Source organism: Mesorhizobium sp. L2C066B000, from assembly GCF_000502335.1.
In the GTDB taxonomy this organism is placed as follows: Bacteria; Pseudomonadota; Alphaproteobacteria; order Rhizobiales; family Rhizobiaceae; genus Mesorhizobium.
The window spans coordinates 1-54855 of sequence record NZ_AYWZ01000019.1 but is presented as its reverse complement, the minus strand read 5'-3'; the positions used below and the strand labels follow the sequence as shown (position 1 = coordinate 54855).

The following is a 54855-nucleotide window of genomic DNA, read 5'->3' as shown; positions in this document are numbered from 1 at the left end:
GATCCTGCGCGGCGAAATCCCCTCGCACCGCATCTACGAGGATGATGCCGTGGTCGCCTTCATGGATGTGATGCCGCAAGGCCCCGGTCACACGCTGGTAGTGCCCAAAGCACCGTCGCGCAATCTGCTCGATGCCGATCCCGCGACGCTCGGCCGGCTGTTCACCACGGTCCAAACGGTCGCGCTGGCGGTCAAAAAGGCTTTCGGCGCTGACGGGGTCACCATCCTGCAGTTCAACGAACCGGCGTCCGGCCAGACCGTCTACCACCTACATGTCCATGTCATCCCGCGGTTCGAAGGCATCGCGCTCAAGCCGCATACGGGGCAGATGGAGAAGCCCGAAGTGCTGACGGAGAACGCGGCGAAGATCCGAGCAGCGCTGAACGGTTGAGGTGGCGCGCGCCTCGGGGAGATGCGCTCAGCCACAATCCACCACGTCCGTTAGGAAAATATCAAACCACGCCGTGATAACGTGCTCCGTACCGGGATGCGTTTGGGTTTTCAAAATCGTGGAACATTCGGTTGCGACATCAGAGCCGTTGGTAAAAGCAGCTGCCGGGCGGGCCTTTCTGCGCACCTTGGCGGACGCGTACCGGCGACACCGCCTGCTGCACGCGATGGCCATCGCTGCCCTGCTTTTGGCAGCCGCGGTCGGCCTGCGCACCGGAAACATGCCGGATTTCGGCGTGCTGGAAGACTATTCCCAATACCTTCTTTTCGCTTTCTGGATCGGTGGCTGCGCCTTCGCACTCGGCAGCTTTTTTCACCTTGCACTCATCAAACGGGATCCTGAGCCGCTCGGCACTTTCCTGCGATCGATCGGCGGCGTCTTCGGCGACGCCGAGCGCAACGCCAACAGCCTGAATGGTCTGGCCGCGTGCATTGCGCTCATATCCGCTTTCGGTGTGTTGAAAGGCGCGGTCGCGATCCTTTCGCCATTCGCATGGGATCACGCATTGGCTCAGGCCGACCGGGTGCTGCATTTCGGCCGAGCGCCCCATGAATGGCTATGGTTTATCGTCCAGTCGCCGCTCGCCGTAAGATCGTTCAACCTGGCTTACAATTCCTGGTTCGTCGTCCTTATCGCCTCGGTCTTCATCGCTTGCGTCACGCGCAGGGACACGAAGCTGCGTCACCAGTTCCTGATGAGCTTCATGCTCGTGTGGATACTGGCGGGTTTTTTCCTGGCGATGGGCCTGTCTTCGGCAGGGCCGTGCTTTTACGAGCGACTGGGGCTGGGCAGCGACTATCATTCCCTGATGCAAGCACTCGCCGCCGCCGATCGCATCTATCCGATCTGGGCGCTCAGCACGCAGGACATTGTGTGGAGCGGCTATATCGGGGCGACGCCAGGCAGTCTCGGCATATCCGCCTTCCCGTCCATGCATGTAGCGATGGCGGTGCTTTTCGCGCTTTATGCAACACGCCGCTCATGGTTGGCCGGCCTTTTGATGTGGGCATTCGCCGCAATCATCATGGTCGGCTCGGTCGTCCTTGGCTGGCATTATGCCGTGGATGGCTATGCGAGCGTTCTGATTTCGATCGCCATCTGGAAGGCGTGCGGGTACTTCCTGGGCAAGTTTGCACCCGAGGGCGTCGCCGCCTGACCTAACAACATCTGACCTGAAAAGCAGGGGCGCTGTGTCGGTAAACCGGCCAGCCGATGAAAAAGGGCCCGTCGCCGGGCCCTTTTTTCATAGGCGAACTTTTTAGCTCTTGCGCGGCAGTTGCGGCACCAGGCTGCGCTTGCCGCCGTCCTTGCCCTTCGGCTCAGGCTCGTCCTTGCCCTTGGGCTGAGGCTTCTGCGCCACCGCCTTCTTGGCGACGGGCTTCTTGGCCACCGCCTTGCGGGCTTTCGGCGCCTCTTCCGGCTCCTGCTTCGGCTGCACCGGGGCTTCGTCGGCCAGTGATTCGAGCTTCAGGCCGGTTTCGCCGGTTTCCTTCTTCTCGACGGTGACGCGCACCGTGCCGCCCTTCTTGAGCTTGCCGAACAGCACCTCGTCGGCCAACGGCTTCTTGATGTGCTCCTGGATGACCCGGCCCAGCGGCCGCGCACCCATGCGCTCATCATAGCCCTTGTCGGCCAGCCAGGCGATCGCGTCCGGCGACAGGTCGAAGGTGACGCCCCGCTCGGAGAGCTGGGCCTCGAGCTGCATGACGAACTTCTGCACCACCTGATGGATGACCGGCACCGGCAGCGAACCGAACGGGATGATCGCATCGAGACGGTTGCGGAACTCCGGCGTGAACAACCGGTTGATGGCCTCGACATCGTCGCCTTCGCGCTTGGTCGATCCGAAACCGATCGCCGCGCGCTGCGCATCGGATGCGCCCGCATTGGTGGTCATGATAAGGATGACATTGCGGAAGTCGATCTGCTTGCCGTTATGGTCGGTCAGCTTGCCGTGGTCCATGACCTGCAACAGGATGTTGAACAGGTCCGGATGCGCCTTCTCGACTTCATCCAGCAAGAGCACGCAGTGCGGATGCTGGTCGACCCCGTCGGTAAGCAGACCGCCCTGGTCGAAGCCGACATAGCCGGGAGGCGCGCCGATCAACCGCGAGACGGTGTGGCGTTCCATATATTCCGACATGTCGAAGCGGATCAGCTCGACGCCGAGCGAGGCAGCCAACTGCTTGGCGACTTCGGTCTTGCCGACGCCGGTCGGGCCTGAGAACAGGTAGGAGCCGATCGGCTTTTCCGGTTCGCGCAGGCCGGCACGTGCCAGCTTGATCGCCGAGGTCAGCGCGGTGATGGCGGTGTCCTGGCCATAGACGACGCGCTTCAGCTCGATGTCGAGGCCTTGCAGCACCTTCTCGTCGTCTGCCGAAACCGTCTTCGGCGGGATGCGGGCCATCGTGGCTATCGTGGCTTCGATCTCCTTGATGCCGATCGTCTTCTTGCGCTTGGCTTCCGGCACCAGCATCTGCGAGGCGCCCGTCTCGTCGATCACGTCGATCGCCTTGTCCGGCAGCTTGCGGTCGTTGATGTAGCGGGCCGACAGTTCCACCGAAGCCTTGATCGCCTCGTTGGTGAACTTCACCTTGTGGAATTCCTCATAATAGGGTTTGAGGCCCTTCATGATCTCGATGGCGTCCTCGATGGTCGGCTCGTTGACGTCGATCTTCTGGAAGCGCCGCACCAGAGCGCGGTCCTTCTCGAAGAACTGGCGGAACTCCTTGTAAGTGGTCGAGCCGATGCAGCGGATGGCACCCGAAGACAGCGCCGGCTTCAACAGGTTCGACGCATCCATCGCGCCGCCGGACGTCGCACCGGCGCCGATGACGGTGTGGATCTCGTCGATGAACAGCACGGCGCCGGGATAATCCTCTAGCTCCTTGACAACCTGCTTCAGCCGCTCTTCGAAATCGCCACGGTAGCGGGTGCCGGCCAGAAGCGTGCCCATGTCGAGCGCGAAAATGGTGGCGTCCTGCAGCACTTCGGGCACGTCGCCTTCGACGATGCGCTTGGCCAGACCTTCGGCAATCGCCGTCTTGCCGACGCCGGGATCGCCGACATAGAGCGGGTTGTTCTTGGAGCGGCGGCACAGCACCTGGATGGTGCGGTTGATTTCGCTCTCGCGGCCGATCAGCGGATCGATCTTGCCGGCCTTGGCCTTGTTGTTGAGGTTGACGCAATAAGCCGTCAGCGCATCCTGCTGCTGCTTCTTCTTGCCGCCTTCCTCCTGCGGCTCGGCGCCGTTCTGGCCGCCCTGCTCGTCATCGGCGCCGCGCGGCGAGCGCGTCTCCGATGCGCCGGGGCGCTTGGCGATGCCGTGCGAGATGTAGTTGACCGCGTCGTAGCGGGTCATCTGCTGTTCCTGCAGGAAATAAGCGGCATGGCTCTCGCGCTCGGCAAAGATGGCGACGAGCACGTTGGCGCCGGATACTTCCTCGCGGCCCGACGACTGCACATGGATCACCGCGCGCTGGATGACGCGCTGGAAGCCGGCGGTCGGCTTGGAATCCTCATCGTAGCCGGTGACGAGATTATCGAGCTCGGTGTCGATATAGGTCAGAACGGTGTGCTTCAGCTCGTCGAGATCGACGTTGCAGGCGCGCATGACGGCGGCCGCCTCCGTGTCGTCGATGAGGGCGAGCAGCAGATGTTCTAGGGTTGCATATTCATGGTGCCGCTCATTGGCGAGCGTCAGCGCCTGGTGAAGCGCCTTTTCCAGGCCTTGGGAGAAAGCCGGCATGTTACCTCACTTCTTCTCCATCACGCATTGCAGCGGATGCTGATTCTGTCGGGCGAAATCCATGACCTGAGACACTTTGGTCTCGGCCACCTCGAATGTATAGACCCCGCACTCTCCCACCCCATGATTGTGAACATGAAGCATGATGCGTGTGGCGGCTTCGCGGTCCTTTTGAAAAAAACGCTCCAGGACGTGAACCACGAACTCCATGGGCGTGTAGTCGTCGTTGAGGATGAGGACCCTGTAAAGGCTGGGCTTCTTGGTCTTGGTCTTCGTGCGCGTAATGACGGCTGTGCCGCGACCGGCCTCATTGCCGTCGCCGTCACTTTGCATCCGCACCACGCTTGTCGTGGCAGTCAAACCTGAAGTCACGTAGTCCTGCCTCTTTCGAATCCCCATGCGAGTTCGATATGTAGGTGTTCGATGGACGATTTTAAGCCCTTCTTGTTAGCTGACAATATGGCTAGGTGGGCAAACCGAGGGGATTTTCAAAATCGTGAACTGCCAAAGCCCCGGAATTGAAACCGGCATGAAAAAACCCGGCCGCGCATCCGCGACCGGGTCTGTTTTGCAAGCCCGAAAGGCCGTGCCTGGTATTCTCGAGCGAAATTACTTCGCCTTGGCGACAATCGATTCGAAGGGCTTGTAAGCCTCCTTGGCGAGATCGGCATAGAGATCGCCGAACTTGGTCGCCTCGGCAACGAAGCTCTCATAGCTCTGCTTGGCGAAGTCGGACTGGATCTCGACCGCATTTTCCAGCGACTTGGCGGAGAACAGCTTTTCGACCGCGGCGCTGCCGGCTTCGAAGCTCTTCTTGGTGTATTCGCCAGCTTCAGCGGCGATCGCCTGCGCCCCCTTGGAGAGCGAGGTGAAGCTCTTCAATCCGGTATCGGCAAACTCCTTGCCGTATTTCGAGAAGTCCTCGTAGGTCTGGGTCATTTGACGTTTCCCTTGGCGTTTTGAAGCGCCCTTGCCTGAGCGCGATTGTGCAATGCACGAGAATATATTGTGCGCTGCACAAAAGTCAAGATTTCAGCGGCATCAGGCCGCGCTGCGCCGGTAACAGCTAAAATTCGAATAAAGAAAGGCTCAAGCCCGAGGAAAATGGTGAACGCGCCGGTTACCATAAACGGATTGGTAACGCTGGCCGCGATAGTTTGACGACAAGTGAGGTCGGATCCCTTTGCCGCCTCCAGGGCAATGAGTTTCAAAGGAACTATCAGTGCGTCAGGCGTTGTCGGTCTTCGGTTCAAAATCCGCATCTTCCCTCAAAACGATCATGATCCTCGCTTTGGCGATGTCATTTGTCGTTGCGGATGCCGCGTCCTCGATGGCCGCCAGGTCTTCGGCGATCGTCGTCGACGCCAAGACCGGCAAGGTGCTTTATTCGTCCGATGCCAACGGCCGGCGCTACCCGGCGTCGCTGACCAAGATGATGACGCTCTATCTGACCTTCGAGGCCATGGCGAAGGGCCGGATCAGCAGGAACACGCCCGTGCCGTTCTCGGCCAAAGCGGCGGCCGAACCGCCGACCAAGCTCGGCGTCAAGGCGGGCGGAGCGGTTTCGGTCGAAACCGCCATCCTGTCGATGGTGACCAAGTCGGCCAATGATTCGGCGACCGCGCTCGGCGAACTGCTCGGCGGCAGCGAAAGCAATTTCGCCCGCATGATGACCGCCAAGGCGCGCGCGCTCGGCATGGACGGCACCGTGTTTCGCAATGCCAACGGCCTGCCCGATCCCGGCCAGTTCACAACCGCCCACGACATGGCGATGCTCGGCATAGCGCTCAGGGAACATTATCCGCAGTATTACGGCTATTTCTCGCAGCGCTCCTTCCTTTACGGCCGCCAGCGCATCAATGGCCACAACCGTCTGCTCGGCCGCATCAAGGGCGTCGACGGCATCAAGACCGGCTATACCCGCGCCTCCGGCTTCAACCTCGTCTCGTCGGTTTCGGATGGCAACCGCCGCCTCGTCGCCGTCGTCATGGGCGGCACTTCGGGGCGCAGCCGCGACAACCAGATGGCCGGCCTGATCAACGCCTACATGCCGCGCGCATCGACCCGCGGCGGCGGCGCCCTGGTCGCCAAGGCCGGCGGCGACAATCCGGTCAAGGCGCTGGCCAAGGTCTTCCTGCCCAAGCATGACGCGCCGACGCCGGATGGCAAGCCGATCGTTGAAGACGATGCCGTAGCGTCCAATGACGATCCGACATCCGCTGACGAGCAGTCTGCTGAAGGCCAGTCTGCCGACGAACAGACGGTGGCCGCGGTCGAAGAGCCCGCCCCCGTCGTCAAGACCAGGAAGGTCAAGACCGTCATCGTGACGGCGCCGAAGGTCGAAACTGCGCAGATTGTGGCTGCCTATGCCGAACCCACGCCTGTATCCCCACAGGCGGTCGACCCGGTCAACACGGCCTCGGTGCCGGCTGGTTGGGCGGTGCAGGTGGCGTCGTCGCCCAAGCAGTCCGAAGCCCAGGCTTTCCTCGACAAGACCGCCAAGCAGGCGCCCAAAGTTCTTGGGGCTGCTTCCGGTTTCACCGTCGCCTTCGAAAAGGATGGCGAGACCTATTACCGCGCCCGGTTCGGCGGCTTCCGCTCGAAGGACGCGGCCTGGAATGCCTGCAATGCCCTGAAGAAAAAGAAAATCGCCTGCTACGCCGTCCAACAGTAGGGCGGCGTCGGAACCATCTCCCGGAAATTTACTGCGTCGAAGGAGACTAGTTGTGATTGGAGAGCAAGACGTCCTTGGCTTCGTTGATCCGCGCCGCCAGGAAAGACGTGCCGCCGATGTCGGGGTGCAGGCGCTGCATCAGGCGGCGGTGCGCCTTGCGGACATCCGCCGCGGCGGCCCCCGCTTCAAGACCAAGGATCTTGTAGGCCTCCTCCTTAGTCATGGCGCCCGCACCTGGCGCAACACCCAGCCCTTCGCCACCGTTCGCCTCAGCGTCTTTGCGCCAGACGGGAAAACGGCCGTCAAGATACGTCTCTAGGAGCTGGCGGCTCTCCGGGTCGCCGGGGAGTTCGCGGTAAAGCTGCTGCAGCTCGGCCAGGCCCATCGCGCCCAGCATCTTGCCTTCATGGCGGCCGGCCAGAACCAGGCCTTCAAGCCCGCCCGTATCGTGATCAAGCTCCATTTCCAGTGCGGCGGTCCGCACCGTCGAGCGCTTGCCGGGCGCCGGCCCGACCGACGGCCGCTTCATTCGCATCGAACCGTACCAGGCAAGGGCCGCGGCCAGGATGAGGCCGGCAATGCCTTCGCGCCCGACCACCAGCACGGCAAGGCCAACCAGCGCCAGAAGCACCGGCCCGAGCGTGCGCATGCCGCTTGCCAGTTTTTGCGCATCGGCACGGACAAAGATCGTCGCCGCGCCGAGCAGCACCAGAAACAGTGCAACAAGTGCAATGATAGCGCCCATCAATTCCCGCCGCCCCTGAGATGCTCGATCAGCAGCCGATCTCCCGGCCTGTCCCTTGCCTCGAGCGCCTTCAATCCACCCGTCGCATAGACGGCAACCGCCGAAAGCAGCCCGGCCAAGGTCGCGGCAGCCCGCCGATCAAATCGGAACCAAGCCCCTTTGGACAGCCGCGCAATCTCCTTGAACGCCTTTTCTGCGCCGGGATCATGGCCTTCCTGGAAGACGAAGACGGGAACGCCGTGCAGACCGAGGCCCCCGGCCTTCTGCGCCAGGTCGTCGATATCCTCTTCCATGGCGTCGCCGATATAGACCAGAGCATTGACCTTGGCCGCCGCCGTTTCCTTCAGCGCATGCGCCAGCACCTTGCCGATCTGGGTGTGGCCGGCACGGCAGTCGATCCGCGTCATCAGCTGCTTCAGGGCATTGGTGTCGGCGACAAAAGCCGACGAGCGGCACTCGCCCAACCCGCGAAAATAGGCCAGTTGGACGCTGAGAGTTCCGGCCTTGCCGACGGCGTCGAACATTTCGCCCTGCAGCTTGATGGCGAGATCCCAGGTCGGCTGGCGGCTCATCGTTGCGTCGAGGGCAAGGATCAGCCGGCCCGTGCCGGTCGCGACAAGCGTCCGGGCCTTACGGATAAAGGCGTCGATCTCGCCGGCATTGGATTGAGGCTTGACCGGCGCAGGATCGGCCCTTGCGGGCACACGCTGCTTCTTGTCGCTCATAAGAAGCAAGATGTGGCGTTGTCGGCCCCCTTGCAAGTCCAGCCTTGGACAAGATGAAGGGCCAGCGCTCGACGCTCTGGGAGAAGCGGCCGCGCCCTTGGCTCTACAGCAAGCCCAGATCGGCGAGCTCGCGCTTTAGTTTCGGCGGCATCTCGACCATTCCGGCCTTGCCCTTGCCGATGTCTGCGGGCGCATCCGAAGGTTTGAGATAACGCCAGCCCTGGAAGGCGCGGCGCGGCTGCCAGTCGGTGCGCACGACGTCGAGGTCGAGCATCAGGCGGCAACGGCCGATGCCTTCGTCGTCCGTGAAGGGCCTGATATCAGTGATCAGCTGGCGGCATTGCACGCTGCCCTTGATCACCCAATAAAGCGAACCGCCATCGGTGACCTCGGCGCCGCGCGTCGGCACCATGCGGGTTGTGTGCCAGTGCTCGGCGGGTTCGCCGGCGCGGCGGCGCTCATCGAGGCGGAAGGCGATCCATTCTTCGAGGTCCTCGACGCTGTCGCAACCGACGCACAGTTTTAGGAGATTGAGTGCCATCGCTTAAGGTTTAGTCCGGCGCGCGATTGCGTCAACGGCCCTGCCCGACTTCTCCACAGTGCCAGTGGCGTTGCGCGGTCAGCATTCCACGACATTGACGGCGAGCCCACCAAGGCTGGTTTCCTTGTACTTCTCGTTCATGTCGAGGCCCGTCTGGCGCATTGTTTCGATCGCGGCGTCGAGCGGCACGAAATGGACGCCGTCGCCTTTGATCGCCAGAGAGGCGGCGGTGACCGCCTTGACGGCGCCGAGCGCGTTGCGCTCGATGCAAGGCACTTGAACCAGACCGCCGACCGGATCGCAAGTCATGCCGAGATGATGTTCGAGCGCGATTTCGGCGGCGTTCTCGACCTGCTCGGGCGTGCCGCCCATCACGGCGCAGAGACCCGCGGCAGCCATCGCCGAGGCCGAACCGACCTCGCCCTGGCAGCCGACCTCGGCGCCGGAGATCGAGGCATTGGTCTTGATGATGCCGCCGACGGCGGCCGCCGTGAGCAGGAAGTCGCGGATGCTCGGCTGGTCGGCCTCGGGGTGGAAATGCAGCCAGTAACGCAGCACCGCCGGCAATGTGCCGGCCGCGCCATTGGTCGGCGCGGTGACGACGCGTCCACCGGCGGCGTTCTCTTCGTTCACCGCCATGGCGTAGATCGACAGCCAGTCATTGGCCAGCAAAGGGTTGGGCTTGTTCTGCTGCCATTGCTCCTGCAGCTTGTCGTGCAGCATGCGGGCACGACGGCGCACTTTCAGCCCGCCCGGCATGATGCCATCCTGCGACAGGCCGCGGTCGATGCAGCCCTTCATGGCGCCCCAGATCGCATCAAGGCCACTGTCGAGCTCCTCGCGCGACATATGCGTCTCTTCATTGATGCGCTTCATGTCGGCGATAGACAGGCCGCTTTTGCCTGCCATCTTCAGCATCTCGACGGCGTTCTTGAAGGGATAGGGCACCTTCTTGCCTTCTGTGGTCACCGAGCCCTTCACCTTCATCCGCTGCAGCTCTTCCTCGGACACCACGAAGCCGCCGCCGATGGAATAGTAGATGCGCTTGAGCAGCAGCCGGTCGCCGGCATCGTAAGCGTAGAAGGCCATGCCGTTGGCGTGGCCGGTGAGCGGCGTCTTGCGGTCGAGCACCAGATCCGTCGCCGGGTCGAAGCGATAGGAGGGATGGCCGCGGGGCGATATCCGCTTCTCGGCTGCGACGCGCGTGGCGATGCCCTCGGCCTGATCGGGATCGACCGTCTGCGGTGTCAGGCCGGCAAGGCCGAGGACAACGGCGCGATCCGAGCCATGGCCGATACCGGTATAGGCGAGCGAGCCGTGCAGGCTGGCGCCAATGCGATCGACCTTGACGCCGGCCGGGCGCGGCCAGTCATCGCCGGCGATCTCGTCGAGAAACCGCTGCGCCGCCGTCATCGGTCCCATCGTGTGCGAACTCGACGGTCCGATGCCGATCTTGAACAAGTCGAAAACCGAAAGAAACACGCTGCGCCGTCTCCGGGAATGGGATCAAGACCTACATATAGGACTTTCCATGATGTTTGTGCTGTTTTGCGGATTGCGGCGCTGCACCTGCCGACCTTGTTTGCTCCGGCAGCGACATCCCCGGCTGAAAGCGCGTCGCGCTGAAACGGGTTCATGCGACGCGCTTTAAGTTCTTGTTTTAATGCATGTGGTTGTCCCAGAACCGCAGCTCACTTCTGGGCGACATGCTTTGGAGCATCGAACTGACCGCTTTGCCTGTGGTAAAAGGGGGCATGGGCGATTCCTTCCATCTGTCGACGGCTGATCTGGCGGCGCTGGCTTTTTTCCTGCTTGCATGGTTGCTGCATACGCTGGCGTCCGACGGCAGACTGGTCAGCCGGGTGTCGTTGACGATGGCCATGAACGTGCAGCGCGAGGCCTGGATGCGCACCATGGCCGAGCGCGAAATCCGCATCGTCGACACCGCCATCATGAGCGGCCTGCAGCAAGGCACCGCCTTTTTCGCCTCCAGTTCGCTGATTGCGCTCGGTGGCTGTTTCGCGCTGCTTGGCGCCTCGGATCAGGTCCTTGCCGTGCTGAACGACCTGCCGTTGAACGCGACCTCATCGCGCTCCGCCTTCCAGATCAAGGTCTTTGGCCTGGTGCTGATCCTGGCCTTCGCCTTCTTCAAGTTCGGCTGGGCCTACCGTCTCTTCAACTACTGCACGATCCTGATCGGCGCGGTGCCGATCCCCTATGGCGAGGCGTCACGCAACCCGGTCAGCGAAACGGCGGTGTGGCGCGCGGCGCGCATGAACATGCTGGCCGGCAAGCACTTCAATTCAGGGCTGCGCGCGGTGTTCTTCTCGATCGGCTATCTCGGCTGGTTCGTCGACCCGATCGTGTTCGTGCTGTCGACGCTGCTGCTTCTGGCGGTGCTGGTGCGGCGTCAGTTCTTTTCCGCCGCAAGGCAAGCGGTGATCGGTCAGCCGCCCGGGCCGGGGAAAAGCTGGTCGATCCGGCCCGATAGCCAATAGGCGGCGAGCCCGATCCATTCGCGGATCGCCATGGTCGTGGTCTGCAGCGAATCGGGTGCGTTGTCGCGAAACAGGCCAAAGCCTTCATTGCCCGAGGTGCGATAGTCGACAGGCCACGGGACCGTCTGAAAGCCGGCCTTGTCGAACAGTGCCTTGGCGCGCGGCATGTGGAAGGCGGAGGTCACCAGCAGCCAGGTCTCGCCCGGTTTCGGCGTTACTAGTTCCTTGGTGAAGACGGCATTCTCATAGGTGTTGCGGGATTTGTTCTCGAGCATCAGGCGGTCCGCGTCGACGCCAAGCGCACCGAGCAGGCGCGGCGCGGTGGCCGCATCGCCCTCGCCATCGATGAACAGTTCACCGGTGCCGCCCGAGATAACCACTTTCGCCTCGGGAAAGTGCCGGGCAAGGATCGCCGTCTCGACCATGCGGTCGCCGCCGGAATTCAGCTCATAGCCACCGCGCGCCAGATTGATGGCGCCCTCGAAACCGCCGCCGAGCACGACGATGCCGTCGACCTTCCGCGGCAGCGGCGGCTTTGGGAAGCGCTCTTCGAGCGGATTGAGCATCATGGCGCCAAGCAAGGTCCAGGCCGACAGCGCCAGAATGAGGAAGGCGAACACACTGCCCGTCGCCGCCGATCGCCGGCGGCCGATCAGCGCCGCGAGCAAGCCGGCAAACAGCAGGAAGATCGCCAGGTTGAGTGGTTGGACGAAGAACCAGAAGATCTTGGAGAGATAGAAGAACATTGCCTGCCTATCTCCAGCTCAAATTGTGACGGCCGATGAAGTGCTCGACCGCACTCGCCACCGCTTCCGCTTCGATGCGGCTTAACTCCCTGCCGAAAACAAGGACGCCGTTCGCGTTGGTCAAGCTGATGACTTCCGACAGTTCCACTTCGTCCGTGGGATAGGTGTGGTCGAGGATTTCGACCCTAAGATGCCCTTTCAAAGGCAGTGACCACCGATTTCGCAAAGAACCCCTCACCGAGCGCACGGCTGCGGTGTCGGTCAGCCGCAGGGTTTCCCTGCCGAACACCCGCCAGATGAAATCCTTGCCCAGGAAATAGGTGAAGAGGGCAATGACCGCCACGAAGGACAGCAGGCCGAGCGTGCCGCTGGTGAGCGTTGCGGACGACATATCTGTCAATCCCATGTAGCCGGTGTAGGCGACGATCGCGGCCCCGATCAGGACAAAGACTGTCCTGAAATCCGAGGTGCGTGGCGGGTTCGTGATCAGCAGTTCGTTTCCCGTCTCGACGATGGAAATGCGAGACGGAGGCGGCATGCTACCACCACTTCTCCGGCTGGAAGGTTCCCGCCGCCTGCTCGATGACGGCGGCTGTCTGGAACAGGGTTTCCTCGTCGAAGGGACGGCCAATCAGCTGCAGGCCGAGCGGCAGGCCCTTGGCATCGAGGCCGGCAGGCACGGCAATGCCCGGCAGTCCGGCCATGTTCACGGTCACCGTGAAAATGTCGTTGAGGTACATTTTGACCGGATCGGCGGCCATGTCCTCGTCAGCGATGCCGAAGGCGGCCGACGGCGTCGCCGGCGTCAGGATGACGTCGACGCCGTCGGCAAAAACCGTCTCGAAGTCGCGCTTGATCAAATTGCGCACCTTCTGCGCCTGCAGATAGTAGGCATCGTAATAGCCTGCCGACAGCACATAGGTGCCGATCATGATGCGACGCTTGACCTCCCGACCGAACCCGGCGGCTCGGGTCTTTTCGTACATGTCGACAATGTCCTGGCCCGGCACGCGCAGGCCGTAGCGGACGCCGTCATAGCGCGCCAGATTGGATGACGCTTCGGCGGGCGCAACGATATAATAAGCCGGCAAAGCGTATTTGGTGTGCGGCAGCGAGATGTCGACGATCTCGGCGCCGGCATCCCTGAGCCAGGCAATGCCCTTCTGCCACAGCGCCTCGATCTCTTCCGGCATGCCGTCGACGCGGTATTCCCGGGGAATGCCGACCTTCATGCCCCTGATCGGTTTGCCGATCGCCGCCTCGTAATCCGGCACCGGCCGGTCGACGGAAGTGGTGTCCTTGGCGTCGACCGAGGCCATGGACTTCAGCATGATCGCGGCATCGCGCACGTCCCGGGCGATCGGGCCGGCCTGATCGAGCGACGAAGCGAAGGCGACGATGCCCCAGCGCGAGCAGCGGCCATAGGTCGGCTTGATGCCGACGGTGCCGGTGAAGGCGGCTGGCTGGCGGATCGAGCCGCCGGTGTCGGTGGCGGTGGCGCCGGCGCACAGGAAAGCCGAGACGGCGGAAGCCGAGCCCCCCGACGAGCCCCCCGGCACCAGTTGGGCATTGTCCAGCGTGCGCGCGGTCTTGGTGCCGCCGGCCGAAACGAAACCGCCATCGCCCTGATGCGTGGTCGGCATCACCACCGTGTCGAGGCGCGAACGCCGCCACGGATTGACGACAGGGCCGTAATAGGAGGTCTCGTTGGACGAGCCCATGGCGAACTCGTCCATGTTAAGCTTGCCCAGCATGACGGCGCCGTCTGCCCACAGATTGGCGGTGACGGTCGATTCGTAGCGCGGCTTGAAGCCGTCCAGCACATGGCTGCAGGCCTGGGTGTGGATACCTTCGGTGCCGAACAGGTCCTTGATGCCGAGCGGGATGCCTTCCAGCGCACCGCCCTGGCCCTTGGCGAGCCTGGCGTCGGAAGCTTTGGCCATATCGCGCGCCTTGTCGCCGGTGACGACGATGTAGGCATTGAGCACCGGATTGGCGCGCTCGATGGCACCGAGATAGGCCTCGGTGATTTCGACGGCCGAAATCTCCTTGGCGCGCAGCTTGGCGCGCGCCTGCGAAATTGTCAGATGGGTCAGTTCGCTCATCAAAGGCTCTTTTCGTAAAACACCGACCACTCGGAATCGGGATAATCCAGCACCGGCCCGCAGCGCGAGAAGCCGGCGCGTTCGTAGACGGTCCAGGCGGCGGGATGGCGGTCGCCGGTTTCAAGCACCAGGCGCTTCAGCCCTTCGCTGCGCGCCAGCGTTTCGACATGTTCGACGATCTTGGCGCCGATCTTCCTGCCCCGATGCGAAGGCCGCGTGTACATACGCTTGACCTCACCGACGCGGGCATCATGGCGCTTCAGCGCGCCGCAGCCGATGGCTTGCCCGTCGTCGCGGGCGATAAAGACGGTGGTGTCGTCGCCAGCCATCTGCTCGACCGTCAGATGGTAGCAATGCTCCGGCGGCGTCAGTTCGAGCAGAGCCGCGTTGAGCTCCTCTACCAAAGCGCGGACATCGTCCTGCAGCGGCGTTTCGATCGCGATCTCGATTGCCATCGGCCGCCTACTCCACGACCTTCGGCACGAGGAAGAAATTCTCGTCAGTGGCCGGCGCATTGGCGACGATATCGGCGGCCTTGTTGCCGTCCGTGACGATGTCTTGGCGCTTCTTCATCTCCATCGGCGTCACCGATGTCATCGGTTCGACGCCGGAGACATCGACCTCGTTCAGCTGCTCGACAAAGCCCAGAATGGCGTTCAGCTCGCCGGTCATGCGCTCGGCATCCTCCTCGCTCACCGCAATGCGGGCGAGACGCGCGACGCGCTTCACAGTTTGCAGATCAACGGACATGTCTTTAGCCTTTGGGAAAACCAGATGGCGCTATAGCGGCGTGGCGCGTGCCGCGCAACATCGATCGTGCTTGGGGATAGAGCCCGTTCATGCCAGGGCGGCATTTCAGCCTAGGGCAGCGATACACCCTCGCACAGATAATAGCTGCCGCCATTGCCGGCCTGCTCGCCTTCGTCGGCGGTCGGGCGCACCGAGACGATGTCGATTTGGGTCGCGTTCATCTGCGTGATCGACAGTATATCGGGAAAGAGAAAGCCCGGCTCCTGGCAGATGGCAGTGACCGCCCAGCTCGGCGAGCGCGTCGCCTTGGTGACCTGGACGAACTCGCAATTATACTCGACGCCTTGCAGGCCGTCCGCCGACAAGATGACATTGCCGGTGTCGATCAGCGTCTGCAGCGTGTCCTTTTTGGCTTGCGCGCAAAGCTCCTGGGTCTGGAGGTAAACGCCCTTGATGAAGTCCTCGGCGGCGGATGCGGGCGACGCCGCAACCAGCATCGACACGCAAAGAGTCACTCTCAAGCCCATGGTTTGATTCCCCTTTGCGACAAGGGATCGTTCAAACGATCGCTTTATAGTGTGATCGTTTGGCCGATCGCTGGCAAGGCTACGTCGACACCTGACCCTTCGAGGCCGGCCACGAACTTCTCCGCCGTCGCGTCGATGATCGGGAAGGTGCCGAAATGGCAGGGAACGACCGTGTCGAAGTGGAAGAAGCGCCGGCAGGCCAGGGCCGCCACCGCGCCGCCCATGGTGAAGCGGTCGCCGACCGGCACGAGGCCGATCTTCGGCTCATGCAGTTCCTCGATCAGCGCCATATCGGAGAAGATGTCGGTGTCGCCCATATGGTAGAGCGTCTTGTCCTCCGGGAAATGCAGGACCAGCCCGTTGGGATTGCCGAGGTAGACGTTCTGGCCGCCATCGAGCCCAAACGACGAGGAATGCAGTGCCTGCACGAAGGTGGTGGTGAAGGCACCGCAATCGACGGTGCCTCCATGATTGCCGGGATTGATCTTCTTGCCGTCGACGCCCTTGCCGACCAGGTACATGCAGATCTCGTAATTGGCGACCAGCTGGGCGCCGCTCTTCTTCAGCACCTCCACCGCGCCGCTGACATGGTCACTGTGGCCGTGGGTCAAAAGCACATGGGTGACGCCTTCCGCCGGCCCCTCCCAGCCGCTCGTCCATGATGGGTTGCCGACGAGATAGGGGTCGATCAGGATGGTCGCGCCTGATGTCTCGACGCGGAAGGCGGAATGTCCGTACCAGGTCAATTTCATCGATCGTGTTCCTCGATTTTGGTTGCGCCGGAAGATAGAACGCCGGCAGCAAAATTAAAGTGACATAGTGTGCTCGCGGTTCAAAAGAACGTGTCGCGGTCTTTGTTACGGCAAGTCTGGGTCACGGTAAGTCTGGGTCACGGTTAAGACTGGGTCACGGTAAAGCTGGTGGGGAAAGCCGTTGGGCATCATAGCAATCGAGGATCTGCCGTCACGCCTGGAAGGCGGCAGGACGCTGGCCGGGCTCGACCTCGGCGACAAGACGATCGGTGTCGCCGTTTCCGACCGCGGCCTGTCCTTTGCCCATCCGCGCCCGGTCATCCTGCGCAAAAAGTTTTCGCTGGATGCGGCAGCGCTGCTCGCCCAACTGCAGAAGGACAATGTCGGCGCGTTTGTGCTCGGTCTTCCGATCAACATGGATGGGTCGGAAGGTCCCCGCGCCCAGAAGTCGCGCGCCTTCGTGCGCAACATGGCAGGCATAACCGACCTGCCCTTCGTGCTGTGGGACGAGCGGCTGTCGACGGTGGCGGCGGAGCGGACGCTGATCGAGATGGATTTCTCGCGCCGAAAGCGCGCCGACAAGATCGATTCGGCGGCTGCGGCCTTTATTCTGCAGGGAGTTCTGGACCGGCTCCAGTCGCTTGACCCACGCGATCGGACGGAACCGGATTCCCCGCCTGCCGCCTGACCCAGGCCATGATGTTGCGGCGGCGGCGAAACGCCCACAATGCCATCAGCAGGAAGCCGTCGAAGATGCAGGCCCTTGCCACCATGCCCGGAATGATCGCCGGATCGATGCCCAGCATCTGCCCGTAGAGCTGGAACACGAAATCATGCAGCTGCCGGCTGAGCATGACGTAGCCGAAATTGATGTCGTTGAGCGACAGGAAGAACCAGCCCCAGAACAGAGCGAGTGGCGCGGCCCACAATGCGAACAGCGTGCGCATCAGTGACCGTCCCTGCGGCTGGAGCCGCCTCTGCGACCGCTGGGACCAATGTCCGGACGGCCGGAAATGCGCGACAGCAAGGAGCCGTGCGCGGCACCCTTGGCTATGGCATGGGCGGTGGCGCGGCTCTCTGCCTCCCGAGAAACCATGACAGCGAAGACCGACCTCCGCTCGGCCAGCATGGCGACATAGGAGGCCAGAAGTGCCGCCAATTGCACGGCGACAACCAAAAACAGGCCGTTGATGCCTCGCGCTGCGCCGCCGATCAGGATGAGCGACAACACCGCGGATGCCGAAATGAAGGCGGTCCGCGCCACACTGTCGGCTCCGTCCGGGCTCGCCGCGGCGTTAACCAGGCTCTCGACGAAGACCCAGCAAAACAGCACCGCCACGACCAGCAAGGCGATGGCCAGCGGCGCCACGACGGCAGCATTGTCGAGATCGGCCAGACGAGTGTTTTCCACGACGACGCCGAGCACGCCCAGAGCGCCCGCAACGCCGCGGTTTCCATCGACACAGATGAACGCCAGCAGGGCGAAAACCAGCGCCCAGTGCAAGGCCAGAAAGGACGTCAAAATGTGCCGCATGGCATTCCTGCTTTGGTGACAAAGACAGTGGGGTCTGCGGCCTGCGGCTGCAACGGAAACCATTCGTTAAGGTTAACGGCTGTCCACAGGCAGGCAAATTCGTTCACGGCCTGGCGGAAGGCCCTCAATTCACCGGCGGATAGAGCGTGTCGATGATCATGCGCGCATCGTGGCGCGAATCGAGCATGCCATAGGTGTTGCGCCACTGGCCGGCGAGCCGCGTCTCGACGAAGGCGTCCGCAATCCGCCCTGCCCCCAGCCGGCGCAATTCCGCAGCTGCCGCCGACAGCGCCAGCTGTTCGGTCAGCAGGCGGGCCGACCCCTCATCGGTGCCGGCGACCTGCATGGCCGCCTTGAGCACGCCAATGGTTCCGCGTCCGCCGGCGCCGAGATCGCGGTCGATGCCGGCCAGCACCTCCTCGAACAGGCCGGGCGCGCGGCCGAGCACGCGCAGCACGTCGAGCGCCATGACATTGCCTGAGCCCTCCCAGATCGCATTGACCGGGGCTTCGCGGTAGTAGCGGGCGAGCGGCGCTTCCTCGACATAGCCATTGCCGCCGAGGCACTCCATCGCCTCATAGAGCAGTGGCGGCGCGATCTTGCAGACCCAGTATTTGACCACCGGGGTCATGGCGCGGGCAAAAGCAGCCTCGCCGCGGTCGCCGGCAGCCTCGTCGAAGGAGCGCGCCAGTCGGAACGAGAGTGCCGTGGCGGCGGCGACATCGAGCGCCATGTCCGCCAGCACGCGCTGCATAAGCGGCTGTTCGATCAGCGTCGAGCCGGCCACCTGGCGGTGACGGGCGTGATGCACGGCCTCAGCCAGCCCCGCTCGCATGATTGCCGACGAGGCGACGGCGCAGTCGAGCCGGGTCAGCGTGACCATGTCCATGATCGTCTTTATGCCGGCGCCGGGCTCGCCGACCATCTCGCCGATGGCGTTGACGAACTCTACCTCCGATGAGGCGTTGGAGCGGTTGCCGAGCTTGTCCTTCAGCCGCTGAAAGCGGAAGCCGTTGCCGGAACCGTCGCCGAGGATGCGCGGGACGAGAAAGCAGGAAAGCCCTTCAGGCGCCTGTCCAAGCACGAGAAAAGCGTCCGACATCGGCGCCGACATGAACCATTTGTGGCCGGTGAGGCGATAAAAGCCGCTGCCGGCGCGTTCGGCCCGTGTGGTGTTGGCGCGCACGTCGGTGCCGCCCTGCTTTTCGGTCATGCCCATGCCGAGCGTCAGCCCGGTCTTGTCGACCGGCGGCTTCTGACTCTGGTCGTATTTGCGCGTCGTCACGCGCGGCGCCCATTCGCGAAACAGCTTTGGGCTGGCCATCAGGGCGGCCAGCGAAGCGCTGGTCATGGTGATGGGGCAGAGATGCCCGGTCTCGAGTTCGGCGGTCAGGTAGAAACGCGCGGCGCGCACCTGATGGCGACGGCCGATCTCGCTATCGCCGTTTTCCCAGATCGAGGAATGCAGGCCGCCGGCAACCGAGCGGCGCATCAGCGCATGATAGGCCGGATGGAATTCGACGAGGTCGATGCGCCGGCCCTGACGGTCATGCGTGCGGAGCTTCGGCGTCTCGACATTAGCGAGGCGCGCCAGCTCCTGCGCCTCCTGCGTCAGGACGAACCGGCCAAGCCCGTCGAGGTCCTTGCGCACCGGATCGGAAAAACGCTCGGCAAGCTGGATCAGCAACGGATCGCCCCGCCAGGCGTTGCCGCCCGTCAGCGGCGGCGGCTGGTTGGTCACGTCGTCGGTCACGCCCAATCCTTCTGAAAGTAGAAGGGCCTTCTAACGCTAGAAAGGCACTTATCATCATAAGGCTTCGAATCCGAAGCAATCGGCTAGATATAGCCCAAGGCAGGCGGCGCGCGCGACGAAAATACCGGGGAGAAAGGCCGCAATGCCAAGCTGACGCTTGCGGCAAGGAATTCTCCCCCCTATAGCAGCGCCTTGAGATGACCGACGCTTCGTCCCTGCCGCTTTATCCTCACCGCCATCTTCTGGGCATCCGCGATCTTTCCCCCGGTGACATCGAGCTTCTGCTCGACCGGGCAGATCGCGCCGTCGCCATTTCGCGGCAGTCCGAAAAGAAGACCTCGACGCTGCGCGGCCGCACCCAGATCAACCTCTTCTACGAAGCCTCGACGCGCACGCAGTCGTCGTTCGAACTGGCCGGGAAACGGCTCGGCGCCGACGTCATGAACATGTCGGTGGCGAGCTCTTCGGTGAAGAAGGGCGAGACGCTGATCGACACGGCCATGACTCTGAACGCCATGCGCCCCGACATCCTGATCATCCGCCACCAGTCTGCGGGCGCCGCTGCTCTTTTGGCGCAGAAGGTTGGCTGCTCGGTGGTCAATGCCGGCGACGGCGCGCATGAACACCCGACGCAGGCGCTGCTCGACGCGCTGACCATCCGCCGTGCCAAGGGGCCGCTGTCGAAACTGATCGTAGCGATCTGCGGCGACATCCTGCATTCGCGCGTCGCGCGTTCCAACATCATGCTGTTGAACGCGCTTGGCGCGCAGGTGCGGGTCGTGGCGCCGTCGACGCTGCTGCCGTCCGGCATCGAGAAAATGGGCGTCATCGTCTCGCGCTCGATGGCCGAGGGCCTCAAGGGCGCCGACGTGGTGATGATGCTGCGCCTGCAGCGCGAGCGGATGGAAGGCGCCTTCGTGCCTTCGGTGCGCGAATATTTCCGCTATTTCGGCCTCGATGCCGAAAAACTGAAGGCCGCCAAGGACGGCGCGCTGGTCATGCATCCCGGGCCGATGAACCGCGGCGTCGAGATTGCGTCCGAAATCGCCGACGGGCCGCAAAGCGTCATCCAGGAACAGGTCGAGATGGGTGTCGCCGTGCGTATGGCGGTGATGGAAGCGCTGCTCGACCCGCGCCGCAACGAGGGCCGGAGCGCATGAGCACGACGGTCTTTGAACGCGCCCGCATCGTCGACCCGTCACGCGGCTTCGACGAGGTCGGCACCGTGATCGTCGAGGGGAAAAAGATCGTTGCCGCCGGCAAGGCTGCCCTGAACCAGGGCCTGCCGGCGGGAGCCACCGTGGTCGACTGCGCCGGCAAGGCAATCATTCCCGGCCTGATCGACGCGCGCGTCTTCATCGGCGAACCGGGCGGCGAACATCGCGAGACCATCGCTTCGGCCAGCGTTGCGGCGGCGGCCGGCGGCGTCACCTCCGTCGTTATGATGCCCGACACGGACCCGGTGATCGACAATGTCGCGCTGGTCGAATTCGTGCTGCGCACCGCCAAGGACACGGCAAGCGTCAACATCTTTCCGGCGGCGGCGATCACCAAGGGGCTGGCCGGCCGCGAGATGACAGAGTTCGGCCTGCTGCGCGAAGCCGGCGCGGTCGCCTTCACAGATGGGCGGCACACAATATCCAGCGCGCTGGTGATGCGCCGGGCGCTGACCTATGCCCGCGATTTCGGCGGCGTCATCGCACATGAGACACAGGATGGCGACCTCGCTTCGGCAGGCGTGATGAATGAAGGCCTGTATGCCAGCTGGCTCGGCCTTGCCGGCATTCCGCGCGAGGCCGAGTCCATCCCGCTGGAGCGCGACCTGGCGCTGGCACGGCTGACGCGCGGCGCCTACCACGCGGCCAAGATCTCGACGGCGATGGCAGCGCAAGCGATGACACGCGCGAAAGCCGACAAGGCCAATGTCACGGCGGGCGTGGCGATCCACAATCTGTCGCTGAACGAGAACGATGTCGGGGAATACCGCACCTTCTTCCGGCTGACGCCGCCTTTGCGCGCAGAGGAAGACCGGCTGGCCATGATCGAAGCGGTCAAAGACGGCACGATCGACATCATCGTCTCCTCGCACGACCCGCAGGATGTCGACACCAAGCGCCTTCCCTTCGCCGATGCAGCTGCCGGCGCGATCGGGTTGGAGACGCTGCTTGGAGCAGCGCTTCGGCTCTACCACAATGGCGACGTGCCGCTACTTCGGCTGGTCGAAACACTGTCCACCGCACCAGCAAGGCTGTTCGGCCTGCCGGGCGGCACGCTGAAGCCGGGAGCGCCGGCCGATCTTGCGCTGATCGACCTTGAAGAACCCTGGATCGTGAGTGAAAGCGGCATCCGCTCGCGCTCGAAAAACACCTGCTTCGAAGGTGCGCGGCTGCAAGGCATGGTCTTGCAAACGCTGGTGGCGGGCCGCACAGTGTTTTCGAGCTAGAGCGATCGCGCCACGTCGCAGACCGATATGTTGCTGGGGAAATGCGGGGGCAAACAATGAGTTATAACGTTATCCTGGCATTGCTGTTCGGCTATCTCCTCGGCTCGATTCCCTTCGGCCTCTTGATCACCCGCGCGGCCGGCCTCGGCGATGTGCGCAAAATCGGCTCCGGCAATATCGGCGCCACCAACGTTCTGCGCACCGGCAACAAGGGCCTCGCCGCCGCGACGCTGGTGCTCGACGCGTTGAAGGGTACGGCGGCGGTGATGATCGCGCGCCATTTTGGACACGACTACGGATTGTGGGCCGGCCTTGGACTCTGGGCGGGCCTTGGCGCCTTCCTTGGCCATCTGTTTCCGGTCTGGCTCGGTTTCAAGGGCGGCAAGGGCGTGGCGACCTATCTCGGCGTGCTGATCGCGCTCGGCTGGCATGTGGCGCTGATTTTTATCGTCGTCTGGCTGGCGATGGCTTTTCTGTTTCGCTATTCCTCGCTGGCAGCGCTGACGGCGGCGGCCATCGTGCCGATCGCGCTTTATTTCTGGAGCACACCTGAGACCGCCGGGCTGTTCCTGGTGATGAGCCTGATCGTCATCTTCAAACATCGCGCCAACATTTCGCGCCTTCTTGCCGGCACCGAAGGCAAGATCGGAGCCAAGGGTTGAGCAAGCCCGCCGCCGGGCCGCGCCTCAGCGACCGGCAGCGGCTGAGCTGGCTGCGGCTGATCCGCACACAAAATGTCGGCCCGGCCTCGTTTCGCGAATTGATCAACCGCTTTGGTTCGGCGGAGGCGGCGTTGGAGATGCTGCCCGAGCTGATGATTTCGGGCGGAGCCAAAAGGATCATGCGCATTCCTTCCGTGGAGGAAGCCGAAGCGGAACTCGACGCAGCCAGTGAAAACGGCGACCGCTTCGTCGGCATCGGCGAGGCCGACTACCCGCCGATGCTGAAAAACATGGACAATCCGCCGCCACTGATTGCCGTGAAGGGGGAGGCAGCCGTCTTTCGCCTGCCGGCGGTGGCCATCGTCGGCGCCCGCAACGCGTCGCTCGCCGGCATCAAGATGGCGCGCATGCTGGCGGCGGATCTTGGCCGCGACGGCTACGTCATCGTTTCCGGCCTGGCGCGCGGCATCGACACGGCAGCACACCAGGGCAGTCTCTCGACTGGTACAGTGGGTGTGCTGGCCGGTGGGCTCGATGTCCCCTACCCGCCCGAAAATATCGGCTTGTGCGAAGACATTGCCGAGCGTGGCGGCGCCGTTATTTCGGAAATGCCGTTCGGCTGGCAGCCGCGGGCGCAGGATTTTCCGCGCCGCAACCGGCTTGTCGCGGGCGCCGCCCTCGGACTGGTGGTCATCGAAGCTGCGCAACGCTCCGGCTCGCTGATCAGCGCGCGTCTGGCCGGCGAGATGGGCCGGCTGGTCTTTGCCGTACCGGGTTCGCCGCTCGATCCGCGCTGCGCCGGCTCCAACGGGCTGCTCAAGGATGGCGCCACCCTGGTCACCGAGGCGGCCGACGTTTCCGGTGCGATCGCACCCTTGGCGGGCACGCGAACGCGAAGCATTGCGCCGCCAGAAAAGGCACCCGATTTTTCGGCAACACCCCCGCCCGGTGAGGACGAACGCAGCGGCGTGCTCGAGGCGCTGGGCCCAACGCCGGTGGGCGTGGACGAGATCATCCGCCACACCGGCCTCAACGCCGCGCAAGTCTCCATGGTGCTGCTGGAACTCGACCTTGCCGGCCGCATCGAGCGCCATGCCGGCGGCAATGTCTCACTGGTTTCGTGAAAGCCTGAGACTTAGTTTGCGGCCGCAAATACCGCAGCACTTTCAGACATGAGGCGCCGCGCGGCGGGTTGGACATTATCCCTGTATGTAATGCATTGGCGGTAGCGGCCATCGGCAACGCGCTGTTTACCAATGCGCTCCCACTCCGGTGTCCGGGAGGAATTCCAGTCAAAATCCTGGGACATCAGATTTTCCCTGTCGAAGCATTGCGGATCCCTCTCGAGTATCCGACGCGCTTCATCGGCGAGGGGACTATAGTTTTCAACAGCCGCTATCTTCCGCGCCCGCGCGGCCGGGGAAAGCTGAATTGCCGATTCGACACGTCCCGCCACATTTGGAACCGCAGCGGAACAAAGCTGTTAGCCGACCTGTGCCGTCTTTCGCAGTCCTCGGCAGAGGGCCTGGCCAAACGCAAAGGCAAGATCATGTATGGGATTATAGCCGTCGACCGCATCCGATACGATCTGGACATTCTTTGCGGTCGTTAGATCGGCGCGCACTCTCGAAAACACGTCGATCAGGAAATCATGGTTCCCGGCCAGCAGCGCTTCGTACCAGGCGCCATCCGGAATTTCCCCAAACACCGCGCCGCGTGTCGCGCCCGCAGCTTCGACCAGATCGCGCGAATAGCGGGTTCGCGATGTTTCCTTGCCGCCTGATCCGTCGGTCAGAAGATAGACCCTTGGTTTGGCGATCTCGAGCCAATGGTGGATCCTGAGTTCGTGCCCGGGGTGAGCGAGAATCAGCACGTTTTCCAGTTTTTCTCCTGACTTTTCAGGCAACAATGGCTCCAATCCAGTTTCTGGTCCGATCGAGCCGAATGGCCTAGGGACAAATTCAGGAGCAAACCTTGGCCGCGACAATGCTGACGAAGCTTGTTTGGTCAGCGGCTTCAACTTAAGACGCTGCCAGAAACTCATGCGCCTTTCTCTCTCATATCAGATGTAGTGCGCAAGCAAGGAATCGCCCGTTGCGAATTCTTATCACCAATCTCTCCCTGTCGCGAAACAGCGGATCGGAAGCGGTCGTCGAACTGTTGGCCGACGGGCTTCGCGACGCCGGCCATCAGACCATGCTGCTGGCTCCCACTCTGGGCGACATGGCCGATAGAATGCGTCGGCGCGGGCATCATGTCGTCGATCGGATTGCCGAGATCGTCGAAAGGCCCGATGTCATTCACGCCCAGCATCTGACGCCCTGCCTGACTGCGCTCGCCAGGTTTCCCGACGTGCCAGCGGTATTTTCCTGTCACAGCGCCTTCTTTGAAGTCGAAGCGCCGATGCTGCATCCCCAGATACGCCATTGGATTGCGGTCGACGAGGCGTGCCGAGCCAAATGCCTGTCGAGGGGCATACCGGCCGACCAGATGAGCCTTGTCTACAACGCGGTCGATCTCAATCGCTTCAAACAGCGCCCACCGCTCCCCGCCAGACCCGCGCGAGGCCTGCTGCTGACCAAGAATTTCGAGCACCAGGCGGCGGTTCGTGAGGCCTGTGCGAGAAGTGGCATCCAGCTGGATGAGCTAGGTCCAGCCACCGGGCGGTTTTCGCAGCAGCTGGAACAGGATCTGCTTGGTTACGACATCGTGTTCGCAACCGCCCGGATGGCCATCGAGGCAGCTGCGGTCGGCTGTTCCGTCGTGGTTTGCGACGCGCGCGGTTTCGCGGGATTGCTCAGCAGCGCAAACATGGAGGCATGGCGTCGCTTCAATCTGGGCGTTGGGCTTTTGACCAAGCCGACCACGGTCGAAAATCTTCTGGGCGCGATATCCGGTTTCGGTGCGAACGATGCCGCGGCGGTGTCCACCTATTTTCGGAAGGCGGCCGGCGATGCGTATTTTATCGAGGAACATCTGCGCATCTATGATCAGGTGCTGCGATCCGACAGGGGGCTGGATCCCGATGAGCGCGCGCTTGCGACCGCCGTGTGGATCGAAGAGATCGGGGTCTCGCATCCACGCCGAAGATGGTTTCATATCGTGAAAGAATTGCACGGCTGGCCGGATGCGCCCGAATTGGCGACGCTTCTGGCTCAGTCCCACGCGAACTCGCGAGTTTTGGAGAAGCTTGGCGAACAGAACGCCAGAACCCAGCAGCTTGTTCTGGACGAGGCTGTCTCGCGAGCCGCCGCGCTGGGCGACAACCCGGCTGTGCTGAGCCGGGTGGAGGAACAGCTTTCGAACCTTTCAAATTTTGTGGACGAGATAAAGCGGCTGTACAACGGTATGATCCCCTTGTTCATCAGAAAGCTTCTCCTTCGGGCGCGTAAAGGGGCCGGACATTGACAGGGCTCGACGGCTTGGACCGCGATAAATTGAGTGGCTACAGCATCTGCACCTCGCCACGATCCGGCAGCAATTTCTTGTGCCAGCATCTGAGCGGCACGGGCCTGCTCGGACATCCGCTGGAATATTTCAATTGGGGCGGGCGGCGCTATTTCGATGACCCGGACTACCCCAAGGATATCGCCGGCCAGGTCTGGAAGATCCTTACCATGGGCGCCACTCCCAACGGCATCTACGGCTTGAAGTTATTTGCCCACCAGCACGACTGGATTTCGGGCGAGGTGAACTGGGTCGATGCCCTTCCCAATCTTCGCTTCGTTCTGCTCACCAGACGCGACTTGCTTGGCCAAGCGATTTCCTGGGCACGCGCGCTGCAGACAGGACAAAACCGATCGAGCCAACCGATGGCCCAGAAGCCGGTCTTCGACGCTGGACTGATCCAGAGCCAGCTCAACGCCCTTGCTCGTGAACGAGCCCGCTGGGAGATGTTCTTTGCGCGCACCGGTATCGAGCCCTTGCGGTTCGAATACGGGACAATGATCGAGGACCCTCGCCACGCCGTCAGTCAGGTCGCCGAGCTGATGGGCCTGAAGCCGCCCTCTAAGCTGGACCCCGGCAACGTGACCGTTGAGCTGCAAAGGGATGCATCAAACCTCGAATGGGCAGACCGCTTCCGGGCAGAGCGCGGCGACCCGAACATCCTGGATTTGATCTAGCTCCGCAGAATTCGTCTTCGGGCTGTCTGGAGTGCTGCTGAGCGGGTAGCAAAAGTAGCCATTTACTCTTCGCCATCCCGTCTGTATCACCGCCCCAGACCGCGTGGGGCGCCACGCCATCCAGCCGGGGGGCAGATGTCGACACCGTTCAATGCATTTACTTTGGTTGAGTTTCTCGCCTTTGCAGGGTTGAGCTTCCTTTATGTCCGGGCAGACGATTCGTTATCCCCCAGGGGCAAGACCGAGTGTACGATCGTCGCAGGGATACTGTTTGCGATCCTGGTCGCGGCAAGAGCCCCGGCGTTGCTTACCTTCTACAAGGTTTGGGCTGAAATTGGCCCTCTGTACTTCGGCTATGCCTATGCGAACGGTCCGTTAGCCGCTCTGTTCAACCCGGCAAGCAATTACTACGATCTATCAGCAAACCTATCTTCAGCCGTTGCGGTGTCGGCCGGACTTCAGTGGTGGCCGGTCGTTGACACCGGCTCTGGTCTTCTGGTGGCTTTGCTGTTTCCATTTGTTGTCGCCGGCACAACGCAATCGATATCGTGGCGAACCGGAATCCTGTTGGCGGTTGCGACCGCGCTCTATTGCGTCACCGCATCGGAAACATTCGGAACGGCACTGCACATCAAAGGCTGGGCACCTGTTTATGCCGCGCTTGTTTTTGGTTCTTTGGCGTTCAAACAGCCGCTCAATCGCGTTCATATCGGTCTTCTTCTAGTGCTGCCGTTCACAGGAACCCCCGCAGCTTTCGCGCTTATCATATGGGCGGCTGCCGGCTTTGTGCTACGGCAGCCTTATCTTGTCCGACCTCTGGTTTGGTCTATTCCTGGATTGGCGACGCAGATCGGCTGCGCACTATTGCCGGCTACGAATACCGGCTTGGCCGTACGGCCGTTCACGTTTCTCGGTTTCGCAAGCTTGCCAGACCTGTTCCTGCTCAAGGTGGGTGGTGCGATCCTTTGGCCGGCCTTGTTTTTCAGCAACTTGACACCGGGTACGCTTGAACTGATAGCAGCTGCCATCGTCTTCCTTGGCGTGCTTGGAGCTGCAGTTTTCCTCGCCCCCCGCCAGCCCATCCTGCTGCTCGTTCCGATCGTTGCGCTGCAATTTTCGGCTACTGCGATTCTCGCCGTCGGAGGTGCCGAGTCACTGCTCCAATCGGGATCTGGCTTCAGGTATTACTTCGCGCCAGTCGCAACACTCCTGATCGTTCTGGCGATTTGGGCGTCTTCGTGGAGGTCGGTTACAAGGGTCGCGGCGGTTGCTATTTGCCTATGCGCGGTCCTCGCAAATCGAGACTACAACGCCATGGTCGACGGCTTGTTCTTCACACCGTCCCACACCAGTTGGTCCTCGCAGGCAACGACCCATCTCACGTCACCGTCGCAAACGCTTGTAAATTACCCCGAAGCAGGCAGAGTGCAGCTACCGGACTGTGGAGAATACCACTGCTAACAAGCACATCAGGTTGTTTCGGAATTGTGATGGTACATGACGAACCTGCCGACCAAAGTCGCGCCAGCAATAACACCTCCCGCCAGCATCAGCAAAAAGACCTGGTGAAACTCAGGCGATTCGAGAGACGCCGCATTGCCGAGCAATGAACCGACATAGACATAACCAAAAAGGGCGGGAAGCGACGCTGCGGTTCCTATCACGTAGTCGGCGAGGCGAATTCCACTCGCGCCCAGCGCAATGCTTGTGGCGGCAAAGGGAACGACCGGTGACAGGCGGATCAGAAAAACCGATCGCCAGCCGTCAGCGGCAAGGAACTGTTTGACCTTGTCGAGGCCGCCAACAATTTTCGTGTTGGTAAAAGGAACGTTTTGGAGACCCTTTCGGCCTACGTAGTAGCCGACGATGCCGCCGGCCAAAGTCCCGACGAGCGCCATTGCCGAGCCACCGGCGAATCCGTAAACCGCTCCGCCTGCGATGCCGAGCAGGGACGCCGGCAATATGCCGGTGGCGGCCACTAGAAACTGCATCACGACCAGCGCAACGAAACCAAACAGCCCTGTCTGCTGAACGCTCGCTTTGGCGATCCGCAAGATATCGTCGAGATAGCCCGACAGCGCCGCGGGGACGAGAACCATCGCAAGGCCCGCCACACCGAGGGCCATTCGTGTCCGGCGCCTCATCAGATATTGCTCCCGACGAATAACGGATCTTGTCGAATGCCCAGTTTGCTGAGGCGAAACTTCGCCGCGGTTTTCAAGACACCCAGGCCATAGACGACGCTACGCCGAAAGTTGATCGACGACGCCTCCGGGAAGTATCTCGTCGGACAGGACATCTCGCCACCACGCAGGCCGAGATAGACGGCCTGGCAGACCATCTCATTGTCGAACACAAAGTCGTCCGAGCACCGGTGATAAGGAATCTCGGTCAACGCTTTCCGGCTCCAGCACCGAAAGCCAGTGTGAAACTCCGACATTTTCTGACCGATCAGAATGTTTTGAACCAGGGTCAGAAAGCGATTGGCGATATATTTATAGACCGGCATGCCGCCGCGCAGGGCACCCTTGCCCAAGATGCGCGAACCAAAGACGTAATCATACTCGCCAGAGGCGACCATCGAGGCAATGGCCGGCACCAACCTGGGCGAATATTGATAATCGGGATGAAGCATCACGACGATATCGGCATCGCGCTGCAGCGCCGCATCGTAACAAGTCTTCTGATTGCCACCGTAGCCCTTGTTGATCGAATGCTCGATTGTGTGAATGCCGAGCTGTCGCGAAATGCCGACAGTATCGTCCTTCGACAGATCGTCCGTGAGAATAACGTCGTCGATCAATTGCATCGGCAAGGCGAAGTAGGTCTTCTCCAGTGTAGCCGACGCATTATAGGCGGGCATGATCACCGCCACACGCAATCCATCAATCATTTCTACGCTAACGCCCCGATGTTGCGTTTCCATTGCCGGAAAACGTCCTATAGCGCAAGCCGGCCTAGCATTTCCCGATCCACGTGCGGCAAAAACGCCACGCAATGTTTCCGTCCGCACCAAACGACGCCGGAACGAGAGACCGTGGTGGTCCCCGTTGAGGTCCCGTTATGTCGAGCCGCCAATCCAGTCGACGGCAGAACTCGCGCGCCTGCTGGCAAAGCGGGTCCGGCGCAAGGCGCTTTCCCTAGCCGGGTTGTCCTAAAGTTAGCCGATCAAGCAAACTGGGGCCGTCGGTTGCCGGGCAACGACGGCGCGCAGTCAGATCCATTCCAGATTGATGTTTCGGATGTTTCCTGCGCGATGCGCTGGCGAATGCGCTCCACCCGACGCGCTATGTCTGGCGACACCCGGTCGTGCGTTTCAACCAGAATGGCGCCGATAGCATCTTGCAGCCCAGCTTCGCGGGATGCTTCGAGGCATTCGGCTTCGCTGCTCTCAATGTCCATCTTCATGATCGATGGCACGCCGGCGGCGCCAACGCCGGTACAGATGCCACCGCAGGGTATTTTTCCAGGCGGCTCTCGGAAAAGCGCTCCGCCATTACAGGGCTCTCCGATGCACTGACGATCACGCTCGCAATGGCATACTCGACAGCTGACGAAACCCGGGCTCGACAGTCTGCGCATCAGTCAGCGGAACAGATACTTCGATACCTCCGGATTGCCACGGCGCCACATCACATTGTCCAGAAAATAATGGTGCACATTGATGAAGATGAGCACGATGAAGAAGAACAGCGATGATCCCAGTCATACGGGATCAAGGCCGTCAGCGCGGATGGGATCAGCCAGAAGCCGAGATAGCCAAGGGCCGTGCCGCCGACGATGAAGCCGAGGAGCCGAAACCTGTAGAGGGGGCCAAGAAAGGACAGGATTTTCGGCTGCGGATCGCCTTCGGCATCGGAACTGTCGCGCTCGACGTTCGTCTGGTAGCGCCAGACCACGGCGAGATACTGCAGCGAGTGGAGCGCGGGCACGATCAACAGCCAAAGCGGGTTTACGCGCGCAATCAGGATCCAGAGATAGAGCGACGCGACATAGGCCACCAAGCCGTTATAGGGCAGACCGCCGCCGTTCTTTCGCCAGCGATTGGCCAACATCAAAAGCGTGGCCGCCGTCGACGCAACGGCCGCCAACAGGGCAATGTCGGTGATCCAGGAAGGGGCCGCGAATGTGTAATAGTCCAGGCCATAATATTTGCCCTGGGTGACCGCCGTATTCGTCTGCAGCCACGCCAGGATCCACACGGCATAGGAGTTGACCAGCAGCACCTTCTTGTCGCGGTCGTCGAAGAATTTGCGCTTCAGCACCGCATCCACCATCAGCATGCCGTAGCCCTGCTTGACGTAGTGCCAACCGACAAAAAAGAACATGGCGTTGGTGGCATAGCCGAGCAGGCGCGTGTTCGCCGCCGCGGCGCCATAGGCAAAGAACCCGGCCATGACCAGGGGCACGACAATGCCCGCGAAGATGTAGCGGAGCTGCAGGCTCCTGTCGTAGCCGTCGCCCGTCACCTTGCGCCCGAAATTGCGGTAGAAGAGTTGGTAGGAGTGGGCGAAGTGGGGATAGTTCACGAGATAGGCTACGAAGACCATCGTTGCGGCCACCGGACCTTCATATTCGAGCGGAACGAGAAACAGCACCGGCAGGATGAGAAAGGCGCTGCCGCCCAGCATGAGGAAATCGGCGAGCGGGCCGAAGAGGTATTTTTGAGCGGTCGCCGTCTGAGGGGCTACAGCATCCGCCGAAAGCTGAAGTGTCATGTCAGAACCTCCCCTGGGAAAGGCTGAGTTTAGCCATCGACTGGGATGGGGACAAGGTTGGAGCTGCCGCTCGGCGCCCGAACACTAGGCTATCTTGTTGTTTCGCCAATGGTCTCGATCCGCCATGGCTTGAACCCGTGAACCTCTCGATAAAAAAGGTGGGGGCCCTCCGCTGTTAAAAAGCGCACCACCCCAATTTACGACTAACATGTTAGTGTGCTAGCACAGCATACATACCTGCTTCGGAGACCTTCCGGTGACATCACGCTTTGGCCTTTCGGCCGCTCTCGCCACGCCTTTCGATGCCCGCGGGCAGATCGCCACCGCCCCCATGATCGCTCAGGCCGAAAGTTGCCTGGCGCAGGGTTGCGGCAGCGTGACGCTTTTCGGCACCACAGGGGAAGGCGCATCGGTGGGCACGACGGAGCGGCGGTCGGTGACCGAAGCCATGCTGGCTGCTGGAATCCTGCCGCATCAACTCGTTGCCGGCGTGCTGGTCGACGCCGCCGAAGACGCCGCCGAACAGGCACAGCATGCCTTGCAGCGCGGCGCCCGAAACATTCTGCTGGCCCCGCCAAGCTACTTCAAGAATGTCGGCGACGACGGCCTTTTCGGCTGGTTTTCCGCCGTCTTTGCCGCGCTCGGCCCCCTCGCCCGTGACGTGCTGCTCTACAACATCCCTTCGGTTACCATGGTGCAGCTTTCGCTTGGCCTGATCGGCCGGTTGCGCACTGCTTTTCCCGACGTGGTCGCCGGAGTGAAGGATTCCGGTGGAAATTGGAGCTACAGCGAGGCGCTGCTTGCCGCCCATGGCGATCTGGTGATCCTGATCGGCGATGAAAGGCATCTGGCGCGTGCGGTGCGAATGGGTGCTCAAGGCGCAATCTCGGGCATGGCCAATTTCGTCCCGGGCGAAATCCGCGCCATGGCCGAGGACGGGCGCGACGATCCTCGCGTCGAGAGTTTTGTGCTCGAATTGCTCAAACATCCGGTCACCCCGGCGGTAAAGGTGATGGTGGCGCGCAAGACCGGCGACGAGCGCTGGCTGGCGGTCCGTCCGCCGCTGGAGCCGATCGCGTTGCAAGGGCAGCAGCAGCTTGCCGCAGCCTATGACAGCTTGTTTGCCAGGGAACCGGCCTGACCGGCAAAGAGAAGCGCGCCGATATGGAAGACGGCAACGAACCGACCACCCTCAGGGAGAAGGCCTATGCCAGCTTCACGCGGCATTTGCTGGCGCGCGACTTCAAGCCAGGCCAGTTCGTGTCGCAGCGTGAGCTGGTTGCCTTCACCGGACTGCCGCTCGGCGCCATTCGCGAGATCGTGCCGCGTCTCGAGGCGGAAGGACTGCTGACGACCATTCCGCAGCGCGGCATGCAGATCGCCCATATAGACATCAGCCTGATCCGCGAGGCCTTTCAGTTCCGCCTGTTCATGGAGCGTGAAGCGGTGGCGCTGTTTACGGTCAGCGCCTCCGACGCCGAGCTTGCCCGCTTGCGGCGCGAGCATGAGGACATGCTTGCCCGGGCGCTGGAGCAGACCCCGACGCCGGAGATGGAGGCCAAGGCGCAGACCATCGACTGGGCCATGCACGACACGTTCATCGATGCGCTGGGCAACGAGATCATCGCCAAGGCCTATCTGGTCAATTCGGTGAAGATCCGCCTGATCCACCAGGAACGGTTCCGTATCGACGGGCGCGTCGTGCCGGTCATGCGCGAGCACCTGGCGGTGATCGATGCGATGCAGAGCCGCGACCCTGGCAAGGCGGTCGAGGCCATTAGCCAGCATATCGATAAGGCGCGCCGGCTGGCGCTGCAAATCTGAGGAAGCATGAGCCGCGCCGCGGTCGCTGCGGCGCAATCGACAACGACAACAACCGGGAGGAAGAAAATGTCGTCCAATCTGTTCAACCCAACCAGGAGGCAACTCCTCCAGGGAACCGCCGCCCTTGCCGCCGCCGGCTTTGCCGGTGTTCGCCCAAGCTTTGCCGCCGGTGTCGACTGGAAGCGCTTTGCGGGAACGACGCTTGACGTCAATCTGGTGAAAAGCCCGCGCAGCGACACGCTGATAAAATACATCGCCGAGTTCGAGGAACTGACCGGGATCAAGGTCAATGCCGAAGCGACGCCGGAACAGCAGCAGCGCCAGAAGACGGTGATCGAACTCAGCTCCGGCAAGCCGAGCTTCGATGTCGTGCATCTGAGCTACCACGTGCAGAAGCGGCAGTTCGAAAAGGGCGGCTGGCTGGCCGACATATCAGGCTATCTCGCTGACTCGACCCTGACCGATCCTGCGCTGGTGGAAACCGATTTCGCTGATGCCGGCATGCTGTTTGCCAAGGACGGCCAGGGCGTGCTGCGCTCGCTACCGTTCTCAGTCGACTACTGGATCGTCTACTGGAACAAGGAATTGTTCGAGGCCAAGGGCCTCAAATACCCTGAAACCTTCGAGCAATTGGTGGCGGCCGCCGAAGCGCTGACCGACCCGTCGACCAACACCTATGGATTTGTCGCCCGCGGCCTCAAGAACGCCAACACGCCGGTGTGGACGTCGCTTATGCTCGGCTACGACATGACGCCGCTCGACGACAAGGGCAAGCTGCGCACGACCTCGCCCGAGGCGGTCGAGGCGGCCAGCCTCTACCAGCGGCTGATGACCAAGTCGGCGCCTCCAGGCGTCACCGGATTCAACTGGGCCGAAGCCCAGTCCGCCTTCCTGCAAGGCAAGATCGGGATGTGGTTCGATGGCGTCGGCTTTGCCCCGCCAATGGAAAATCCGGAAAAGTCACGAGTGGTCGGCAAGGTTGGCTACGGCGTCATGCCCAAAGGGCCCAAGGCGCATGCCGCCGGCACCTTTGGCGACGGCCTCGGCGTGACGGCCACCAGCGAGAAGAAGGAGGCCGCCTACCTCTTCTGCCAGTGGGCGATTTCGCCCGCCATGGGCGCGCGCCTGCTGCAGGCGGGTGCCGGCGTGCCGTTCCGCAAGTCGGTGCTGGAAGATCCCAAGGTGCGCGAAGGCGTCACCATGCCGGCGAGTTGGCTCGATGCCGTGGTCGGCTCGGGCAATGTCAGCCGGCTGTCGCTGCCGGTCATCATTCCGGTCACCGAGTTCCGCGACATCTATGGCGTGGCGCTGACCAATCTGATCGCCGGCGCCGATCCGGCAGAGGAACTGAAGAAGGCCACCGAGCAGTTCCAGCCGGTGCTCGACCGGAGCGAGCAAGGCTGATGTCCGCCATCACCCCAGAACGCACCGGGGTGACGACGCAAGCCATCGAAGGGGGCCAGACCATCCGTCTGGCTCCCAACTACTGGCCTTTCGTCGTCCCGGCGCTCGTCGTCGTCGGCGCCGTGATCGTCTTTCCCTGGGCCTTCACGCTGTGGATGAGCGTCAACCGCTGGACCCTCGGACAGGCGCGAAGCTTTGCCGGGATGGAAAATTACCTGCGGCTGGCAGTCGACCAACGCTTCTGGGAATCGCTTTTCCATACGCTGACCTACACGGCGCTTTCGGTCGCGGCGCCGATGTTCCTCGGCACTCTTGCCGCGCTGATCTTCGACGCCAAATTTCCGCTGCGCGGGCTGTTGCGTGGCGTCTTCGTCATGCCGATGATGGCGACCCCGGTCGCCGTGGCGCTGGTCTGGACGATGATGTTCCATCCCCAGCTTGGCGTGCTCAACTATCTGTTGTCGCTGGTCGGCATTCCGGCGCAGGAATGGATCTTTAACGCCAGGACGGTCATCCCGTCCCTGGTTGCGGTCGAGACCTGGCAGTGGACGCCGCTGGTGATGCTGATCGTGCTGGGCGGCTTGGCCTCCGTGCCGCGCGAGCCCTTCGAGAGCGCCGAGATCGACGGCGCCAACGCCTGGCAGCAGTTCCGCTATCTCACCTTGCCGATGATCGCGCCGTTCCTGATGATCGCCATGATCATCCGCACCATCGATGCGCTGAAGAGTTTTGACATCATCTACGCGATGACCCAGGGCGGACCGGGCACGGCCTCGGAAACCATCAACATCTATCTCTACAACACCGCCTTCTCCTACTACGACATCGGCTATGGCTCGGCCATGGCCGTGGTGTTCTTCATCGTCATCGTCGCGCTGTCCTTCATCCTGCTGATGCTGCGCCAGCGCTCCCAATGGATCGGGGTGGAGGGCAAATAGATGAGTTCACGGCTGCTCAACCGGATCGGGCTGTTTTTCGCGGCTCTGGTCTTCGTCTCGCCGGCGATCCTGTTCTTCCTCTGGATGATCTCGCTGTCGCTGAAGTTCGAGATCGACAACGGTGCCTACCCGCCGATCCTGATCCCGGAACATCTCGCCTGGTCGAACTATGTGAAGGTATTCGAGGAGAACAATTTCCTGCTCTATTTCTGGAATTCGGTTCTGGTGACGGGCACGGCAACGTTGCTGGCGCTGCTGATCGGCGTGCCGGCGGGCTATGGCATCGCGCGTCTCAAGGCCGAACGCTCGGCGGTGGTCATCATGATCGCCCGCATGACGCCGGGGCTTTCCTATCTCATTCCGCTGTTCCTGCTGTTCCAGTGGGTCGGCATTCTCGGCACGCTGTGGCCGCAGATCATCATCCATCTGGTGGTGACGGTGCCGATCGTGGTCTGGGTGATGATCGGCTATTTCGAGACCACGCCGATGGAGCTGGAAGAAGCGGCCAACATCGATGGCGCCAGTTCCTGGCAGGTGTTCCGGCTGGTCGCCTTGCCCATCGCCAAGCCGGGCATTGTCGTCGCCTTCATCCTGTCGATCATCTTCTCATGGAACAATTTCGTCTTCGGCATTGTGCTCGCCAGCCGCGAGACCCGCACGCTGCCGGTCGCCGTCTACAACATGCTTTCCTACGAGCAGGTGAGCTGGGGTCCGCTCGCCGCCGCAGCACTTGTGGTCACGCTGCCGGTGCTGGTGCTGACCCTGTTCGCGCAAAGGCAGATCGTCGCCGGGCTGACCGCAGGCGCCGTCAAGGGCGGCTGAGGCACGGCCCCGACATGACTCATTTCCGGGAGAAATCCAATGGCATCGGTAACAATCAACAACGTTCAGAAGGCTTTCGGAGCCGCCAAGATCATCCACGATGTCAGCGTCGACATCGCCGATGGCGAATTCGTCATCCTGGTCGGGCCGTCGGGCTGCGGAAAGTCTACGCTGCTGCGCATGATTGCCGGACTGGAAACGATCACGGGCGGCAGGATCGCCATTGGCGATCGCGTCGTCAACAATCTCAGGGCGCGCGACCGAAACATCGCCATGGTGTTCCAGAACTACGCGCTCTATCCGCATATGACGGTGGCCGACAATATGGGCTTTGCCCTGAAGATCAAGAAAGCCGATCCGGCCGACACCGCCGGCCGCGTCGGGAGGGCCGCCAGCATTCTCGGCCTGGACAAGCTGCTCGACCGCTATCCGCGTCAGCTTTCCGGCGGCCAGCGCCAGCGCGTCGCCATGGGCCGCGCCATCGTGCGCGACCCGCAGGTGTTCCTGTTCGACGAGCCGCTGTCCAATCTCGACGCCAAATTGCGCGTGCAGATGCGCGGCGAGATCAAGGCGCTGCACCAGCGGCTGGGAACCACCACCATCTACGTCACCCACGACCAGATCGAGGCCATGACCATGGCCGACAAGATCGTCGTGCTGCATGACGGCCTTGTCGAGCAGATCGGCGCGCCGCTCGATCTCTACGATCGCCCGGCCAACCTCTTCGTTGCCGGCTTCATCGGCTCGCCGGCGATGAATTTCATTCGCGGCCATGTCGAGGAAGGTGTTTTCCGCAGCGCCGGTGGACTGATCTTGCCGCTGCCGGAAGGCATCGACCTGGCAAACATACCCGGCGGCGACCTCATCTACGGCATCCGCCCCGAACACATCCGAGCGACGACCGCCAAAGGAATCCCCGGCACGATCGTGCTTCTGGAAGCAACGGGTTCGGAAATCTTTGCCAGGGTCGACTGCGCCGGAGAAGAAATCTCCTGCCTTTTCCGCGAGCGGCTGGCACTGAAACAGGGCGAGCAGATGCGCATCGAGATCGACCGCGCCTGCGCTCATCTGTTCGACGTCAAGACCGGGCGGCGATTGTAGGGGGCGATGGGGGCTGCTGACAGGGCAACTTCCGCACGAAATATTTCTGGTGAGCGCGTCGGGGTTCGAACCCGAGACCTACTGATTAAAAGTCAAGATAACGCGCCCAACGCTCCCTCACTCGCCATAACTTTTTCAGATCATAAATTATTGAATACAAATCATTTTTAGACTTCCTGCCTCGCGCTTGCTAACGTAAGGTATCGGCTCCTACCGACGTGTTTCCGTTACCCTCTGTTACCCCAAGGAGCTTTCGACTTGGCTAAAGCACTCAATGTAAAGTCAGTTACGGCGGCGAAACCGAACCCCGACAAACGGGTTGAAATCGGCGATGGTCTCCTACCCGGCTTGCGGTTAGTGATCCAACCCAGCGGGGCAAAGTCATGGGCGCTTCGCTATCGCCGCCATGGGAAGACGGCGAAGCTCACGCTTGGGCCGGTACTTTTCGAGCGCGAGGGTGACGACGTTCCGGGGCTCGTAACCATCGGCGAAGCTATGACCCTGGCGGAAGCGCGCGCCGCCGGTCGGGAGGCGCTACAGGTGCTCGCCGAAGGAAAAGACCCGGCGGCAGCTGCTAAGCGCTCAAGTGCCCATAAGGGCGCCCTACCTGACAGGAACCGGAACTTGGTGGAAGTGCAGGCGGATGCGTTCATCACCCGCTACTGCAAACCGCGAAATCGGTCTTGGCCGGAAGTCGAACGCCAGTTCAAGACTGCTATAAACCCGTCGTGGGGCGCGCGGCGGGTGCAGGACATCACGAAGCGAGACGTTACCGACTTGCTAGATGCGATGGTCGACCGTGACGCACCTGTGTTGGCAAACCGGGTGTTCGCAACGATTCGAAAGTTTTTCGGATGGCTGGTCGAGCGCGACGTGCTGAAAGTCTCGCCATGCGCGGGCCTCCGGTCGCCCTCATCCGAGAAGTCTCGCGACCGGGTGCTTGACGACGACGAGGTGCGCCTTTTTCTCAAAGCTACCCACGGTCTTGGCTACCCGTTCGGCCCAATGTTTCGGCTTCTCCTGGTCACCGCGCAACGGAAATCGGAAGTTGGAAGCATGAGCCGAGGTGAGCTTGCAACGGCGGGCGCTATGCCGCTTTGGACTATTCCGGCCGAGCGGGCAAAGAACGGCAAAGAGCATGAGATTCCGTTATCCAAGGCGGCGGTTTCCATACTTGGATCCCTCCCCAAAATTGGAGAGAGTGCGTTGATGTTCACGACGACAGGCGAGACGCCGGCCTCGGGTTTTTCGAGAGCGGTAGAACGTATCAGCGCGAAGATGCAAGAAACTCGGCGTGGAGAGGCGACAAAGCGCGGGGATGACCCTGAAAAAGTCACTCCGATTCCCCATTGGACATTGCACGACTTGCGCCGGTCGGCGGCCAGCGGGATGGCTAGGCTTGGTGTCTCCCTTCCGGTGATTGAAAAGCTGCTAAACCACACCTCAGGCTCATTCGGCGGCATTGTTGGCGTCTACCAAAAGCACTCGTTCGCAGATGAAAAACGACAGGCAATGGATCTGTGGGCGAACCACCTTGAACGTCTCGAAGCCCCGACGCTTGGCTCAGCCCCGATTTAATTTTGCTGTTTGATTGCCCCCGTTGTCGTTATCCAAACGAAACAGATGCACCTTTCACGGCGGTAACAGGGGTTCGATTCCCCATGGGCGTACCAGCAAAATCCAGCACTTAGGTGCGCATCAGGAAAATTCGTCTAATATCCGTCAAGTGGAAAACGATGGAGCGGGGTGGAAATCACCGGAATCAGCTGCATTGAGATGACGGTTCCCGCCTCAACCTCAGCGACTTTGACGGAAGCGAGGCGTGTCGTTGATGCGAAAATCTCAGCGCAAAAATGATTCCTATCATCGCTAGGCACTTTGTCGCGATCGCCATCGACAAGGTGTCTTGGTGATCGAACGGTCGATTCGGTCTGTAAAATTGGCCTTTCCCCTTAAGCCCTTCCTATCCGCTTGATCTGCGCAAAGCGATTGCAATTCGCCCGCTAACCACAAACCGGTCGTTGAAACCACGTTTGCGAGTGGCCGAAATTGGGCCGAATGCGGACTGGCGGCTTTCAGTGAGCAGCAATCAACAACGGACGATTGCACCATAGCTTTTGAGGCCAGCCAAATGGCTTTTTCGGACTGGGCGGGTTGCATAAGGCTGCACTCCAAACATGGCTTTCAAGGAAGCTGGACGATTCCCCCAAGCGCCGCGTAGACCGAGATTCGCAGCCAACGGTCCATGCTTCGCGCGAGGCCGGGGTCGCCGATGAGCAAAAGGCCGCCCCTCTCTTTCTCACGCTCGATGCTGGAGCGGCCCTCCAGGATGGCTCCCAGCGAAACAACGCCGGTCTCGACGTAAAGATCGACGTCCCGGCCGGGGTCGAGCGAGCATAGCTCGGGCAAGTCTGAGCCTGGCTCGACCACAAACCAGTAATGGGGACACCTCGGTGGGGGATCGTCGCGGAAATGGAAGCGGATGACGGCGCGCCGCCGCGGCAGTTCAGCGAGGTCAATCTTTCGCCGCACGGCCCACATGAGGGTCGAAACATCCACGTCGGCGAGCGCGATCTCCGCCTCGATGTTGCATTGCGCCCATTCCGCCAGCGCGTTCATCGCCGGCTCGAGCCTTATCGACTTTTCGGAACGGAAATAGCTGATGGTGCCCGTCGCCTCGTCCTCGACGCGCTCGACCAGGCCCAACGCTTCCATTTCCTTGAGCCGCCTCGACAAGAGGGCGGACGAGACGTTGCCCACCCCCTTGCGAATGTCATTAAAGCGGGTCGAGCCGTTCCAGAGCTCGGTCAGGATTTGGATTGTCCAGCGTGGCTCCAGGAACTCGCAGGCGTGCGAGATCGGGCAGACCAGTCCGTAAGGCCGTCGCGTCATGGCTGACCGCTCCTTTGCCGAAGGTTAGGCCTTTCGGAGGTCTGAGGCCAGTTCACAATCTGAAGCGGAACGCTTCCGAAGCTGCCCTGGTGCCTTCTCGCCTTCTGCCGTCACGTGATCGTCATTCGCATCCCCGATCAACGGAGGTTCACCATGACTTGGCGTAACATGACGCAAACGACAACAGGCCAGACCGCACGGCGCTTGGCGGGCACTTTTCTTGACCCTCCGCTCGAACGCCTGCTGGCCCTTGTCCGTGAGTGGAGGACCCGCCGCAACATAGAGCGCGGGCTCGGTCACGTGTCCAACTTCCTTCTGCGGGACGTTGCCTTGACCGAAGCGGACGTCGAAGCGGCCTGCGCCGACAGCTTCGATAGGTCCGCCTCTCGCGCGCTCCAGAGTGCAGCGCAGAACCGCACGGGAAATTGGTGAGAAGGGAGAGCCCCGGGAGCGGAAGCCGTTTTGACGGCGGCAATTAATCAGCCGAACTCAGGGCCATCCCCAGTAGCGCCTTGGTTTCAGAGATCTAGCGCGCCGAAGCGATTCGGATGCATACTTCCAAGTAGTCGGGCGGCTCTTCGGATTCATCGTGAGGAACGTCTGCTGTTGGAAGAAACCCACCGAAGCTTTAACAACCGAGTTGAGGCGCTGAGCGCACACTCGTGCGGTATAGTAGGTCCGATAGCGAGCTACGAGCACGGCACGATCCGCAACTATCGAAGCCCGGCAATGCGCAGCCCCTCTACATAGAGAGCCCGGTGCTTTTCGTGAACGATCGGATGAAACTTGTCTACCCATCGAAGGGATAGGGACGGTTGAAGGCGCTTGGCCTGCGAAAGCGCATGAACCGCGATGTCCATTTCCCCGGCCATCCCAGCGGCCGCCGCGTAAGTCCGCCATGCAGACCCAAAATGGGGCCGGAGTTCAACCGCGCGACATTCGCATTCGACCGCGTCTGCATATCGTCCAGCCATGAAATGACATAAGCCAAGGATGGAGAAATTCGCAGCATATGTGTGATCGCGAGGACTTAGCCTACCCGCGATTTCAAGATGGTCGAGCCCCTCGGCGGGCATGCCCCCATATCCGTAAGTTGAGCCCAGGATCGAATGCGCAAAGGCGAAGCTCGGGTTTAGCTCGATCGCTTCATTTAGTTCTCGCACAGCAGAGTCGAAGCCGCGCGAAATCATGTGCACAAACCCTGCCGCTAAATGCGTCCACGGGTCCTCGGGGTCGCCTTGGATTGCCCGCTGCGCGAGGGCGCGAGAGGTGGGCAGAATGTCTACGGCATTCGCCCACCCTGACAGAACGCGGGCCGCGTGAGCCCACGCCAACAGGCTGTTGGCGCGGGGATAGTCAGGATCGAGGTCCGTAGCCTGCTTCAGAAATCCCTGTGCAATCTCGATTTCCGTAGCCGAACTCCAGGTCCAGACATATGGCATCGCCTTCATGACGAATCCCCAAGCGTCAAGATTGGTGGGGGACCTGCTCTGAAAGCGTTGCTGTTCCGCCGTGTAGAGCCGCGGCTCGATCGTAGCGATGACACTTTCGGCAATCTGATCCTGAAGCGCGAAGAATTCCGACAATTCCACATCGTATCGTTCAGCCCACACTTGGACCCCGGTCGATGTGTCACTGACTTGCGCGCTTATCCGGAGGCGATGACCTGAGCGCCTTACACTTCCGTCCAGCACATACCGCACACCAAGCTCTCGACCGACTTGTTTTAAGTCGACCGCTTTTCCCTTGTAGGTGAACAAAGAGTTGCGGGCAGACACGAAGAGCCAACGAAGACGCGACAGCCGAGTAATAATGTCTTCGGCAAGGCCGTCGGCGAAGTATTCCTGTTCGGGGTCGCCGCCCATGTTCTGGAATGGCAGGACAGCAATCGAAGGGTTGTCGGCAGCGCCAGCTGTTCGGAGGACCCGGCAGTCGCAGCCAGATCGGTTTTTGGGACTGTGTCGCGCAAACGTAGACCATAGGTCCGCACTGGGCGTGCGATATTTTTGAGCTCCTTGTCGCCCAGATCTACAAATCTGGAAAGCTCGGGAATACGTTTGACCGTTTGTTGCTACGATGCGAACAAACCACTCCCCCACAATGGCCGATCTCTACAAGACGGGAATGAGAACGACGACGATCCGATATCGCCACGGATTTCGGGACTCTTTTTCCGGGTGGCACCGACGGTATTGGGGACCTTGTTCGAAATCCACTTCTGCAGAAAGTTTGCGCCGCGCGTGCTCATGAGCAGATAAAGACGCCCGCCCATATTAGGTTCCGCTCATTTGATGCCAGCGCTGGCTGCTCCAGACTCTTGGGCATGCCCAGGGGTAACATCAAAGTTGGCGAGGAGGTCGACTGTCGACCCCGAGCACGTGCGCCTTGGCGAGAGCTGTGTGCGATGGCGATGCGAGCCCGGCCGGGTCTCGGATCTCGACCAGCAGCGAGCACCCACTCCCGCTCGTGGCCTATTTTGTAAGCGCCCGCTTTGATTGTGCGTTGCGATTCCGCAAGTAAACGTCGGCTCTAGACTAGCCGCAACCACGACGCATGTGGGACCATAGCGGCCCCGCCAAACAGGCAGTCGGGCCGAGCTTCGCCTCCGTAAGGGCGTGCTTGACGACCTCGGCGAATAGAAAATGGCCGGCGCTGCTATGGGAGGTTGCCTGATCAGCGCCGGCCGGACGGTAATCAGGTCCGCCACGTTTTTAGCCATAGCCGATTCTTGACGTAGGGTCACCTCGTCCGCGCGGGATCACCGGCACTGAATTGCTCTTCAGTAGTTGGGGTCAGGGCACGGGGGAGGCTTGCCGACCCATCACGCGACGACGAGTCTCTTGCTGCCGTCGGCTATTTACCTTCCGTTCGCGCGCCCCTTGGTCGGGACACCCTTCCGACCCAGCCCCGCAGCCTTGGTCAGTGCGGATCGCTTTTCGAATAGTTGGGTGCCACCATGGGATAATCGTGAGGCAGATTCCATTTGGTGCGGTAATCGTCCGGAGTCATGCCCAGTAGGCCGAGGTGGCGCTTCATCGACCTGAATTTGCGGCCGTCTTCCAAGCTTATGATGTAATCAGGAAACACTGATTTTCTCGGGTTCACCGCGGGAGCTTTTGGCTCAGCCGGCGGTGCAATCTTGCCGCTGGCCAAGTTTGAAAGCGATGTATGGACTGAAGCGATCAGGTCAGGAAGCCCAGCAACCGGCACTGAATTATTGCTGACGAATGCCGCGATGATGTTGGCCGTCAGTTCCCATGAGTTCGGCGGCGTGGTCGTGTTCGTCAGTCATATCTTCGTCCCTATTGAAGCCCTGCTTAATAGACCGACTTCTTGCACGCAACAACACGCCCGATGTCCGGCACATCACCATTGAACAAACGAGCTGTGGATGAGCCATAGTCTCTTAGCTCGGGGTCTCTGCATCGCGGCTCCAGGCGATCACCCCGACGCAAGCCCGCGCCTTGGCCGTGCAACGGAAACGATAAGATGCCAAAGCCATCAATCATGCGGTTCGCGTGCAGGTAATATTGGACATCGCTGAGTCCCGTGCGCTTCAAACAAACCTGGGCAGCCCATCTACTCACCCATCCGACGCATCACTCGCTGTGCCCAATACCGACGCCATCCACCAGAAATTCTCTGTTGGGATCCGCCGGCACTCAAATTGCCCTCGTGCGGCTGCTCCTGCTCTGGCTCGAACTGCAGGCGGGGCCCGACAATGGCGATGAGCCGCTCTAGGAGTGACGGCGCGATCCGCCAGCCTAGCTCCAGCGCGAGTGCAAGGCCCCCAACCCGGATCTCGCGACGAGGATTAGTTGCCGCGCCGATTATTGCCGATGCCGCTCGCTCGGCCCGATAAACAGGCATGATCGACCGCGCTTTGCGCCCGTACATATTTGCCGCTTTCTGATAGATCGGCGTGTCTATGGCGGCCGGAAGGATCGAGCAGACATGAATGTGGGGCGTGGCACGCAGCTCCTGCCGGATGCTGGCCGTAAGCCCGCGTATGGCGAACTTGCTGGCGACATAGACGCTGACGAAAGGCTCCGGGATTACACCGAGCATGGAGCTGACATTGATCAAGGTGCCGCTGTTTCCCTGCAACCGGAATTGCCTGAGCGCGGCTTGCGATCCATTGATATAGCCAAACAGATTGGTGTCCATCAGGCGGCGAAACATCCGCGGCGGGATTTCCTCGAACCGGCCGAAATGCAGGACTGCCGCGCAATTCACCCATACGTCGATCCTGCCGAAACGGGCGACGGCGAAGCTGCGCATTCTCTCGACCGCCGTTTCGTCCGCCATATCGACGGCAAAGGTGAGCGTCTGCCCTCCCAAGCCGCCGCATTCGTTCGCGACCTCCCCGAGGGCATCCGCGCTTCTTGACACCAACACTACCCGTGCGCCTTTGCGTACAAAACCCAGAGCAGCCGCCCTGCCGATTCCGCTAGAGGCGCCGGTGACCACGACTACGGCGCCCAGCAGGTCGGCCATTCGTCAAACCTGTTGGGATCGGCCCGGGTGGGATTTTACCTCCTCGACCGCGGCAACGCTCATTAACAGCGCAAAGCCGAGTAGCCAGACGGACGCTTCGGCCCAGAATGCATTGCGGGTCGACCAAAACATCAAATCCGATAAGAATACCGACACGAGCAATGCGATCGGGAAAGGGATCAGAATTGGGTGAATCGGATGCCCGCTGATCTTCGCCGTGGTTGCAACGCCCAGCAGATGTGCGTTTTGGTCAGCCATGCCCGATAATGTTGAACGCGGCCCAAGGTTCCAAACCGCCGAGACAGCATCTTGCAGCACTATCGAGAGTTGTCCCGAGCGGGCGCGATGGCTAGTCGATCACGCCTTGTCACCCCCGGACGGGCGCGACCGGCAAGGGCGATCGGAAAAATTGCCGCCAGCCTGATCAGCACCAAGCCGACAACTGCGAGGAACATGATTGCCAAGCTGCCCCTCCAGGATCGTTGCAGTCGAACGTGACGCCCCGGCTTTGCGTCACACGCCCAGCATGATACACATACCGCATCATCTGGGGGCTCGATGAAAACTCACCTGCTTGCGGCTGCCTTGGTTTTCGGGGCGGTATCTCCAGCAATTGCCGCGGATGACGCCGCTGAGATCGTCGTCAACAACAGCGTCCACAACTGGTCAGGCGTCTATGTCGGCGCTCAGGGAGGGTACTATCGGGGATTGAACAGCAACGTCGATGTCGCGATCTGTGAAGAGATCGGATGCGGGCTCGGCGTCCTGATAGCAAATAGCGCATTAACTGATCTCAACTGGGTGGCCGAATCCGACCCAAGTGGCTTCATCGGTGGAGGCCAGATCGGGTACAATTTCCAGTCCGGTACTTTAGTGGTTGGTGCGGAGCTTGATTTCCAGATCGGATCGGGTGGAGGAACCGACGCTTCCTGTATTAGCGTACTTGGCTGCGAACTTCCTGTCACCGCAAACGCATCGTCCGAAATCGAATGGCTGGGTACCGCAAGAGGGCGCATCGGAGCCACATTCGACCGCACGCTGATCTACGCGACGGGAGGAATGGCCTTTGGAAACGTCCGCAATTATCTCAATGTTAATTTAGGCGTAGACCCTTACGTCTTCAGCAACGAGGAACGTTCGACGCGGTTCGGCTGGACGGTCGGCGGCGGTGCAGAATACGCCCTGACGGACGAGCTCTCGGTGAAAGGCGAATACCTCTATTACAACCTCGCCGACTCCACGATGACCACCTTGTCTTATGGCGTCGGTAACCCGCAAGGCCGAATTGGGACCTACAAGTTCAGCAATGATGGGCAACTTGTCCGCGTCGGTCTGAACTACCGTTTCTAATCACTCCGAGATTTATCCGACCAGAAGTCTGCTCATCCGCACCGGGCTTTTGCTTTGCACCTTGCCCACGCAGAACATCCACATCCCAGGCGCCGCCGCAAGCTTGCGGAATGCGCGAGAGGACCGCCCAGCTCGGCAGCTCATAACTCGGCATCCGCTTTAGCCATAGTGGAGACGCGGCTTTGGCAATGTTCCTATAAATTGAACCCCAATTCGGTCGTTCCTGCGCCACCGCAGAACTGCTTGGTAGGCAACGCCGTCGGTCGGCACGTAAAGCACGAACCGCTCGGGGACACGCGATTCCACCGGGACGTTGAGCTCGGCTCCGCCACTGTTTTGGTTCCGAATGGTGCAACTGATCTCGGAATTTGTAATTCCGCTGATGATTGAGGCGCCTTTCAGCACCCGCTGCCTCCGTTCGCGGCGATGCTCTTCATCAACCATGTGACCTCCATCGGTCACCCCCCGGCCCTATGGTACGCCCACCGGCGAACAACTGTCCATCTGGGGCGTCGCTCGGTAGCCGGACGCATAAATGCCCGTTGCGCTGGTGAATTCGCCGACCGCCAACGCGAACAGACCCGAATGGTCTCGTCGTATAGCGTTGTTAATCCGGCAGTAGCATCTCCTCTTCATCGGCCGCGGCTTCGAACAGCAGCCGGAAGTCGTTACCCGGCATTTTGCCNATCCGGCAGTAGCATCTCCTCTTCATCGGCCGCGGCTTCGAACAGCAGCCGGAAGTCGTTACCCGGCATTTTGCCATCCATCGCAGATAGGCAAGCCTCGGCCGCCAGCCGCCACTTGGGGCCACGATTGGACCACTTTAGAAGCTCCTCCGCGGCGGCATCAACTCGGTTGACACCAAGGCGAAGCCCCGGGCGCTCAGTCGCGCCGAGGTGAAGTGGTGTTTTATCTGCGGCGCTTCGATCACTTGCTTGAGAGCGTGTATTCGCATGCGTCAAAGACTACCTAACGGGCCCCATCGAAGTCGCGGAATATCAACTCGATTTCCAGGAAATCCTGCGACCGTTTGTTGCGGCACTCGGTGCGATCGTGTTGTCGTTCGACCATACAACGCCAAATTTTGGCCCGGCGAACCGATCGGCCAGGATTTCTTCTCTGCGATTGGCTTGCCTCATCTCTGGGGCGCCATGAGAAAGCCGGCCGGCCCGATCAACGAAAGCCTGTCACGGCCGGAAATATACGTGCTTTCAGTGACTGAAGGTATTGCTGAAAAGCAGCGCCTGATGGACCACTTCCGAGCCCGGCCCTTCGCGAATTGCGGCAGGGCCAAGTTCTTCCGGTCACCCGATTTTCGCGTTGACTTCAACCTGAGATATTTGGTTTTGAACTCTGGCGTTGCCGCCCTCAATGGCGGGTGGACATCACCGAATTTCTCGATCGGGCCAACGTCGACGATGATCCACATTGGCAAGCATTGGACCCGAACGACCCTCAAATAGTCGACTATCTTGAAACCTTCAGGGCCAAGCATTCGGACTCAGACGGTGGGATTGATTGGGAAGTGCAGTGAAGATCGCGATGGAGCGGGATGCGGCGCGGTAATCGGGCGGAAACACTTACCCAACCGTAGGGTAAGGGCCGCTATCTAAAAGCCCGCCAACCTTTCGGTGGGCGGGCCTCCAGTGTCGGAACTGGAGAGTGTCATGTCGACAGCTCCGGCACTTGCGAACGATTGGTTAGTGGCGCCAGATCAGCAGGCAGAGCTGGCGCAGGTCACGATCATAAACGCCCCGGCTCTCGATCACGTCGATGCAGCGCTTCTTGAACCGAGTGATTTCGGCGCTCGACATAGCGTCGACAATGCGAGTCAGATCCGTATTGGTCGGATTGTCGGGGGACTCGGTTCCGACAGTGGCACCGCTCGTGCCAATGGGTGCAGTGGTTCCGTCGTCGCCAACTGCGGCGTTCGCCGGCATGCAAAGATTTGCGAGAACGGCTCCAATGGCCATGCTTCCCACCAGGATATCAAAGATCTTTGTCATAATGCGCCTCCAAGGCTGTCAGCCCATTTTTCAAACCAAGGCCGGCGGTGTTTTAGCTCGCAACCAGCGGGACGGCGTGGTCGTTGAGTGATTGATTGGGTATTGATCGAAAAACGGGAACGCGATCAGATACGCGTATCGGCCGTAAGATGTGCCATGCGGAAACCTCCGCTGTCGGCATTAATTATGATCGTGACCACGACATCCTCCAAACCAGATCCGGGTGAAGATGCTGAAAGACATAGCTCATTAGAAGCACGAATAGATGAATGAATGTCTAAAAACTCCATACCTATTCTTGGCAATGACAGTGACGAAGTGAATTGTGTTAAGGTGTTCTTAGCCGTGTTAACCGTTGACAAGCGTGAGGCGAGTTCCTGCGGTATCGCGTTCAGCTCCGCCTTTGCGGCGTTAGGATGCGCGCCTCTCGCAAAAGCGATGACCAGTTGTGGAGCTGCTATTTGTTCTCCTCGCGGAAGTCCTGCAGCGATGCATGCCGCAGGTCATCCTCGCCGCGCAGGTGCTTCACACGACCGATCAGCCCTGGCTTGATCCATTGCGTCGCTGGCCGCTTCATGATGCCCTTGGGCGCCGTGCCTGGGTGCTCCTGGACGCGTTTCCATAGCCTCTCGCGCATTTCCCGGTTCAAGGTGACGAACGCGCTGCCGACATAGCGCCCTGTGCCCCGCTCGGCCATGAGAGCGAAAGCCGGCTTGCCAGCTTCACGCTCGACGCCGAGCAGATCGAACTCGTCAATCGCATAGCACTTGGCCTTCAGCCAGTTGGTCGACGGACCGATTCGGTATTTGCTGCCCTTCCGCTTCGACAGCATGCCTTCATGTCTGGCCTGGTCGAGCAAGTGAAAGATGGCCTTGGCTTCCCCCGGCAAGGGCTCGCTGAACTGAATACGCCCGCCGGGCCCGATCATGCTGGACAGGATCTCGCGCCGCTCCTCCAGCGCCATGTCTCGCAGATCATGGCCGTTAAGGTGAAGCAGATCAAAGGCAACAAAATACAAGTCGTGCTGCCGGCGGGTGATAGCTCTGCGCAGCGCTGCGAAGTCCGAAAGGCCCTTGTCGTTCAGAACGACGATCTCGCCGTCGACAATGGCGCTTTCGGCACCAAGGCGCTTGGCCTCTCTCACCATGTCGCGATATTTTGCCGTCCAGTCGTGGCCATTGCGCGTATAAATGCGCGTGCCGACTTCATCAATGATCATCTGCGATCGGTAGCCGTCGAACTTGACTTCGTGGGTCCAGCCTTCACCCTCGGGAGGCTTCTCCACAAGGGTCGGCATCAACGGCTCGATGAACTTCAAACGCATGTACTGACCACCCTCCGGCGATTCAAATAAGATGAAGCTAAAATAGTTCCGAAACCGGAATCAGCCTCTTGGGTGCAACAAACACGTCAACTCGGCGTTGCGGGATGAGCGAAGGAGGAATCGATATGGCCGACGACAAGAGCAAGCGGGATTTTCGCGATCGGGACCGTGTCTCGGCCGATGAGGATTATGAAGTCGAATATTTCGCAACAAAGACCGGCATCACACCCCAGCAGGTCAAAGAGCTGATCGCGAAGCACGGCAACCAACGCGAGACTTTGGAGCGGGTAGCCAAGGCGCTGCGGAAACAATGACCAGGCTGTCTGATCTCGGCAGACCACTGATCGGGCACCGACATGAAGGCCCGCCCGCGAGCGAACTCGCGCATTTCCTCCCTTGCCCTGTTTGCGGGCAACAGATTGATATGCGCGATTTTCGCCAGGTCACTTATCATGCCGATCCGGAGCACGAGCCGCTCGAACTGGACGCTTAGGACCAAAAGTGCCGAAATACCACGTTGAGGAAATGGACGGCGATACCGTAACGGCTACCCACATCGTCCACGCGACAACGCCGATCAGGGCGGCGCGGGAAGCGACAGAGCGCGACGTCACTCTGCGCACCAGCGAGCCCATCTGGATCAGGGTTGCCGACGAAAAGCGCGGCCACATATTCGAATACAGTTTCAGCCTGTAGGTGGCGATCCAACTCGGCTACTGAGTTTTTGAATGGCATACCATGCCGTCGACCTCGATACGCAAGTTCGACTATGACCCGAACACCAGGGTTCTCTCGGTTTGGTTTGTAGCGAGCGGGAAGAAATTCGAGTTTTTGGACGTACCTGCTGAGGCGTTTGCCGCGTTCAAAGCTGCCTTTGCCAAGGGCGTCTATTTTAACAGCCACATCCGGAACCGTTATGCATTCCGGCTCGCCAGGGAGGGCAGCGGGCCCGACGGGCGATTGACAGAGTCTCAGAACCACCTCGATCCCGGCGAGCCTAGACCTGATCAGAGTACGCGATCAGGACAGGGGATCAGCCGGCGATAGTGGCGTGTGTTGCAAGTCAAGCACTGTGAAGCACAGCATCCAGATCGGACCTGCTGCCGTGTCGAATGGAATAGGCGCGAGTGATTTCCGCACCAAAAAGAAAAATTTCCGCCGAGTAGTAAGCCCACAACAGGATGACGAGGAGCCCACCGGCGGCCCCATATGAGGCCGCGACCGCGCTGGAGCCTATATACCAACCGATAAGCGATTTCCCGAGCGTGAACAGGGCAGCGGTTACAACAGCGCCAATCCAGACATCCCGCCATTCCAGGGTTCGATCAGGCAAGATCTTGAAGATAGCGGCGAAAATAGCTGCGAGGAGGACAAAAGAAACGACCGCGTTGATAACGGCCAGGACAAGTGTCCCGAACGGCAACTGTGCGTTGATGAGGTTGCCTAGGGCCGAAATCGCCGTGCTCGCGACTAGAGAGACGAGCAACATGAAGCCAAGTGCGGTGACAAGTCCCAGACTTACCGCACGTGCGCGCACCAGGCGCGACAACGAACTGCCCTGCGCTTCGGCCTTCCATATTATGTTCAAAGACTGCTGTATTTCGCCGAAGACCCCGGAAGCGCTCACAAGCAAGGTGATGATGCCAATCACCGCCGCCCAGGTGCCGCCGGATGGCTTCTCGGATGCGCTCTTCAGTGCGGTTTGCAGGATATTTGCGCTTTCTGTACCCATCATCCCTGTGATTTGGGCGGACAATGCCGCTTGGGCTGCCTCGTGACCGAATGCGAGACCCGCAATTGCAACCACGATGAGCAGAATTGGCGCCAACGATGTTGTGGCATAAAAAGCGATTGCTGCGCCATGGCTGAGAGCGTTGTCGTTGACGAACCCAACGACGGCTTCTCGCACCATTGCCCATGCATTTGTGATCGCGCGATGCATTTTGCGCCCCAGTCGAATTGGCGTTCACTAGCAATGCACCAGCACATCTGATGTTCCGGTTGCGGGCTGTGGCAGGAGTTTCGCACCGACTTCCGCGGAGGGTCGCCGGCATAGAACTTCCGCTCCGATGCGCTCGCATCGCCTTCGCCCCCATTTCGGGACGCGCATTTGATAATGGTTTTCTCAAGATCATTTTAGTTCGTTCGGAGACCATAGAAGCGGAGGCTGGCTCGTTTGCACCGACAAGGACAACAGCACGGAGGAGGTGTTGGAGGCGGCGCAGGAAGCTGGCGAGCATCCTGCGATCTCCGCCGGCCGCTGGCGGTACGAGCATCCGGACTATCGCCGCTTTTCCAAGCTGATTTGTCGAGGTGAGATTAAAACCGTCCTGAGCCTCAATATCGCTTTGAGGCGCCAAAGCTGCCAACGCGGTACCACCGTGTCTGCTTTCAGGCAGCGGCAACCAACGTCGTTGCGGCCAAGATCGCGCCACCAGCGGAATGGCACCTTTCCGCTGGTTTGCACCAGAAGCAGACCTTCTGCTCTCGTTCCATATACTGCCGGACCGCATGCGCCTCATATCGGTCATTCAGAACAGCAGCCGCCTCTTTTCCGATGCCAACGCCTGAGCCTTTTGTGAGACCTAGGCGCACCTTGCCGGCCGCAGCCTGTCCCAATTGGGACGAATAGTTGGCACCCATATTGCAAATCGACTACTCCTAAAGCTGCCGGACCGCTCTCGTGATGAGCCGCCAGTCGGCTAAGCGCCTCGTCGGTCTTTGAGCTGGCCCCAGCGGATCCCAAAAGAAGAAATTCGAGCGTACAGGCGACGTGAGGGAGGATACCCGAAGCCGCGTGAACGAGGCTGCAAGGTCGATCGGATTTCAGTTCAATCGACAAGCAATTGATTTTCGCCGGGGTCGTTCCGATTCGCTTATTGTTCTGGTGTCGGACATCGCGAACCCGTTCTTTCCGGTATTCTTCAAGGGATCGAAAAGGAGGCTCGGGAACGCGGATTTACGATGTTGATCGGGGACACCTCTGCTGGCCCGCAGTGCGAGGCCACCTACGTCGGGATGCTGGCTTTGGCGCCCCCATTTGTAGCACGTTAGGTAGCACAATAGGTAACACAAAAGGTCAAAACAGAGCAATGGCCACAGCCGTTTGCGTCAGATTATTCAAGTTAATTCGCCGACCGCCAACGCGAACAGACGCGCATGGTCCCGTCCGTATAGCGTTGTTAATCCGGCAGTAGCATCTCCTCTTCATCGGCCGCGGCTTCGAACAGCAGCCGGAAGTCATTACCCGGCATCTTGCCATCCATCGCAGATAGGCAAGCCTCGGCCGCCAGCCTCCACTTGGGGCCACGATTGGACCACTTTAGGAGCTCCTCGGCGGCGGCATCAACGCGGTTGACGCCAAGGCGAAGTCCCGGGCGCTCGGTCTTCACATAAACTGGAGGGTTGAACCAACGGTGGGGCATCACGCTTCCCGAACGTCGAAGGCGATGAACAGTCTCCAAACGGAGGCTGAATTGACGATCATTTCGACCAACTGGCAGTCAGTCTCACGAAGATCATGGCCGCGCTCGCGCACCGCTGCAATGGTCGCCTTCAGGGAAATTATATTGCCCGGTTGAGAACCCAACAGGACCTCGCGGACCAGCTCCTTGGCCGTTTGCTGCACAGGGCGAACAGGTGCTTGAACGTCCATCCCATCCTCCCAGAGAGATAGAACCTCACCAGCTATTCTGTGGGTCACTTTCCGAAAAAGGCAAGAGCCGGAAACGTACAAAGCAGGTTGCCGCAAACACCCCATTTCGGAACGGGACCCGCCCTTTGCTCATTATGGGTGGAATCAATTTATGAATGCAAATCCAAGGAATTTACGCCGTGCTCGCCAAGGATGGACAAAGCGGAGGAGTTCTATACCCGGCTTTTCGAGCGGAGGCCTGATGATCGTCCCATGGACGTGTTGATCCAATGGCGCAACGTCGCAGGCGCGAACTTGCAAATCTTCCATGATAAACGGCGAATGATAAAAAGCCCGCTGACGTCTGGCGACGCTGCAGGATGGCCCGCGCCTGCTTCGGAGGCTGCGCGGGCCGACCATGACGAGTGGAGAGGACATCTTGGTCACCGGCACGGACCGCTGAAGAACGAGCCAGCTGTGGCCAAACAGCCTCAGAGCGGGAAAGTTCCCGCCTGACGCAAAAACACCCGTGGCTCAGCCGGCGGGCTCTGTTTCAGGGGCACTGTGCACGGGCGCGGCGTCTGCCGTCAATGCAGTTTGCCGACTAGCCGAGCGTATTCGGCTTCAGCCCTGCCATATGACCCATCAGCCAGCGCAATTAGACGCGCGCGATCAAGAATGACTACCTCTCCTCGCATTGAGCGTATCAGACCTTGGCCCTCCAAGGTTTGCAGCGCTATGGTGACGCCGGGCCGCCTGACACCGAGCATAACTGATAAGAACTCGTGCGTAATCGCAAAGCTGTTCCCGTCGACGCGATCATCGCACATCACCAGCCATCTTGAGAGCCTGTCGACGATGTTCATCCGGGCATTGCTGAGCGCGGTGAAGCTTGCCTGGAGGTGAAAGTAGTGAACGTAGCGGAGCAGAAAANCGTATCAGACCTTGGCCCTCCAAGGTTTGCAGCGCTATGGTGACGCCGGGCCGCCTGACACCGAGCATAACTGACAAGAACTCGTGCGTAATCGCAAAGCTGTTCCCGTCGACGCGATCATCGCACATCACCAGCCATCTTGAGAGCCTGTCGACTATGTTCATCCGGGCATTGCTGAGCGCGGTGAAGCTTGCCTGGAGGTGAAAGTAGTGAACGTAGCGGAGCAGAAAACTTCGCAGGGTTGGGCTTGTCAAAAACGCCTTGGTGAAGAGGCCCGCGTCGATAGCAAAGGCTCGGGCTTCTAATTGGACGTAACAATCGTGCGTTGACCGGTCATCGCCCATGACGAGCGCTGAGCCGGTCATGCCCTCACAACCAATGATTCCGATCTCAGCTTCGATACCAGGCCGCAGCTCGCCCACCACTGACCCGAGACCGCTCTCGAAGAAGTACACGGTGCTGATTGGTGACCCCGCCACTTCGAGATGCGTCTTCAGCCCAAGGGAGACGCTTTCGAAATGAGGTTGCAGCAATGCCAAATCTGCCGAGCACATTCGTAGCAGCAGCGAATTGCGATAGATCGAATTTTGGCCGGTGTCGCGTTGCGCGGCAGTGTGAGTTTGTGAACTGGAG

62 protein-coding genes and 1 tRNA gene (1 of these 63 only partly in view) are annotated in these 54855 nt (G+C 60.9%); 25 read left to right on the top strand and 38 right to left on the bottom strand.

What is annotated here, in order from left to right; genetic code table 11:
- Both X733_RS139600 and X733_RS0135720 read left to right on the top strand, forming a co-directional pair.
- Positions 1–391, top strand: partial view of an HIT family protein gene (locus tag X733_RS139600; RefSeq protein WP_023684683.1) — the 3' portion only. Its footprint begins 38 nt before the window's first position; 391 of the gene's 429 nt are visible here — the last part of the coding sequence; the start codon falls outside the window, past its left edge; it ends in the stop codon at positions 389–391.
- Positions 392–671: 280 nt separating this feature from the next.
- Positions 672–1607, top strand: a complete 936-nt coding sequence (locus tag X733_RS0135720) for a phosphatase PAP2 family protein (RefSeq protein WP_031194021.1) — start codon at positions 672–674, stop codon at positions 1605–1607.
- Positions 1608–1709: 102 nt separating this feature from the next.
- On the opposite strand, the gene clpA is transcribed toward X733_RS0135720, so the two are convergent.
- From clpA to X733_RS1000000169860, 4 genes are all read right to left on the bottom strand, one after another.
- Positions 1710–4199 carry an ATP-dependent Clp protease ATP-binding subunit ClpA gene (gene clpA / locus X733_RS139605; protein ID WP_023700736.1) on the bottom strand — a complete coding sequence of 830 codons (2490 nt, stop codon included), beginning with the start codon at positions 4197–4199 and terminating at the stop codon, positions 1710–1712.
- Positions 4200–4205: 6 nt separating this feature from the next.
- Positions 4206–4532, bottom strand: a complete 327-nt coding sequence (gene clpS, locus X733_RS139610) for an ATP-dependent Clp protease adapter ClpS (protein ID WP_023671012.1) — start codon at positions 4530–4532, stop codon at positions 4206–4208.
- A gap of 276 nt (positions 4533–4808) precedes the next feature.
- Positions 4809–5138, bottom strand: coding sequence for a phasin family protein (locus X733_RS139615; RefSeq protein ID WP_023745119.1), 330 nt, complete (start codon positions 5136–5138; stop codon positions 4809–4811).
- On the bottom strand, positions 5135–5410 hold the full coding sequence (locus tag X733_RS1000000169860; protein WP_155924279.1) for a hypothetical protein: 276 nt from the start codon (positions 5408–5410) through the stop codon (positions 5135–5137). The genes X733_RS139615 and X733_RS1000000169860 overlap by 4 nt, the downstream gene beginning before the upstream one ends.
- Positions 5411–5421: 11 nt before the next feature.
- Here X733_RS1000000169860 and X733_RS139620 point away from each other — a divergent pair, with 11 nt between their 5' ends.
- A complete protein-coding gene (locus X733_RS139620) occupies positions 5422–6873 on the top strand; it encodes a D-alanyl-D-alanine carboxypeptidase (protein ID WP_023745120.1) in 1452 nt (483 codons plus the stop codon).
- Positions 6874–6919: 46 nt separating this feature from the next.
- Here X733_RS139620 and X733_RS139625 read toward each other — a convergent pair whose 3' ends face one another.
- The 4 genes from X733_RS139625 to X733_RS139640 all read right to left on the bottom strand — a co-directional run bounded on the left by X733_RS139625 (position 6920) and on the right by X733_RS139640 (position 10366).
- Complete coding sequence (locus X733_RS139625; RefSeq protein ID WP_023700739.1) at positions 6920–7618, bottom strand: DnaJ domain-containing protein; 699 nt, start codon at positions 7616–7618, stop codon at positions 6920–6922.
- A complete protein-coding gene (locus tag X733_RS139630; protein WP_023742450.1) occupies positions 7618–8343 on the bottom strand; it encodes a hypothetical protein in 726 nt (241 codons plus the stop codon). Before X733_RS139630 ends, X733_RS139625 begins: the two co-directional genes overlap by 1 nt.
- Positions 8344–8446: 103 nt before the next feature.
- Positions 8447–8884, bottom strand: coding sequence for a DUF1489 family protein (locus X733_RS139635; protein WP_023671006.1), 438 nt, complete (start codon positions 8882–8884; stop codon positions 8447–8449).
- A 78-nt stretch (positions 8885–8962) separates the two neighbouring features.
- Complete coding sequence (locus X733_RS139640) at positions 8963–10366, bottom strand: L-serine ammonia-lyase (RefSeq protein WP_023684678.1); 1404 nt, start codon at positions 10364–10366, stop codon at positions 8963–8965.
- A 272-nt stretch (positions 10367–10638) separates the two neighbouring features.
- On the opposite strand from X733_RS139640, the gene X733_RS139645 reads away from it, so the two are divergent.
- Positions 10639–11382: a DUF599 domain-containing protein gene (locus X733_RS139645; protein ID WP_023671004.1), complete on the top strand. Its 744-nt coding sequence runs from the start codon at positions 10639–10641 to the stop codon at positions 11380–11382.
- Here the strand turns inward: X733_RS139645 and X733_RS139650 are convergent.
- The 7 genes from X733_RS139650 to X733_RS0135715 all read right to left on the bottom strand — a co-directional run bounded on the left by X733_RS139650 (position 11331) and on the right by X733_RS0135715 (position 16262).
- Positions 11331–12128, bottom strand: a complete 798-nt coding sequence (locus X733_RS139650) for a YdcF family protein (protein ID WP_023742451.1) — start codon at positions 12126–12128, stop codon at positions 11331–11333. The genes X733_RS139645 and X733_RS139650 overlap by 52 nt on opposite strands.
- Before the next feature lie 7 nt (positions 12129–12135).
- On the bottom strand, positions 12136–12666 hold the full coding sequence (locus X733_RS139655; RefSeq protein WP_023742452.1) for a hypothetical protein: 531 nt from the start codon (positions 12664–12666) through the stop codon (positions 12136–12138).
- A 1-nt stretch (position 12667) separates the two neighbouring features.
- On the bottom strand, positions 12668–14233 hold the full coding sequence (locus tag X733_RS139660) for an amidase family protein (RefSeq protein WP_023688592.1): 1566 nt from the start codon (positions 14231–14233) through the stop codon (positions 12668–12670).
- The gene (locus tag X733_RS139665; protein ID WP_023671000.1) at positions 14233–14688 is read right to left on the bottom strand and encodes a GNAT family N-acetyltransferase; all 456 of its coding nucleotides are present in this window, start codon (positions 14686–14688) and stop codon (positions 14233–14235) included. The genes X733_RS139660 and X733_RS139665 overlap by 1 nt, the downstream gene beginning before the upstream one ends.
- 7 nt (positions 14689–14695) lie before the next feature.
- Positions 14696–14983, bottom strand: a complete 288-nt coding sequence (gene gatC / locus X733_RS139670; RefSeq protein ID WP_023670999.1) for an Asp-tRNA(Asn)/Glu-tRNA(Gln) amidotransferase subunit GatC — start codon at positions 14981–14983, stop codon at positions 14696–14698.
- Positions 14984–15093: 110 nt separating this feature from the next.
- Positions 15094–15510, bottom strand: coding sequence for a hypothetical protein (locus X733_RS139675; RefSeq protein ID WP_023742453.1), 417 nt, complete (start codon positions 15508–15510; stop codon positions 15094–15096).
- Between the two features lie 44 nt (positions 15511–15554).
- On the bottom strand, positions 15555–16262 hold the full coding sequence (locus X733_RS0135715) for a metal-dependent hydrolase (RefSeq protein WP_023684673.1): 708 nt from the start codon (positions 16260–16262) through the stop codon (positions 15555–15557).
- Positions 16263–16443: 181 nt separating this feature from the next.
- Between X733_RS0135715 and ruvX the strand changes: the two genes are divergently transcribed.
- The gene (gene ruvX, locus X733_RS139680) at positions 16444–16950 is read left to right on the top strand and encodes a Holliday junction resolvase RuvX (protein WP_023742455.1); all 507 of its coding nucleotides are present in this window, start codon (positions 16444–16446) and stop codon (positions 16948–16950) included.
- Here ruvX and X733_RS139685 read toward each other — a convergent pair.
- From X733_RS139685 to X733_RS139695, 3 genes are all read right to left on the bottom strand, one after another.
- The gene (locus X733_RS139685; RefSeq protein WP_023670995.1) at positions 16868–17209 is read right to left on the bottom strand and encodes a DUF6105 family protein; all 342 of its coding nucleotides are present in this window, start codon (positions 17207–17209) and stop codon (positions 16868–16870) included. The genes ruvX and X733_RS139685 overlap by 83 nt on opposite strands.
- Positions 17209–17796, bottom strand: a complete 588-nt coding sequence (locus tag X733_RS139690; protein WP_023742456.1) for a hypothetical protein — start codon at positions 17794–17796, stop codon at positions 17209–17211. Before X733_RS139690 ends, X733_RS139685 begins: the two co-directional genes overlap by 1 nt.
- Before the next feature lie 124 nt (positions 17797–17920).
- Positions 17921–19549: a DNA alkylation response protein gene (locus X733_RS139695; protein WP_023700749.1), complete on the bottom strand. Its 1629-nt coding sequence runs from the start codon at positions 19547–19549 to the stop codon at positions 17921–17923.
- A gap of 197 nt (positions 19550–19746) precedes the next feature.
- On the opposite strand from X733_RS139695, the gene X733_RS139700 reads away from it, so the two are divergent.
- Genes X733_RS139700 through dprA form a run of 4 tightly spaced genes read left to right on the top strand, consistent with a single transcriptional unit; the run spans position 19747 to position 23778 of the window.
- Positions 19747–20709 (top strand): aspartate carbamoyltransferase catalytic subunit, encoded by a 963-nt coding sequence (locus X733_RS139700; RefSeq protein ID WP_023688599.1) that lies wholly within the window; start codon positions 19747–19749, stop codon positions 20707–20709.
- Positions 20706–21992 (top strand): dihydroorotase, encoded by a 1287-nt coding sequence (locus X733_RS139705; protein WP_023742457.1) that lies wholly within the window; start codon positions 20706–20708, stop codon positions 21990–21992. The genes X733_RS139700 and X733_RS139705 overlap by 4 nt, the downstream gene beginning before the upstream one ends.
- Before the next feature lie 56 nt (positions 21993–22048).
- The gene (gene plsY / locus X733_RS139710) at positions 22049–22654 is read left to right on the top strand and encodes a glycerol-3-phosphate 1-O-acyltransferase PlsY (RefSeq protein WP_023742458.1); all 606 of its coding nucleotides are present in this window, start codon (positions 22049–22051) and stop codon (positions 22652–22654) included.
- Positions 22651–23778: a DNA-processing protein DprA gene (gene dprA / locus X733_RS0135710; protein ID WP_031194017.1), complete on the top strand. Its 1128-nt coding sequence runs from the start codon at positions 22651–22653 to the stop codon at positions 23776–23778. Before plsY ends, dprA begins: the two co-directional genes overlap by 4 nt.
- 359 nt (positions 23779–24137) lie before the next feature.
- Here dprA and X733_RS1000000171015 read toward each other — a convergent pair whose 3' ends face one another.
- Entirely contained in the window at positions 24138–24698 is a 561-nt protein-coding gene (locus X733_RS1000000171015; protein ID WP_245274521.1) for a hypothetical protein, read from the bottom strand.
- A 50-nt stretch (positions 24699–24748) separates the two neighbouring features.
- Between X733_RS1000000171015 and X733_RS139715 the strand changes: the two genes are divergently transcribed.
- From X733_RS139715 to X733_RS139725, 3 genes are all read left to right on the top strand, one after another.
- Positions 24749–26062, top strand: coding sequence for a glycosyltransferase family 4 protein (locus tag X733_RS139715; protein WP_023696532.1), 1314 nt, complete (start codon positions 24749–24751; stop codon positions 26060–26062).
- Positions 26059–26778 (top strand): Stf0 family sulfotransferase, encoded by a 720-nt coding sequence (locus X733_RS139720; protein WP_081740747.1) that lies wholly within the window; start codon positions 26059–26061, stop codon positions 26776–26778. The genes X733_RS139715 and X733_RS139720 overlap by 4 nt, the downstream gene beginning before the upstream one ends.
- 135 nt (positions 26779–26913) lie before the next feature.
- Positions 26914–28239 carry a hypothetical protein gene (locus X733_RS139725; protein ID WP_155924278.1) on the top strand — a complete coding sequence of 442 codons (1326 nt, stop codon included), beginning with the start codon at positions 26914–26916 and terminating at the stop codon, positions 28237–28239.
- An 8-nt stretch (positions 28240–28247) separates the two neighbouring features.
- Here X733_RS139725 and X733_RS1000000167330 read toward each other — a convergent pair whose 3' ends face one another.
- The 4 genes from X733_RS1000000167330 to X733_RS01000000166645 form a co-directional block, all read right to left on the bottom strand.
- Positions 28248–28904, bottom strand: coding sequence for a VTT domain-containing protein (locus X733_RS1000000167330; RefSeq protein WP_023688606.1), 657 nt, complete (start codon positions 28902–28904; stop codon positions 28248–28250).
- Between the two features lie 17 nt (positions 28905–28921).
- Entirely contained in the window at positions 28922–29704 is a 783-nt protein-coding gene (locus X733_RS139730; RefSeq protein WP_196813777.1) for a glycosyltransferase family 2 protein, read from the bottom strand.
- A gap of 242 nt (positions 29705–29946) precedes the next feature.
- The gene (locus X733_RS139735; RefSeq protein ID WP_023819936.1) at positions 29947–30186 is read right to left on the bottom strand and encodes a hypothetical protein; all 240 of its coding nucleotides are present in this window, start codon (positions 30184–30186) and stop codon (positions 29947–29949) included.
- A gap of 224 nt (positions 30187–30410) precedes the next feature.
- Positions 30411–31496: a hypothetical protein gene (locus X733_RS01000000166645; protein ID WP_245274519.1), complete on the bottom strand. Its 1086-nt coding sequence runs from the start codon at positions 31494–31496 to the stop codon at positions 30411–30413.
- A gap of 256 nt (positions 31497–31752) precedes the next feature.
- Between X733_RS01000000166645 and X733_RS139740 the strand changes: the two genes are divergently transcribed.
- The 6 genes from X733_RS139740 (at position 31753) to ugpC (ending at position 37585) form a co-directional block, all read left to right on the top strand.
- Positions 31753–32637 carry a dihydrodipicolinate synthase family protein gene (locus X733_RS139740; RefSeq protein ID WP_023819935.1) on the top strand — a complete coding sequence of 295 codons (885 nt, stop codon included), beginning with the start codon at positions 31753–31755 and terminating at the stop codon, positions 32635–32637.
- Positions 32638–32660: 23 nt separating this feature from the next.
- A complete protein-coding gene (locus X733_RS139745) occupies positions 32661–33320 on the top strand; it encodes a GntR family transcriptional regulator (protein WP_023693416.1) in 660 nt (219 codons plus the stop codon).
- A 66-nt stretch (positions 33321–33386) separates the two neighbouring features.
- Positions 33387–34724 carry a sugar ABC transporter substrate-binding protein gene (locus X733_RS139750; RefSeq protein WP_023819934.1) on the top strand — a complete coding sequence of 446 codons (1338 nt, stop codon included), beginning with the start codon at positions 33387–33389 and terminating at the stop codon, positions 34722–34724.
- Positions 34724–35662, top strand: a complete 939-nt coding sequence (locus X733_RS139755) for a sugar ABC transporter permease (protein ID WP_023819933.1) — start codon at positions 34724–34726, stop codon at positions 35660–35662. The genes X733_RS139750 and X733_RS139755 overlap by 1 nt, the downstream gene beginning before the upstream one ends.
- Positions 35663–36484, top strand: a complete 822-nt coding sequence (locus X733_RS139760; protein ID WP_023700756.1) for a carbohydrate ABC transporter permease — start codon at positions 35663–35665, stop codon at positions 36482–36484.
- Positions 36485–36523: 39 nt separating this feature from the next.
- Complete coding sequence (gene ugpC, locus X733_RS139765; RefSeq protein ID WP_023819932.1) at positions 36524–37585, top strand: sn-glycerol-3-phosphate ABC transporter ATP-binding protein UgpC; 1062 nt, start codon at positions 36524–36526, stop codon at positions 37583–37585.
- Between the two features lie 47 nt (positions 37586–37632).
- On the opposite strand, the gene X733_RS139770 is transcribed toward ugpC, so the two are convergent.
- Positions 37633–37693 (bottom strand) — tRNA-OTHER (locus tag X733_RS139770).
- A 150-nt stretch (positions 37694–37843) separates the two neighbouring features.
- Here X733_RS139770 and X733_RS139775 point away from each other — a divergent pair.
- Positions 37844–39163: a site-specific integrase gene (locus X733_RS139775; protein ID WP_023819931.1), complete on the top strand. Its 1320-nt coding sequence runs from the start codon at positions 37844–37846 to the stop codon at positions 39161–39163.
- A 606-nt stretch (positions 39164–39769) separates the two neighbouring features.
- Here X733_RS139775 and X733_RS139780 read toward each other — a convergent pair.
- From X733_RS139780 to X733_RS01000000166640, 3 genes are all read right to left on the bottom strand, one after another.
- On the bottom strand, positions 39770–40477 hold the full coding sequence (locus X733_RS139780; protein ID WP_023819930.1) for a helix-turn-helix domain-containing protein: 708 nt from the start codon (positions 40475–40477) through the stop codon (positions 39770–39772).
- Positions 40478–41190: 713 nt separating this feature from the next.
- Positions 41191–42342, bottom strand: a complete 1152-nt coding sequence (locus tag X733_RS139790; RefSeq protein ID WP_050588712.1) for a hypothetical protein — start codon at positions 42340–42342, stop codon at positions 41191–41193.
- 1054 nt (positions 42343–43396) lie between these two features.
- Positions 43397–43687, bottom strand: a complete 291-nt coding sequence (locus X733_RS01000000166640; protein WP_348625878.1) for a MucR family transcriptional regulator — start codon at positions 43685–43687, stop codon at positions 43397–43399.
- On the opposite strand from X733_RS01000000166640, the gene X733_RS1000000171010 reads away from it, so the two are divergent.
- A complete protein-coding gene (locus X733_RS1000000171010; RefSeq protein ID WP_245274518.1) occupies positions 43617–43853 on the top strand; it encodes a hypothetical protein in 237 nt (78 codons plus the stop codon). The two genes, X733_RS01000000166640 and X733_RS1000000171010, sit on opposite strands and share 71 nt — an antisense overlap.
- Positions 43854–44056: 203 nt before the next feature.
- Here X733_RS1000000171010 and X733_RS139795 read toward each other — a convergent pair whose 3' ends face one another.
- Together X733_RS139795 and X733_RS03390 are read right to left on the bottom strand one after the other, a co-directional pair.
- Positions 44057–44974: an SDR family oxidoreductase gene (locus tag X733_RS139795; protein WP_023819926.1), complete on the bottom strand. Its 918-nt coding sequence runs from the start codon at positions 44972–44974 to the stop codon at positions 44057–44059.
- A 3-nt stretch (positions 44975–44977) separates the two neighbouring features.
- Complete coding sequence (locus X733_RS03390; RefSeq protein WP_023819925.1) at positions 44978–45232, bottom strand: DUF2231 domain-containing protein; 255 nt, start codon at positions 45230–45232, stop codon at positions 44978–44980.
- A gap of 300 nt (positions 45233–45532) precedes the next feature.
- Here X733_RS03390 and X733_RS0135685 point away from each other — a divergent pair, with 300 nt between their 5' ends.
- Positions 45533–46324, top strand: coding sequence for an outer membrane beta-barrel protein (locus tag X733_RS0135685; protein ID WP_023819924.1), 792 nt, complete (start codon positions 45533–45535; stop codon positions 46322–46324).
- A gap of 159 nt (positions 46325–46483) precedes the next feature.
- Here the strand turns inward: X733_RS0135685 and X733_RS1000000168680 are convergent, their stop codons facing one another.
- Positions 46484–46768, bottom strand: coding sequence for a PilZ domain-containing protein (locus tag X733_RS1000000168680; protein ID WP_081740749.1), 285 nt, complete (start codon positions 46766–46768; stop codon positions 46484–46486).
- Positions 46769–46992: 224 nt separating this feature from the next.
- Positions 46993–47286: a DUF982 domain-containing protein gene (locus X733_RS0135680; RefSeq protein ID WP_081740744.1), complete on the bottom strand. Its 294-nt coding sequence runs from the start codon at positions 47284–47286 to the stop codon at positions 46993–46995.
- 189 nt (positions 47287–47475) lie between these two features.
- On the opposite strand from X733_RS0135680, the gene X733_RS1000000169850 reads away from it, so the two are divergent.
- Positions 47476–47787: a hypothetical protein gene (locus X733_RS1000000169850; RefSeq protein WP_155924277.1), complete on the top strand. Its 312-nt coding sequence runs from the start codon at positions 47476–47478 to the stop codon at positions 47785–47787.
- Between the two features lie 237 nt (positions 47788–48024).
- Here X733_RS1000000169850 and X733_RS139805 read toward each other — a convergent pair whose 3' ends face one another.
- Both X733_RS139805 and X733_RS139810 read right to left on the bottom strand, forming a co-directional pair.
- Positions 48025–48330: a hypothetical protein gene (locus tag X733_RS139805; protein ID WP_155924276.1), complete on the bottom strand. Its 306-nt coding sequence runs from the start codon at positions 48328–48330 to the stop codon at positions 48025–48027.
- A gap of 457 nt (positions 48331–48787) precedes the next feature.
- Complete coding sequence (locus X733_RS139810; protein ID WP_023819917.1) at positions 48788–49654, bottom strand: ATP-dependent DNA ligase; 867 nt, start codon at positions 49652–49654, stop codon at positions 48788–48790.
- Positions 49655–49779: 125 nt separating this feature from the next.
- Here X733_RS139810 and X733_RS139815 point away from each other — a divergent pair, with 125 nt between their 5' ends.
- The 3 genes from X733_RS139815 (at position 49780) to X733_RS1000000168670 (ending at position 50701) form a co-directional block, all read left to right on the top strand.
- Positions 49780–49968 (top strand): DUF3606 domain-containing protein, encoded by a 189-nt coding sequence (locus X733_RS139815; RefSeq protein ID WP_023708231.1) that lies wholly within the window; start codon positions 49780–49782, stop codon positions 49966–49968.
- 187 nt (positions 49969–50155) lie between these two features.
- Positions 50156–50350, top strand: a complete 195-nt coding sequence (locus X733_RS1000000169845; RefSeq protein WP_031244300.1) for a hypothetical protein — start codon at positions 50156–50158, stop codon at positions 50348–50350.
- Between the two features lie 42 nt (positions 50351–50392).
- On the top strand, positions 50393–50701 hold the full coding sequence (locus tag X733_RS1000000168670; protein ID WP_023819916.1) for a KTSC domain-containing protein: 309 nt from the start codon (positions 50393–50395) through the stop codon (positions 50699–50701).
- A 16-nt stretch (positions 50702–50717) separates the two neighbouring features.
- Here X733_RS1000000168670 and X733_RS139820 read toward each other — a convergent pair whose 3' ends face one another.
- The 5 genes from X733_RS139820 to X733_RS0135665 form a co-directional block, all read right to left on the bottom strand.
- Positions 50718–51596 (bottom strand): YihY/virulence factor BrkB family protein, encoded by an 879-nt coding sequence (locus X733_RS139820; RefSeq protein ID WP_023819915.1) that lies wholly within the window; start codon positions 51594–51596, stop codon positions 50718–50720.
- Positions 51597–52836: 1240 nt separating this feature from the next.
- Entirely contained in the window at positions 52837–53079 is a 243-nt protein-coding gene (locus tag X733_RS139825; RefSeq protein ID WP_023669677.1) for a DUF982 domain-containing protein, read from the bottom strand.
- Complete coding sequence (locus X733_RS139830; RefSeq protein WP_023819914.1) at positions 53079–53309, bottom strand: hypothetical protein; 231 nt, start codon at positions 53307–53309, stop codon at positions 53079–53081. The genes X733_RS139825 and X733_RS139830 overlap by 1 nt, the downstream gene beginning before the upstream one ends.
- A gap of 566 nt (positions 53310–53875) precedes the next feature.
- Positions 53876–54118, bottom strand: a complete 243-nt coding sequence (locus tag X733_RS139835; protein ID WP_023698299.1) for a helix-turn-helix domain-containing protein — start codon at positions 54116–54118, stop codon at positions 53876–53878.
- A partial coding sequence (locus X733_RS0135665) for a Crp/Fnr family transcriptional regulator (RefSeq protein ID WP_155924275.1) occupies positions 54108–54855 on the bottom strand: 748 nt, incomplete at its 5' end. The genes X733_RS0135665 and X733_RS139835, both read right to left, overlap by 11 nt.

Coding starts and splice junctions, on each gene's coding strand:
- X733_RS0135720 (WP_031194021.1), top strand. CDS start 672: ATGCCGGATTTCGGCGTGCTGGAAGACTATTCCCAATACCTTCTTTTC.
- clpA (WP_023700736.1), bottom strand. CDS start 4,199: ATGCCGGCTTTCTCCCAAGGCCTGGAAAAGGCGCTTCACCAGGCGCTG.
- clpS (WP_023671012.1), bottom strand. CDS start 4,532: ATGCAAAGTGACGGCGACGGCAATGAGGCCGGTCGCGGCACAGCCGTC.
- X733_RS139615 (WP_023745119.1), bottom strand. CDS start 5,138: ATGACCCAGACCTACGAGGACTTCTCGAAATACGGCAAGGAGTTTGCC.
- X733_RS139625 (WP_023700739.1), bottom strand. CDS start 7,618: ATGGGCGCTATCATTGCACTTGTTGCACTGTTTCTGGTGCTGCTCGGC.
- X733_RS139630 (WP_023742450.1), bottom strand. CDS start 8,343: ATGAGCGACAAGAAGCAGCGTGTGCCCGCAAGGGCCGATCCTGCGCCG.
- X733_RS139635 (WP_023671006.1), bottom strand. CDS start 8,884: ATGGCACTCAATCTCCTAAAACTGTGCGTCGGTTGCGACAGCGTCGAG.
- X733_RS139645 (WP_023671004.1), top strand. CDS start 10,639: ATGGGCGATTCCTTCCATCTGTCGACGGCTGATCTGGCGGCGCTGGCT.
- X733_RS139650 (WP_023742451.1), bottom strand. CDS start 12,128: ATGTTCTTCTATCTCTCCAAGATCTTCTGGTTCTTCGTCCAACCACTC.
- X733_RS139655 (WP_023742452.1), bottom strand. CDS start 12,666: ATGCCGCCTCCGTCTCGCATTTCCATCGTCGAGACGGGAAACGAACTG.
- X733_RS139660 (WP_023688592.1), bottom strand. CDS start 14,233: ATGAGCGAACTGACCCATCTGACAATTTCGCAGGCGCGCGCCAAGCTG.
- X733_RS139665 (WP_023671000.1), bottom strand. CDS start 14,688: ATGGCAATCGAGATCGCGATCGAAACGCCGCTGCAGGACGATGTCCGC.
- gatC (WP_023670999.1), bottom strand. CDS start 14,983: ATGTCCGTTGATCTGCAAACTGTGAAGCGCGTCGCGCGTCTCGCCCGC.
- X733_RS139675 (WP_023742453.1), bottom strand. CDS start 15,510: ATGGGCTTGAGAGTGACTCTTTGCGTGTCGATGCTGGTTGCGGCGTCG.
- X733_RS0135715 (WP_023684673.1), bottom strand. CDS start 16,262: ATGAAATTGACCTGGTACGGACATTCCGCCTTCCGCGTCGAGACATCA.
- X733_RS139685 (WP_023670995.1), bottom strand. CDS start 17,209: ATGCGCACGCTGTTCGCATTGTGGGCCGCGCCACTCGCTCTGTTCTGG.
- X733_RS139690 (WP_023742456.1), bottom strand. CDS start 17,796: ATGCGGCACATTTTGACGTCCTTTCTGGCCTTGCACTGGGCGCTGGTT.
- X733_RS139700 (WP_023688599.1), top strand. CDS start 19,747: ATGACCGACGCTTCGTCCCTGCCGCTTTATCCTCACCGCCATCTTCTG.
- X733_RS139705 (WP_023742457.1), top strand. CDS start 20,706: ATGAGCACGACGGTCTTTGAACGCGCCCGCATCGTCGACCCGTCACGC.
- plsY (WP_023742458.1), top strand. CDS start 22,049: ATGAGTTATAACGTTATCCTGGCATTGCTGTTCGGCTATCTCCTCGGC.
- X733_RS1000000171015 (WP_245274521.1), bottom strand. CDS start 24,698: ATGAGTTTCTGGCAGCGTCTTAAGTTGAAGCCGCTGACCAAACAAGCT.
- X733_RS139725 (WP_155924278.1), top strand. CDS start 26,914: ATGTCGACACCGTTCAATGCATTTACTTTGGTTGAGTTTCTCGCCTTT.
- X733_RS1000000167330 (WP_023688606.1), bottom strand. CDS start 28,904: ATGGCCCTCGGTGTGGCGGGCCTTGCGATGGTTCTCGTCCCCGCGGCG.
- X733_RS139730 (WP_196813777.1), bottom strand. CDS start 29,704: ATGGAAACGCAACATCGGGGCGTTAGCGTAGAAATGATTGATGGATTG.
- X733_RS139735 (WP_023819936.1), bottom strand. CDS start 30,186: ATGAAGATGGACATTGAGAGCAGCGAAGCCGAATGCCTCGAAGCATCC.
- X733_RS01000000166645 (WP_245274519.1), bottom strand. CDS start 31,496: ATGACACTTCAGCTTTCGGCGGATGCTGTAGCCCCTCAGACGGCGACC.
- X733_RS139745 (WP_023693416.1), top strand. CDS start 32,661: ATGGAAGACGGCAACGAACCGACCACCCTCAGGGAGAAGGCCTATGCC.
- X733_RS139750 (WP_023819934.1), top strand. CDS start 33,387: ATGTCGTCCAATCTGTTCAACCCAACCAGGAGGCAACTCCTCCAGGGA.
- X733_RS139755 (WP_023819933.1), top strand. CDS start 34,724: ATGTCCGCCATCACCCCAGAACGCACCGGGGTGACGACGCAAGCCATC.
- X733_RS139760 (WP_023700756.1), top strand. CDS start 35,663: ATGAGTTCACGGCTGCTCAACCGGATCGGGCTGTTTTTCGCGGCTCTG.
- ugpC (WP_023819932.1), top strand. CDS start 36,524: ATGGCATCGGTAACAATCAACAACGTTCAGAAGGCTTTCGGAGCCGCC.
- X733_RS139780 (WP_023819930.1), bottom strand. CDS start 40,477: ATGACGCGACGGCCTTACGGACTGGTCTGCCCGATCTCGCACGCCTGC.
- X733_RS139790 (WP_050588712.1), bottom strand. CDS start 42,342: ATGGGCGGCGACCCCGAACAGGAATACTTCGCCGACGGCCTTGCCGAA.
- X733_RS139795 (WP_023819926.1), bottom strand. CDS start 44,974: ATGGCCGACCTGCTGGGCGCCGTAGTCGTGGTCACCGGCGCCTCTAGC.
- X733_RS03390 (WP_023819925.1), bottom strand. CDS start 45,232: ATGGCTGACCAAAACGCACATCTGCTGGGCGTTGCAACCACGGCGAAG.
- X733_RS0135685 (WP_023819924.1), top strand. CDS start 45,533: ATGAAAACTCACCTGCTTGCGGCTGCCTTGGTTTTCGGGGCGGTATCT.
- X733_RS1000000168680 (WP_081740749.1), bottom strand. CDS start 46,768: ATGGTTGATGAAGAGCATCGCCGCGAACGGAGGCAGCGGGTGCTGAAA.
- X733_RS1000000169850 (WP_155924277.1), top strand. CDS start 47,476: ATGAGAAAGCCGGCCGGCCCGATCAACGAAAGCCTGTCACGGCCGGAA.
- X733_RS139805 (WP_155924276.1), bottom strand. CDS start 48,330: ATGACAAAGATCTTTGATATCCTGGTGGGAAGCATGGCCATTGGAGCC.
- X733_RS139810 (WP_023819917.1), bottom strand. CDS start 49,654: ATGCGTTTGAAGTTCATCGAGCCGTTGATGCCGACCCTTGTGGAGAAG.
- X733_RS139815 (WP_023708231.1), top strand. CDS start 49,780: ATGGCCGACGACAAGAGCAAGCGGGATTTTCGCGATCGGGACCGTGTC.
- X733_RS1000000168670 (WP_023819916.1), top strand. CDS start 50,393: ATGCCGTCGACCTCGATACGCAAGTTCGACTATGACCCGAACACCAGG.
- X733_RS139820 (WP_023819915.1), bottom strand. CDS start 51,596: ATGCATCGCGCGATCACAAATGCATGGGCAATGGTGCGAGAAGCCGTC.
- X733_RS139825 (WP_023669677.1), bottom strand. CDS start 53,079: ATGCCCCACCGTTGGTTCAACCCTCCAGTTTATGTGAAGACCGAGCGC.
- X733_RS139830 (WP_023819914.1), bottom strand. CDS start 53,309: ATGGACGTTCAAGCACCTGTTCGCCCTGTGCAGCAAACGGCCAAGGAG.
- X733_RS139835 (WP_023698299.1), bottom strand. CDS start 54,118: ATGTGCGATGATCGCGTCGACGGGAACAGCTTTGCGATTACGCACGAG.